The organism is Sulfurovum sp. (assembly GCF_015493435.1).
GTDB lineage: Bacteria > Campylobacterota > Campylobacteria > Campylobacterales > Sulfurovaceae > Sulfurovum.
In genome coordinates this window covers 1-57671 of the sequence record NZ_WGDD01000058.1, presented here as the reverse complement: position 1 = coordinate 57671, position 57671 = coordinate 1, and the positions used below count along the sequence as shown (strand labels likewise).

The 57671-nt window shown below is 44.8% G+C and carries 52 protein-coding genes (1 of these 52 running past the window's edge); 37 read left to right on the top strand and 15 right to left on the bottom strand.

All coding sequences use genetic code 11. The features are described 5' to 3' along the window. Window positions 1-133 carry the 3' portion of an Mrp/NBP35 family ATP-binding protein gene (locus tag F8L24_RS10695; protein ID WP_294955436.1) on the top strand. 953 nt of this gene lie to the left of the window's left edge, so the window shows 133 of its 1086 coding nt (coding positions 954-1086); its start codon lies off the left edge, out of view; the stop codon is at window positions 131-133. Window positions 134-153: 20 nt separating this feature from the next. Here the strand turns inward: F8L24_RS10695 and F8L24_RS10690 are convergent, their stop codons facing one another. The 4 genes from F8L24_RS10690 to F8L24_RS10675 all read right to left on the bottom strand — a co-directional run bounded on the left by F8L24_RS10690 (window position 154) and on the right by F8L24_RS10675 (window position 6770). Continuing rightward, on the bottom strand, window positions 154-2538 hold the full coding sequence (locus F8L24_RS10690) for a molybdopterin-dependent oxidoreductase (RefSeq protein ID WP_294955435.1): 2385 nt from the start codon (window positions 2536-2538) through the stop codon (window positions 154-156). A gap of 99 nt (window positions 2539-2637) precedes the next feature. Then, window positions 2638-3801 carry an NrfD/PsrC family molybdoenzyme membrane anchor subunit gene (gene nrfD, locus F8L24_RS10685; RefSeq protein ID WP_294955434.1) on the bottom strand — a complete coding sequence of 388 codons (1164 nt, stop codon included), beginning with the start codon at window positions 3799-3801 and terminating at the stop codon, window positions 2638-2640. A gap of 9 nt (window positions 3802-3810) precedes the next feature. Continuing rightward, window positions 3811-4374 (bottom strand): 4Fe-4S dicluster domain-containing protein, encoded by a 564-nt coding sequence (locus tag F8L24_RS10680; protein WP_294955433.1) that lies wholly within the window; start codon window positions 4372-4374, stop codon window positions 3811-3813. 2 nt (window positions 4375-4376) lie between these two features. Continuing rightward, window positions 4377-6770, bottom strand: a complete 2394-nt coding sequence (locus tag F8L24_RS10675) for a molybdopterin-dependent oxidoreductase (protein WP_294955432.1) — start codon at window positions 6768-6770, stop codon at window positions 4377-4379. Between the two features lie 272 nt (window positions 6771-7042). On the opposite strand from F8L24_RS10675, the gene F8L24_RS10670 reads away from it, so the two are divergent. Together F8L24_RS10670 and dsbD are read left to right on the top strand one after the other, a co-directional pair. Continuing rightward, window positions 7043-8488 (top strand): FAD/NAD(P)-binding oxidoreductase, encoded by a 1446-nt coding sequence (locus F8L24_RS10670; RefSeq protein ID WP_294955431.1) that lies wholly within the window; start codon window positions 7043-7045, stop codon window positions 8486-8488. 150 nt (window positions 8489-8638) lie between these two features. Next, window positions 8639-10030, top strand: a complete 1392-nt coding sequence (gene dsbD / locus F8L24_RS10665; RefSeq protein ID WP_294955430.1) for a protein-disulfide reductase DsbD — start codon at window positions 8639-8641, stop codon at window positions 10028-10030. Between the two features lie 173 nt (window positions 10031-10203). Here the strand turns inward: dsbD and F8L24_RS10660 are convergent, their stop codons facing one another. Both F8L24_RS10660 and F8L24_RS10655 read right to left on the bottom strand, forming a co-directional pair. Next, window positions 10204-10536, bottom strand: a complete 333-nt coding sequence (locus tag F8L24_RS10660; RefSeq protein WP_294955429.1) for a hypothetical protein — start codon at window positions 10534-10536, stop codon at window positions 10204-10206. A gap of 53 nt (window positions 10537-10589) precedes the next feature. Next, window positions 10590-11273, bottom strand: coding sequence for a MerR family transcriptional regulator (locus F8L24_RS10655; RefSeq protein ID WP_294955428.1), 684 nt, complete (start codon window positions 11271-11273; stop codon window positions 10590-10592). A 120-nt stretch (window positions 11274-11393) separates the two neighbouring features. On the opposite strand from F8L24_RS10655, the gene F8L24_RS10650 reads away from it, so the two are divergent. The 3 genes from F8L24_RS10650 (at window position 11394) to F8L24_RS10640 (ending at window position 13133) form a co-directional block, all read left to right on the top strand. Next, a complete protein-coding gene (locus F8L24_RS10650) occupies window positions 11394-11924 on the top strand; it encodes a carboxymuconolactone decarboxylase family protein (protein WP_294955427.1) in 531 nt (176 codons plus the stop codon). Between the two features lie 2 nt (window positions 11925-11926). Then, window positions 11927-12376 carry a DsrE family protein gene (locus F8L24_RS10645; protein WP_294955426.1) on the top strand — a complete coding sequence of 150 codons (450 nt, stop codon included), beginning with the start codon at window positions 11927-11929 and terminating at the stop codon, window positions 12374-12376. Between the two features lie 94 nt (window positions 12377-12470). Beyond that, window positions 12471-13133: a fumarylacetoacetate hydrolase family protein gene (locus tag F8L24_RS10640; protein WP_294955425.1), complete on the top strand. Its 663-nt coding sequence runs from the start codon at window positions 12471-12473 to the stop codon at window positions 13131-13133. Here the strand turns inward: F8L24_RS10640 and F8L24_RS10635 are convergent. Next, window positions 13025-13789 carry a hypothetical protein gene (locus tag F8L24_RS10635; protein WP_294955424.1) on the bottom strand — a complete coding sequence of 255 codons (765 nt, stop codon included), beginning with the start codon at window positions 13787-13789 and terminating at the stop codon, window positions 13025-13027. The two genes, F8L24_RS10640 and F8L24_RS10635, sit on opposite strands and share 109 nt — an antisense overlap. Before the next feature lie 141 nt (window positions 13790-13930). Between F8L24_RS10635 and F8L24_RS10630 the strand changes: the two genes are divergently transcribed. The 7 genes from F8L24_RS10630 to uvrA all read left to right on the top strand — a co-directional run bounded on the left by F8L24_RS10630 (window position 13931) and on the right by uvrA (window position 20970). After that, entirely contained in the window at window positions 13931-14392 is a 462-nt protein-coding gene (locus tag F8L24_RS10630; protein ID WP_294955423.1) for a 23S rRNA (pseudouridine(1915)-N(3))-methyltransferase RlmH, read from the top strand. Window positions 14393-14404: 12 nt separating this feature from the next. After that, entirely contained in the window at window positions 14405-14761 is a 357-nt protein-coding gene (dksA, locus tag F8L24_RS10625; RefSeq protein WP_294955422.1) for an RNA polymerase-binding protein DksA, read from the top strand. Window positions 14762-14772: 11 nt separating this feature from the next. Next, window positions 14773-15807 carry a hypothetical protein gene (locus F8L24_RS10620; protein ID WP_294955421.1) on the top strand — a complete coding sequence of 345 codons (1035 nt, stop codon included), beginning with the start codon at window positions 14773-14775 and terminating at the stop codon, window positions 15805-15807. Between the two features lie 18 nt (window positions 15808-15825). Further along, window positions 15826-16782: a tRNA-dihydrouridine synthase gene (locus F8L24_RS10615; RefSeq protein WP_294955450.1), complete on the top strand. Its 957-nt coding sequence runs from the start codon at window positions 15826-15828 to the stop codon at window positions 16780-16782. Between the two features lie 63 nt (window positions 16783-16845). Continuing rightward, on the top strand, window positions 16846-17262 hold the full coding sequence (locus F8L24_RS10610; protein ID WP_294955420.1) for a hypothetical protein: 417 nt from the start codon (window positions 16846-16848) through the stop codon (window positions 17260-17262). A gap of 56 nt (window positions 17263-17318) precedes the next feature. Further along, window positions 17319-18059, top strand: a complete 741-nt coding sequence (locus F8L24_RS10605; protein WP_294955419.1) for a sulfite exporter TauE/SafE family protein — start codon at window positions 17319-17321, stop codon at window positions 18057-18059. Between the two features lie 106 nt (window positions 18060-18165). Further along, a complete protein-coding gene (gene uvrA / locus F8L24_RS10600; RefSeq protein ID WP_294955449.1) occupies window positions 18166-20970 on the top strand; it encodes an excinuclease ABC subunit UvrA in 2805 nt (934 codons plus the stop codon). A 16-nt stretch (window positions 20971-20986) separates the two neighbouring features. Here uvrA and F8L24_RS10595 read toward each other — a convergent pair whose 3' ends face one another. Next, window positions 20987-21394 (bottom strand): hypothetical protein, encoded by a 408-nt coding sequence (locus F8L24_RS10595; protein ID WP_294955418.1) that lies wholly within the window; start codon window positions 21392-21394, stop codon window positions 20987-20989. Window positions 21395-21566: 172 nt separating this feature from the next. Here F8L24_RS10595 and polA point away from each other — a divergent pair, with 172 nt between their 5' ends. Continuing rightward, window positions 21567-24263 carry a DNA polymerase I gene (gene polA / locus F8L24_RS10590; protein ID WP_294955417.1) on the top strand — a complete coding sequence of 899 codons (2697 nt, stop codon included), beginning with the start codon at window positions 21567-21569 and terminating at the stop codon, window positions 24261-24263. A 15-nt stretch (window positions 24264-24278) separates the two neighbouring features. On the opposite strand, the gene F8L24_RS10585 is transcribed toward polA, so the two are convergent. Further along, a complete protein-coding gene (locus F8L24_RS10585; protein ID WP_294955416.1) occupies window positions 24279-25214 on the bottom strand; it encodes a helix-turn-helix transcriptional regulator in 936 nt (311 codons plus the stop codon). 178 nt (window positions 25215-25392) lie between these two features. Between F8L24_RS10585 and F8L24_RS10580 the strand changes: the two genes are divergently transcribed. From F8L24_RS10580 to F8L24_RS10570, 3 genes are all read left to right on the top strand, one after another. Beyond that, window positions 25393-25752 (top strand): hypothetical protein, encoded by a 360-nt coding sequence (locus F8L24_RS10580; protein ID WP_294955415.1) that lies wholly within the window; start codon window positions 25393-25395, stop codon window positions 25750-25752. A gap of 139 nt (window positions 25753-25891) precedes the next feature. Further along, window positions 25892-29008 carry a cytochrome c biogenesis protein CcsA gene (gene ccsA, locus F8L24_RS10575; protein ID WP_294955414.1) on the top strand — a complete coding sequence of 1039 codons (3117 nt, stop codon included), beginning with the start codon at window positions 25892-25894 and terminating at the stop codon, window positions 29006-29008. A 22-nt stretch (window positions 29009-29030) separates the two neighbouring features. Further along, window positions 29031-29915, top strand: a complete 885-nt coding sequence (locus tag F8L24_RS10570; protein WP_294955413.1) for a metallophosphoesterase — start codon at window positions 29031-29033, stop codon at window positions 29913-29915. A 6-nt stretch (window positions 29916-29921) separates the two neighbouring features. Here F8L24_RS10570 and F8L24_RS10565 read toward each other — a convergent pair whose 3' ends face one another. Both F8L24_RS10565 and surE read right to left on the bottom strand, forming a co-directional pair. Continuing rightward, the gene (locus tag F8L24_RS10565; RefSeq protein WP_294955448.1) at window positions 29922-30566 is read right to left on the bottom strand and encodes a ThiF family adenylyltransferase; all 645 of its coding nucleotides are present in this window, start codon (window positions 30564-30566) and stop codon (window positions 29922-29924) included. Further along, window positions 30563-31351 (bottom strand): 5'/3'-nucleotidase SurE, encoded by a 789-nt coding sequence (surE, locus tag F8L24_RS10560; RefSeq protein WP_294955412.1) that lies wholly within the window; start codon window positions 31349-31351, stop codon window positions 30563-30565. The genes F8L24_RS10565 and surE overlap by 4 nt, the downstream gene beginning before the upstream one ends. A 260-nt stretch (window positions 31352-31611) precedes the next feature. On the opposite strand from surE, the gene greA reads away from it, so the two are divergent. Further along, complete coding sequence (gene greA / locus F8L24_RS10555; protein ID WP_294955411.1) at window positions 31612-32103, top strand: transcription elongation factor GreA; 492 nt, start codon at window positions 31612-31614, stop codon at window positions 32101-32103. Window positions 32104-32176: 73 nt separating this feature from the next. Continuing rightward, entirely contained in the window at window positions 32177-33184 is a 1008-nt protein-coding gene (argC, locus tag F8L24_RS10550) for an N-acetyl-gamma-glutamyl-phosphate reductase (protein ID WP_294955410.1), read from the top strand. Between the two features lie 49 nt (window positions 33185-33233). Here the strand turns inward: argC and F8L24_RS10545 are convergent, their stop codons facing one another. Beyond that, window positions 33234-33989 carry a hypothetical protein gene (locus tag F8L24_RS10545; RefSeq protein WP_294955409.1) on the bottom strand — a complete coding sequence of 252 codons (756 nt, stop codon included), beginning with the start codon at window positions 33987-33989 and terminating at the stop codon, window positions 33234-33236. 379 nt (window positions 33990-34368) lie between these two features. On the opposite strand from F8L24_RS10545, the gene F8L24_RS10540 reads away from it, so the two are divergent. The 4 genes from F8L24_RS10540 (at window position 34369) to F8L24_RS10525 (ending at window position 36760) form a co-directional block, all read left to right on the top strand. Further along, window positions 34369-34866, top strand: a complete 498-nt coding sequence (locus F8L24_RS10540) for a transposase (protein WP_294955408.1) — start codon at window positions 34369-34371, stop codon at window positions 34864-34866. Beyond that, window positions 34863-35546 (top strand): metallophosphoesterase, encoded by a 684-nt coding sequence (locus F8L24_RS10535; protein ID WP_294955407.1) that lies wholly within the window; start codon window positions 34863-34865, stop codon window positions 35544-35546. Before F8L24_RS10540 ends, F8L24_RS10535 begins: the two co-directional genes overlap by 4 nt. Before the next feature lie 85 nt (window positions 35547-35631). Next, window positions 35632-36009, top strand: coding sequence for a thioredoxin (gene trxA / locus F8L24_RS10530; RefSeq protein WP_294955406.1), 378 nt, complete (start codon window positions 35632-35634; stop codon window positions 36007-36009). A 76-nt stretch (window positions 36010-36085) separates the two neighbouring features. Then, window positions 36086-36760, top strand: coding sequence for a hypothetical protein (locus F8L24_RS10525; RefSeq protein ID WP_294955405.1), 675 nt, complete (start codon window positions 36086-36088; stop codon window positions 36758-36760). Between the two features lie 83 nt (window positions 36761-36843). Here F8L24_RS10525 and F8L24_RS10520 read toward each other — a convergent pair whose 3' ends face one another. Beyond that, window positions 36844-37764, bottom strand: a complete 921-nt coding sequence (locus F8L24_RS10520) for a methylenetetrahydrofolate reductase (RefSeq protein WP_294955404.1) — start codon at window positions 37762-37764, stop codon at window positions 36844-36846. Window positions 37765-37857: 93 nt separating this feature from the next. Between F8L24_RS10520 and serB the strand changes: the two genes are divergently transcribed. The 8 genes from serB to pckA all read left to right on the top strand — a co-directional run bounded on the left by serB (window position 37858) and on the right by pckA (window position 47915). Next, window positions 37858-38481 carry a phosphoserine phosphatase SerB gene (serB, locus tag F8L24_RS10515; RefSeq protein WP_294955403.1) on the top strand — a complete coding sequence of 208 codons (624 nt, stop codon included), beginning with the start codon at window positions 37858-37860 and terminating at the stop codon, window positions 38479-38481. Window positions 38482-38515: 34 nt separating this feature from the next. Beyond that, window positions 38516-40279 carry an ABC transporter ATP-binding protein gene (locus F8L24_RS10510; RefSeq protein ID WP_294955402.1) on the top strand — a complete coding sequence of 588 codons (1764 nt, stop codon included), beginning with the start codon at window positions 38516-38518 and terminating at the stop codon, window positions 40277-40279. Window positions 40280-40357: 78 nt separating this feature from the next. Next, complete coding sequence (locus tag F8L24_RS10505) at window positions 40358-41122, top strand: undecaprenyl-diphosphate phosphatase (protein ID WP_294955401.1); 765 nt, start codon at window positions 40358-40360, stop codon at window positions 41120-41122. Between the two features lie 130 nt (window positions 41123-41252). Next, complete coding sequence (locus F8L24_RS10500; protein WP_294955400.1) at window positions 41253-42635, top strand: DEAD/DEAH box helicase; 1383 nt, start codon at window positions 41253-41255, stop codon at window positions 42633-42635. Between the two features lie 149 nt (window positions 42636-42784). Continuing rightward, window positions 42785-43027, top strand: a complete 243-nt coding sequence (locus F8L24_RS10495) for an OadG family protein (RefSeq protein WP_294955399.1) — start codon at window positions 42785-42787, stop codon at window positions 43025-43027. A 28-nt stretch (window positions 43028-43055) separates the two neighbouring features. Further along, complete coding sequence (locus F8L24_RS10490) at window positions 43056-44846, top strand: biotin/lipoyl-containing protein (RefSeq protein WP_294955398.1); 1791 nt, start codon at window positions 43056-43058, stop codon at window positions 44844-44846. A gap of 2 nt (window positions 44847-44848) precedes the next feature. Further along, window positions 44849-46192: a sodium ion-translocating decarboxylase subunit beta gene (locus F8L24_RS10485; protein ID WP_294955397.1), complete on the top strand. Its 1344-nt coding sequence runs from the start codon at window positions 44849-44851 to the stop codon at window positions 46190-46192. Between the two features lie 133 nt (window positions 46193-46325). Then, window positions 46326-47915, top strand: a complete 1590-nt coding sequence (pckA, locus tag F8L24_RS10480) for a phosphoenolpyruvate carboxykinase (ATP) (RefSeq protein WP_294955396.1) — start codon at window positions 46326-46328, stop codon at window positions 47913-47915. A gap of 42 nt (window positions 47916-47957) precedes the next feature. Here the strand turns inward: pckA and F8L24_RS10475 are convergent, their stop codons facing one another. Both F8L24_RS10475 and F8L24_RS10470 read right to left on the bottom strand, forming a co-directional pair. Next, window positions 47958-49067, bottom strand: coding sequence for a toxic anion resistance protein (locus F8L24_RS10475; protein WP_294955395.1), 1110 nt, complete (start codon window positions 49065-49067; stop codon window positions 47958-47960). Window positions 49068-49081: 14 nt separating this feature from the next. Further along, window positions 49082-49906, bottom strand: a complete 825-nt coding sequence (locus F8L24_RS10470; RefSeq protein ID WP_294955394.1) for a 5-bromo-4-chloroindolyl phosphate hydrolysis family protein — start codon at window positions 49904-49906, stop codon at window positions 49082-49084. A gap of 273 nt (window positions 49907-50179) precedes the next feature. Here F8L24_RS10470 and F8L24_RS10465 point away from each other — a divergent pair, with 273 nt between their 5' ends. From F8L24_RS10465 to F8L24_RS10440, 6 genes are all read left to right on the top strand, one after another. Further along, window positions 50180-50821 (top strand): TetR/AcrR family transcriptional regulator, encoded by a 642-nt coding sequence (locus F8L24_RS10465; RefSeq protein WP_294955393.1) that lies wholly within the window; start codon window positions 50180-50182, stop codon window positions 50819-50821. Beyond that, window positions 50818-52104, top strand: a complete 1287-nt coding sequence (locus tag F8L24_RS10460; RefSeq protein ID WP_294955392.1) for a TolC family protein — start codon at window positions 50818-50820, stop codon at window positions 52102-52104. Before F8L24_RS10465 ends, F8L24_RS10460 begins: the two co-directional genes overlap by 4 nt. Beyond that, window positions 52101-53111, top strand: coding sequence for an efflux RND transporter periplasmic adaptor subunit (locus F8L24_RS10455; protein ID WP_294955391.1), 1011 nt, complete (start codon window positions 52101-52103; stop codon window positions 53109-53111). Before F8L24_RS10460 ends, F8L24_RS10455 begins: the two co-directional genes overlap by 4 nt. A gap of 3 nt (window positions 53112-53114) precedes the next feature. After that, window positions 53115-56222, top strand: a complete 3108-nt coding sequence (locus tag F8L24_RS10450; protein ID WP_294955390.1) for an efflux RND transporter permease subunit — start codon at window positions 53115-53117, stop codon at window positions 56220-56222. Between the two features lie 9 nt (window positions 56223-56231). Beyond that, window positions 56232-56975: a DUF4395 domain-containing protein gene (locus F8L24_RS10445; protein WP_294955389.1), complete on the top strand. Its 744-nt coding sequence runs from the start codon at window positions 56232-56234 to the stop codon at window positions 56973-56975. 177 nt (window positions 56976-57152) lie between these two features. Continuing rightward, on the top strand, window positions 57153-57515 hold the full coding sequence (locus F8L24_RS10440; RefSeq protein ID WP_294955388.1) for a carboxymuconolactone decarboxylase family protein: 363 nt from the start codon (window positions 57153-57155) through the stop codon (window positions 57513-57515). Window positions 57516-57671 lie beyond the last annotated feature (156 nt).

Below are 57671 nucleotides of genomic sequence, written 5' to 3'. Positions count from 1 at the left end.
TACGGTGCTGGCTCCGGAATGTGAAACGTCCAGACGCTACGGGACTATTGCATCAAAACTCTGGGAATGCCTGCTTAAGGTCAATGAAGAGGGCGGTGTTGACAATGAAGCCATTCAGCCTACGGTTTTCTAGTCCCTGAGGATAGAGGTCCCCTAAACCTTTCGTATTTCCACATTGGTTTCATTCATTACCGCTGCACCGTAGACCGGTTCATGGATGTCTTCGAGGAGTATGGCATCGTTGGCACCATTGCCGTATGACATTGTCATTTCCGGATTCATACTGCCGAAACCATGTGCCATAAATACCTGGTTTGGTGCTATTTTTTCAGTAGGATATGCTTTGATCGTTACTTTGCCTGCACGACTTTTGACTTCAAGCATATCACCAAATTTGATTCCCCTGTTCCTGGCCACTCTTTGGTTGACCCACAGATAGTTTGTAGGGATCAGGTCTCTGAGCATCATATTGTTTGTCGTGGCACTCTGTGTAAACTGGGCATGCCTTCCGGTAATCAGTCTGAATTGTCCTTCCGGTACAGAAAAAGTGTATTCCTCTTTCCACGTCGGCATCGGGTCAACCCCTTTTGCAGCAAGATGCTTGTAGTCGCATATCAGTTTTAATGCATCTGTCTGTACATGGTATTTTTTTCTGTTTTCCGGGTAATAGCGGTATTCATTGGGGTTGAGCTGGGTATGGTATTGTTCAATATGGGGATAATATACCCCCTTTTCTTCCAGTATTTTCCACGCTTTTTCTCCAAATGCCTTGACCATACGCTCTTTGTTTTTTTCAGACACATCTTTGTCCCAAAAATCGGAAAGTATATAGCCGTCCTCTTTATAAACAGCCTGTTCACCACGATTTTTGATCTCATTCTGCAAGTCTTTATCGTATTTTTTACTGATATCAAAAAGCGGTTTGGAGAGTACTGTGGCCAATTCTTTATATATCTGTTCAGGGACTTTCGTTTCATAAAGCGGCTTGATGGCAGCCTTTCTCTGAACAATGGCCGGTTCCAGCAAGCCGTAACTTGTAACGGGTGAGGTCTTTTCAAGGTAGGAAGCTTCAGGCAAAATGACATCGGCGAACATGGCACTGTCGCTTGGAAGAATATCAATAATGACATTCAAGTCCATTCCTTCCAGAAAGCGGATGGTTTTGGCTGTGTCTGGAACACTGTCGACAGGGTTGTGTTTGCGCATGAACATGGCACGTACGCGATAAGGTGATTTCTTTTCGACCACCATGTCTCGAAAGACCATCCATGAGCCTGCACGCTGGGACAGTATGGCAACACCTTCATGGTCAAACCTGTCCTTGGCCTGGCTGTAGATAGGTGCAGATATTTCTTCTTCAGGCAGTTTCAGCGGTTCCCCGTAGATAATACCGCCTTTTTTGTTCAGGTTTCCGCTCAATCCCTGAAAAATTGCCATTGCCCTTCGCAGCTGAAAATCATTTTTGCTGAAAACGCTTCGTCTGCCCTGATAATAGATGGGATGTTCGGCCGCCATGAATTCTCTGGCTGTTCTAACGATTTCCCCGGCGGGAATATTGGTGATCTTTTCCGCCCATTCAGGAGTATACTTATTTGAAAGAATATGTGTTTTATAGCTTTCAAATCCTACAGCATGGGAAGCAACAAATGTTTTGTCATACAACTCCTCCGTGAGGACAACATGGGTCAGTGCCAGCACAAAGGCCAGGTCTGTTCCCGGATTGACCGCATACCAGCGGTCTGCTTTCGCTGCTGTATTGGTGAACCTCGGATCCAGAACAATAGTCTTTAATCCTCTTCCTTCACTCCTTTTGAACAGGTCCAGTGTATCTGGTGTGATGATCGCTTCTGCCCTGTTTGCTCCGGCAATGACAAGGTAATCGGCATGGCCCAGATCGGCTTCTCCATAGGTACCTATGGTAGCAAAATACCCTCCCAGCACCGTTTCAAGACAGATACTGACTTCATCGACATAATTGACCGTACCGATCTTTTCACCCATAAGAGACTCAAAGCCTTCTTTGGAGAGTCCCTCTCCGTTACAGTATGCGATCGTAGAACGGTTGTCTTTCTCCTCATCAAGGATTTCTTTCAGTCCTTTGAAAAGGCGGGTGCCGTTCAAAATGGCATCATAGGCTTCTTCCCAGGAGACACGTTTGTATTTTCCGTCACCTCGCTTGCCTATTCTGACGAGAGGATATTTCAGTCTGTCCGGATCATAGGTTGTCTGTATACCTGCATTTCCTCTTGCACACAGCATATTTCTGGATTTTGGGAAATAGGGATTTGGATCGAGTTTGGTAATGATGCCATCTTCCACTCTCGCAAAGCCGGCACATTTATTAACACATATGCCGCATAAAAACGGTACTTCCTGCGCCTGTTTTGTACTTGTCTTGGTCGTGATACTTTCCGGAATACGGCTTAGCGGTTCTTTGCCGGATGGAAGGAGGTGTGTTTCAGCCAGGGCCGAACCCCCAATCACGCTTAGGGCTACACTGCCTTGCAGAAATCGTCTTCTCGATATCTCTTTTTGCATCATATTCTTCCTACTTAATGCTATTTGTCTCTCACTGCAGGATACCCTGAGGTATCTTCTGTGCGCATAGTGTTATTTTCAGAGACAGGTTCTCTTTTGTCAATGTGCGTCTTTTTTGTCCAGCTTCAATACAGATTCGGCAATAAAAAGCAGAAATATAAAAATGCCGATGGCGCCAAGACCGATGGCCCACTCCGTCATAGACGGCGTATAGCTTATGATGGATGGCGGCAGCTGGTACTCTGTTACTTTCATTAATTGTTTTGGTACAATCTGAACTGCTTCCACGACATTAATCCTTGCAGACATCAAACCGATGAGTCCGAAGACAGATGCCAGGCAGAACATCCCAATTTTTTCTTTACTCCCCCAAATAGCGACAAAAAGCGGGAAAACCAGTCCTAAAAGTATTTCAAACAACCAAAATCTGGGAGAAGCGAAAATGTGTTCTACGATTTCTACTTTTCCCGGTACATCGCCATATACGGCCTGCAGGAATTTTACAAGATACATAATCAACAGCAGTGAGATCAATGCTATGGAAGCACCTTTTAGCAGCAGGACACCTTTTTCAAACTCTTTGGTCGTAATGAAAAATTTTGCAATAATGGAAAAAAGAAATATGCCTCCCAAAATTCCGCTGGCAATAAATTCTATCTGGTAAAATACACCGCTGGCAAACGCATTGTCATTCAGCAAACCAAAAATAGAACCGGCTGTCAGTATGGAGGAATTGGCAAATATCAGTGCCAGCATTGAATACACTTTTGATTCTTTTCCTTTCACGTACAGCACATAGGTAATTGCGGTAAACAGCATGGTCAACGGGTAAAATACCCCCAGCCAGAACAGTGCCGATGTCGGATGTCCGCTCAGTGCGGTGTATATGACCATGGTAATGGGGTGGCCTATTTCAAACAAAAAGACGGCAAACCCCGCGATAAGTGCCAATAAACCGAATACCAGCATTCTTTTGACCAATGGTTTCAACGCCTTGATATCAAAAAAGATAGCACTCGTGGCAATAGCGATTGTACCCATGGAAAGTGCTACAAAAAATTCATAGGCAGATACAAGAAAGCCCCATGGATGTTCTCTTGTCGTATTGTAGGCATGGTGTCCATGCTCCAAAAAATTCACTACTCCGAACAGATAAAATCCGATAAGTATGACTGAAGCTGCTGCAACGATCTTGCCGACCATGCTAAAATTCAGGTTGATATGTATATTTTCTTTTAATGGTATAAAGTCTTTCATCATCATAACAGTTCCTTATCTCAAATAAAATAGTTTTGGTTTCGTACCAAGATGTGCTTTCAAACTAAAGTGTTCTCTGTTTTCAAGCAGTTGGCTGATCTCGCTGTTCGGATCGTCAAGATCACCAAACGTTCTTACTTTTGTCGGGCAGGTTGCCTGGCAGGCAGTAGTGGTTTCTCCGCGGGCGAGTCTTGTATCTGAACAGAACGTACATTTGTCTACAGTCATTGTTCTCTCATCTACATAACGGGCATCGTAGGGACAGGCATTCATGCAATAAGTACACAAAATGCATTTATCGCTGTCAACCAGTACAATGCCGTCATCATTGTAGTATGTTGCATTTGTCGGACAAACTTCCTGACACGGTGCTTCTTCGCAGTGTTGGCACTGGCTTGGCAAAAATACAGCAGAGGAGAGGCTCAGGTTCGGCCATTCCCCGTCCGGGTTGTTGCTTCCGACCCAGATCCTGTGTTTTTCGGCACCGAGTTCAACACCATTCTCTTCTTTGCATGCTACTTCGCATGCTCTACAGTTTATACAGTTTTTATAATCTAACGCCATTCCGTATCTAGCCATGATTATACCTTCCTTATTTCTACATTTGTTTCATGCATAACAGCAGCACCGTAAACCGGTTCTATTTTGTCTTCAATAATTGCTGCATCATTTCCGCCGTTGCCATATGCCATTTCCATTTTCTCACTGCTTCCGCCAAAACCGTGAAGCATAAAGATCTGGTTGGGAGCGATTTTCTCGGTAGGGTAGGCTTTTATGGTTATCTTGCCTACGCTGCTTTTGACTTCCACCACATCGCCAAATTTGATACCTCTCTGGGATGCCACCCGGCTGTTGATCCAGATATAGTTTGTCGGGATCAAATCTCTGAGCATCATATTGTTCGTCGTTCCGCTTTGTGTGAACTGTGCATGACGGCCGGTAACAAGTCTGAACTGTCCGTCAGGAACACTGAAATTCCATTTGTCATACCATGTCGGCATTGCATCAACGCCTTTTTTTGTCAGGTTTTTAAAGTTGAAGACAACCTTTAAAGCATCTTTTCTTGTCGTATAGTATTTCTTGTTGTCCGGATAATACTGGAATTCATTCGGATTGAGCTGCTTGTGGTATTTCTCCATTTCCGGATAGAAAACACCTTTCTCTTCCAATGTTTTCCATGCTTTTTCGCCAAATGCTTTTGCAACTCTTTCTTTATTCGCCTCTTCAACCGGTTTTTCCCAGGCATCAGCCAAATCGAAACCGTTGGCCTTATAGTATTTTTCCTCTTCTTCTTTTGATTTTCCTTTTAAATCATCCTGTACATCTTCATCATACTTTTTGGTGATTTCCCAAAGAGGTTTTGAGAGTTTCTCTGCCAGCTCTTTATAGATCTGCTCAGGAACTTTGGTTTCAAAAAGAGGTTTGATCGCTGCTCTTCTCTGTACGATTGCAGGTTCAAGGAAGCCGTAGCTTGCAACCGGTGAGGTTCTTTCAAGATAGGATGCCTCGGGCAAAATAACATCTGCATACATGGCAGTGTCACTCGGAAGAATATCTATCATGACATTCAAATCCATTTTTTTCAGAAATTCAACTGTTTTGGCCGTGTTCGGAACCCCTGCGAGAGGATTGTGCTTTCTCATGAACATTGCTCTTATCGGATAAGGAGCTTTGCCTTCAAGTACCATATTTCTGAATACGATCCATGAACCTGTTTTCTGGGCGGGGATTGCTATGCCGTCTTTGTCAAATCTGTCTTTGACCTGGGCATACATAGGAGAGTTCACTTCTTCTTTTGGAAGTGCCAGTTTCTGACCGTAAATAATACCGCCTTTTTTGTCGAGATTGCCGCTTAGCGCCTGGAAGATCGCCATGGCACGGCGAAGCTGAAAGTCATTTTTGCTAAATACACTTCTTCGACCCTGATAATAGATCGGATGTTCTGCCGCCATAAATTCTCTGGCGGTCTTATAGATCTCTTTTGCCGGAATATTGGTGATCTTTTCCGCCCACTCCGGCGTATATTTATGGGAAAGAATATGGTTTTTGTACTCTTCGAAACCGACACCGTGCTTTGTGACAAAATCTTTATCATATAATGCTTCATTCATAACGACATATGTCAATGCGAGAACAAAAGCCAGGTCAGTTCCGGGATTGACCGCATACCACCTGTCTGCTTTGGCGGCAGTGTTGGTAAATCTCGGATCAAGCACTATGGTCTTCAATCCTCTTCTCTGTGTTCTTTTGAACATATCCATCGTATCCGGCGTGATAATGGCTTCCGCCCTGTTCGCTCCCGCTATGATCAAATAGTCTGCATTGTTCAGATCAGCTTCACCGTATGTGCCTATAGTGTTTACGTAGGCACCCAGCGTTGTTTCGAGACAGATACTGATTTCATCTACGTAGTTTGGAGAACCGATCTTTTCTCCCACGAGTACTTCAAAGCCTTCTTTTGAAAGACCCTCGCCGTTACAGTAGCCGATAGTTGCACGGTTGTCTTTCTCTTCATCGAGAATATGTTTGATGCCTTTAAATTTGTCAGTACCGTTCAAGATGGCTTCATAAGCCTCGTCCCAGCTGACTCTTTTATATTTTCCGTCGCCTCTTTCACCTATCCTGATAAGCGGATATTTCAGTCTGTCCGGATCATACGTGGTTTGAATGCCCGCATTTCCCCGCGGGCACAGCATATTTCTGCTTTTTGGGAAGTATGGATTTGGATTTAACTTTGTGATTACTCCATTTTCAACCCTTGCAAAACCGGCACATTTGTTGACACATATTCCACATAAAAATGGTATATTCTCTGCTTTTCCTGTTCCCGTTTTTGTGGTAATGTTTTCAGGTAAAGTATGGTGCTCTTCCTGTTCGCCGGAAAGTAAGCTTGTAGTGCTTACAGCTGTTCCTCCGACGATACTCAAGGCAACACTACCCTGAAGAAATTTTCTTCTTGATATTTCAACCTGCATCAGGTACACTCCTTCTATAAATTATTACTTACTAAATAAGAGAAAAAGACTCCTATTTATAAGAACACGTTATATTTTATAGTACTTATGCTTATATAATTATGATTTAAATCAAGAAACAGTGTTTTTAGGTACGATTTAAGAGATTTGTTATTCTCTTTTAACTATTCTCTTTCCGGAAATTATTGTGACAGAGAGGCTGTAGATCAGATAGAGTATAGATCACGGCCGATGTATGAAAGATCAAACATAAAATAAGGAATTTTACCAATATGAATCAAAAAATAGAAGCAAGCAAGATCGCATACGATGCCCTGAACGCTGCAGAAGGAATGAGCAGAAGAGAGGCACTGAAGGTCATGGGCCTGACGGGAGGTGCAGCGATGATGATGGGTACGCCCACCTCTGCCGAAGCTGGACCGAGCAGTGACAAAAAAGTCAAAGTACTCGTTGTCGGCGGCGGTGCAGGGGGCATTATGGCTCTGGTAAGGCTGCACCGGGCAATGCCGAATGCAGTATTCACGATCATTGCGCCCAATGAAATACATCTCTATCAGCCAGGACAGGTATTCATGGCGGCAGGGCTTTATACGCATAACGATATTGTCAAGCAAAACAAAGACTTCATTCCCTCCGGTGTGGAGTGGATCAAAGATGAAGTGGCTGTGTTCGATCCGGACAACAACAAAGTTGTGACACGTGCGGGCAAAGAAGCAGCGTATGACTATATGGTCGTGGCAACAGGTATTGTATACCATTATGAGTGGATCAAGGGGTTAACCAAAGAAGATATAGGTACCAACGGTATTTCGAGTGTATACCTCAGCAACCTTGAAAAAGGTACGACAAAAGGGGGTGAAGTAACCTGGAAATGGTTTAACGAACTAAAAGCTGCGGCTGCATCTGGCAAGAAGCCGACAGCGATCTATACACAGCCGGCTACTCCCATCAAATGCGGCGGTGCACCGCAGAAGATCCTCTACCTGAGTGCAGACCACCTGAAAAAAGAGGGCTTCGGAGCAAACTATATCTTTGCTACGAACGGTGGAAAACTTTTTGGTCTTCCTACGATCGCCAAGTCACTTGAAAATGTACAAAGCTGGTACGACACCATCACCAACAAGTTCAAGCACAATCTTGTAGCGATGGATGTTGCCAACAAAGTAGCGACCTTTGAAAGAACCTATGAAGTCAAAGGTGAATACGACAAAGATTTGGAAGAATACGATATGATCACCAAAAAAGAAATGGTGGACATGCAGTATGACTTCATCCATGTGGTACCGCCGATGTCTCCGCCCAAAGCAGTTGTGGACTCAAAGCTCGGATGGCAGAAAGGGTCAGCAAAAGGCTGGCTTGAAGTCGACCAGTATACGCTTCAGCACAAAAGATACCCGAATATTTTCGGTATAGGTGATGTATGCGGTATCCCCAAAGGAAAGACAGGCGGATCTGCACGGCACCATGCTCCGGTGGTGACGGCCAACCTTGTCGCAGCGGTGAACGGTGAAAAGCTTCCGGAAATTTTTGACGGATATACGGTTTGTCCTCTGAAAGTGGAATACGGAGAGATCATCATGGCAGAATTCAACTACGACGGACTGGCACCGACTGTCCCGTTCCTTGATCCGGCAACACCAAGGTGGTTCTGGTGGGCATTTGACCTGTATATGCTCAAGCCTATGTACTGGCACCTTATGTTGAGAGGATGGATATAACTCCCTCCTTTTTTCTCTCAATGAGAACAGGGGGGGGTCCCGTTCTTCTGGCACTCTTCTGATACTTTTTTTCTAAAAATTCCCTTGACTGCACAATGCGTGCATAAAAAAACGCTACACTGCCCAAACTAGTGTTTCAAGGAGCAAACAATGAAACTGAAAACAAGGATTCTTTTTCCGATAGGAATTCTCTTACTGCTTTTTGCCTCTGTGGCGTTTGGTGCAGGGAGTGAGACTGTACCTCTTTCCGGGCAGAGTACCTGGGCCCTCATAGGGGCAACGTTCGGTGCCGGAGTGCTGCTGACCTTCACGCCGTGTGTACTGCCCATGGTTCCCATTGTTTCAAGTATTGTGGCAGGCCAGGGGGAAGGGCTGACGAAAATGAAAGCCTTTTGGCTCTCTTTTTCCTATGTCATGGGTACAGCAGCCACGTATGCACTGATGGGAGCGCTGGCAGGTGCAACAGGCGAACAGCTGCAGGCCTATTTTCAAAATGTCTGGGCTATCAGTGCTTTCAGTCTTATTTTTGTGCTGATGGCGCTCTCCATGTTCGGGGTCTATACCATACAGCTCCCTTCTTTTATCCAGTCGAAGCTCAATGCCGAATCACAGCAGATCAAAGGCGGTTCCATCGTCATGGTCTTTCTGCTGGGGATGATATCTGCTCTTATTCTCGGTGCCTGTGTTTCTCCCGTACTCATCTCTTTCCTGAGTGTGGCCATTGCAACACATGATGCGGTACTGGGTGCTGTAACCATGTTCTCCCTTGCCCTGGGGATGGGTGTACCGCTCATCATTGTTGGGCTTGGAGCAGGGCAGCTCATTCCCAAAGCCGGAGGCTGGATGGAACAGGTGAAACATTTCTTCGGTGTGTTGCTTCTGGCTGTTGCCATCTACCTTTTCAACGAACTCGGACTGGTCAGTGAACTGCTGTTATGGGGTGTTTTCATTCTGATACTCGGTGTCTATATGCGTGCGCTCGAAGCACTTCCGGAAGCGGCATCAGGATGGACCGTGCTTGGCAAGGCGGTCGGGGTGCTTTTTCTGCTTGTGGGTACCATTCTGATCGTCGGTGCTGCAAGGGGCGGAGACGACCTTTACCAGCCTCTTAAAAGTGACATACCGGTGATTGTCTCTTCGGGAGAGAGAAATACACAGACTGCTGCATCACAGTTTCCTTTTGAACTGGTGCGCAATATGGAAGCATTTGAAAAAAAGCGTCAGGAAGCTATCCGCAATGACAAATTTTTCATAGCTTATTTTTACAGCGATACCTGCGGTGTATGCAAAAAGCTCAAGGCTACCACGCTGAAAGATGTCAAAGTCAGAAAAATACTGGCAGAACATTTTGTAGCGGTCAGAGTGAACATTACCGACCACTCCAACAAAGCAAGCATGGAGATCAAGAAAAAGTTCAATGTCTTCGGCACGCCTTCTTTTGTTTTCTTTGATCAAAGCGGCAAAGAAATGGAGGAGGAGAACTTTTACGGCTATCAGGGACCGGAAGAGTTTTTCGATACTCTTGACCTCATGGCAGGATGAGTAGAATAAACCGGGGACAGGCATTTCTCCGGGAGAAAATTTTCCCTAAAGTTTCAGTACACCTTTGACCCTTGCGGCCGTATCTTCTTTATGCAGACTCAGCCTGGACACAGAGCCCTCTTTAAAGTGTAAAATATCCGAAAAATTAACACAAGTATGTAGAAGGTTTAAAACTATTTATCATTGCAGCCACCAGGAATCTCTCCTCCTTTGCCATAACGGTAGGTAAAATCATACAAGTCGTTCCACTGTTTTTCACTTAGTTTGGTTTTATCGAATTTAGGGCATATTTTCAAGGTTTCCTCTTGAAATTTCCCCTGTTCTTTTATCTTTTCCCACTCGGCCTGCGTATGCTTTCGTGAAAATACTGAACCATAAAAACCACATTTTTTCTGCAATTTCTTTTTGTAAATTCTATGACCCAGTTTGTCATTACCTATTGCAAGTGTTGGTAGCATGAATCCTGTTATGGTTGTCATAATGATGATACTAAATCTTTTTTTCATATTTATTTGTCCTTATGTTAAGTTATACTTAACGTTATGGTATCAAGATTAACTTACGACTCTTTTAAAATCTCATTTTCCAACGTAGAAAAAAATGCTTTGTAAGTCTGTCTGTTAAAAATATACGGTTTGGCATAGAAAAGTGTTTCAAAGACAATCTTCCATAATGTAGGGAAATTTTCTTCATTTCTTATGCCACAGAGTTGTACCTGCATTCTCTGTTCTAAAAGGCTGAGTGCTTTCGCATGAAAAACATAGAGTTTCAGTATTTCATATTCTATACCGACGGCTGTAAAATAATCTATTAGTTTGAGTATGGAAGCTTCTTTGTCCGTAAAGTCATCTGCATGAATGGGAGAGAGTATCTCGTCTTTAAGCAGCTGGTCCAATAATACCTCATCTACTTTGTAAGCGTCTATAAACTCGTCTTTTGTGTAATGTTTTGCATCAGCAGGTATATCGCAAAGTGTATTCATCAAAGGAGTGATCATCGAGGAAGAGGAAGAGAAGGACTGATTCCTGTTTTGAAGTATCTGTCGGAGCTGTTCGTTGGTACTGCCAAAATGTTTTTTCATATATTCTATGTACCCTAGCAATTCCACATGTTCATCACTGTAGCGATGTACATTTGATTTTAATTTTTTGGCTTCAGGTAGAAGTCCTTCTCTTATATAGTAAAGTATGGTCGATTTGGGTATTTTTGTTTTTTTCACCAATTCTGATATTTTATATTCCATTTGCAATCCTCTTAATGTTCATATAAGAATTATAGCATATAATTAAAATCGTAAAGTTTAACTTAACATTATTGGAAGATGGTGAAAAATAAAATTTAATTAACACAAAGGAAAAGAAAAATGGCACATATAAAATTACCGGAATTTGAGGATATGACTCCTGCAATTCAAGACAAAGCGAGACCTATTTTGGAAAAAACAGGAAAACTGGGAGAAATCTTTAAACTCCTGGCCATAGATGAAAAAGTTTATTTTGCAACGGATGTAATGATTCAAAAGTATCTCCTTGATGAGACGACACTTTCGTATAATATAAAAGAGGCTATTGCATTGCTTATTTCAAAAGAGAATGGTTGTAAAATGTGTGTAGATGTCCACAAAAGTATTGCAAAGATGCTGGGTTTAAGTGATGAAAGAATAGCAGAAATTCTTCAGGGTGTGGATGCTATCAATAGTGATAACAGCGAAAAAGCTCTTTTGAATTTTTGTATAAAAGCATCAGGAAAAGAAAATTTTAAGATTTTAAAAGAGGAGATAGATACGCTTAAAGAGATGGGCTGGAGCGATATACAAATTATTGAAGCTGTTTCCATTACAGGGTATTTTAATTATATCAATACACTCTCTAATGTATTCGGGCTGGGAGAATAGCGATGAAAAGCTTTATATTACTTATCTTTGTTTTATTGATTACTGCACTGCAGGCCAAAGAATATAAAGTTATTTATGACTGTAGTTCTAACGAAGCAAGATATATAAAGAGCAGAATGTGGCTTGTAAAAAAGACAATGAATATGATGCAGGAAAACAATGATACAAGTAGTGTGGTACTGACACTTCATGGCGGTTGTGTTTCTATGGTTTCAAAAAATTATAAAATGATTGTCCCGGATGAAGATGTTCAAAATATAAAAAAAGCCCAAAAGTATCTTATTGCCTTATCCAAAAGAAAAAATGTAGAAATTATTGTTTGTGCCATGTCTTTAGCTTCCAATGCCATTGAGAAAAGTGAAGTATTGCCCTTTGTTCAAATATCTAAAAATAGTTTTCTTGATACAATCAAATATCAAAATGAAGGCTATGCCATTATGACTTTTAAATAATTTTGCAGTATCATGAATGTGATGACCATATTAATGCTGTTGCTGCTTTTGTGGGTATCATAATAAAAATCATTTGAGAAGAAATAGGGACAAAATGAAAACTGTACAGTTTGGCGAGAAGAGAGTTGCAGTGTCAAAAGTGGTCTGTATAGGGCGTAACTATGTAGAACATATCGAAGAGCTTGGCAATGAGATCCCTGAAAATATGGTAGTGTTTAACAAGCCCAATTCCGCTATCAGCGACACACTTTACTACTTTAGCGAAAAGTGCCGCTTTGAAGGAGAGATTTGTTTTCTGATACGCAGCGGCAGGATCGCAGGTGTCGGTTTCGGACTCGATCTGACCCATGCCGATATTCAGAACAGACTTAAACAAAAGGGACTTCCGTGGGAACGTGCCAAAGCATTTGACCACTCGGCTGTACTGAGCCGATTTGCTGTCTTTGGCGGAACAGTGGAAAGTCTACATATGAAACTCTACCGCAATGATAGACTGGTGCAGTATGCCGGCTATGACCTTATGATGTACAAACCTGCTGCCATGCTGGAGGAAATACAGACATTTATGACACTTGAAGACAATGACATTATCATGAGCGGTACGCCCAAGGGAGTAGCGACATACGATAGGGGAGACCGTTTTGTAGGTCAAGTCTTTTCCGGTACAAAGCTGCTTGTCGAGGCCTCATGGATCGTACAGGAAGAGGGACCTTTTGTTGCTTCAAACCAGCGTTCTAGAAAAGAGGAGCGTTCATAGATCTTTGCACCCAGTGCAAGCTTGTAGTCCATGTAGGGCTGTCCGAGATTCCAGAAGGCAAACCCTTTTCTTTGCAGATACTGTCCCAGGAGTACGAGCTGGGCAGTACCGTAATGGTTGTAGCGTTTTTCTCTGCGGCTGCAGCCGCTGAGACTGGTATAGGTTTTGCCAATGATATAGCCTGTTTCTCCGGCGACCAGTTTTCCCTCTTCTTCAATATAGGCTGAAATAAGCTGAAAATTGTCATCTGCACCCCGGGTCTGTTTAAGCATCCGGAAATAGCGCGGACTCAGCCAGTTGTTCTTGTGTATCTTTGAAATGGCTTGAACGACTGCGTCAGGATTTTGGCTTATGTGGAGTTTCAGGGGTTTCTGTCTGAACAGTTTCTGTACTTTTTTACTGATATGCAAGTCTTTAAAATCAAGCAGCGCATAGGAGAACTGTATCTCCGGCAGCAGGAGTTCTTTTTCTTCAAAAAAGTCCGTTACGGCAATGAATCCCGCTTTTGCCTGTGCGATGTAATATTTTGCAGAAAAATCATCGCTCCAGTAGTAGTTTTTATACATGTCGGGATAAATCTTTTGCCGGAGCAGGGTCTGGTCGCAAACCGCATGATAGGGAAGGTGATGGATGCCAAGCTGTATCGTGTCTTTCACTCTGCGCACCGCTTGTTTATGTTCCCTTTGCCTGCTTCATGTATCATGTTCACTCCATAGTTTTTGTTTAAGTGTTTAGTTAGTGCGGTAATATTGTAGTGAAAAACTGCTACAATTACAAAATTTTTTGGGAACAGCACGATGAAAATAAATGTTATCATTATTGATAAAAAGGGGAAAGACCAGCTTTATGCTCCTTTGATAGAACATTATAAAAAGATCACCAAACCTTTTGCCAAAGTGGAAGTCATAGCGCTTTTTGACAAAGAAATCTCCAAGGCACAGGATATTTCTCCCCAGGCAGCACAAAAATCCTACAGCAGGGCTCTGGAAAAATATTTGGGATCGGGTACAAATATCGCTCTGGATCCCGCTTCAAAAGAGTTTGACAGTTTCGAATTCGCAAATCTGCTTAAGGATAGCGCAACGGTGAACTTCTACATTGGCGGTGCATACGGCTTCGAGAGGGATTTTTTAAGCAAATGTAATAACGCCGTATCATTTGGTAAAATAACGCTTTCACATAAACTGGTGAAAGTTGTTTTGCTTGAACAGATCTTCAGAGGTTTGACGATCAATAACAATCACCCATATCATAAATAGGAAGAAGTACATATGTTAACACAAGACGAGTTGAAACGTTTCGAAAACAAGTTACTGGACAGAAGAGTACAGATTGAGAAGAACCTTGCGGGGACGGCATTGGAACTGAAAGGAATGCGGGATCTTGACCTCAATGACGAGGGTGATTATGCCGCAGCTTCTGCCGAAACGGTAGTTGATAGTGCAATTTTGGAGCAACAGCGCAAAGAATTAGCAGAAATTGACCTTGCTTTGGATAAAATAAAAAACGGAACTTACGGTATTTGTGAAATGTGTGAAGAGCCGATAGGCAAAGCACGCCTGGAAGTAAAGAATTTTGCACGTTTTTGTATTACATGCCGGGAGATCAACGAAAAAGAACAACAATAAAAGGATAAAATATGAGACTTGGGCTATATATCTTCGCAGCATTGACCCTGATGGGTATTACTGCCGCATTGACATACACAGTAAATCCCAACAACTATCTTGTAGAGTTTATGGGAATCAATTTTAATTTCCCAGTTGCCGTTTGGATCGTTCTGCCTATGGCTGTTTTACTGCTGTTTACAGCACTCCATATGGTTTTCTATTCTTTAAAAAGCTATTTTAAACTGAAGAAGTGGCAGAATGATGCAGCAACACTTGAAGATGCCTTGTACTGGTCACTGGTCAATGAACCCAAAGAACAGAAATATACCATAGAAGAGATCAGAGGCTCAGCGGTTCTTTTGGGCAAGTCTTCTCTGCATGTTCTCGATGCGGTGGAAGGACTGAATACAAGACTTTCAAAAGTTCTGAATCTCATTAACAAAATCAAAGGCGGAGAGTATGTTGATCTCAAAGAGCACAAAATGTCCAAAGTGTTCAGCGATGGGAACCCGCATCTGATAAGGAACCGTGTGAACCGTCTGCATCATGACCCTGAGTTTGTAGAAGAAGTCATGAAGTCATCATCCCAGTATTCCAAGCAGGTGCAAAAACACGCACTCGATATTTTTGCACGCAATGAAACATTCTTCAAAGCACGCAAATATGCCAAAATATTTGATGCAGAGAGTCTGCATGTCATGCTTGCACGAGTGGCACATGAAGAAGATATGGGCCTCAGTGCGGAAGTACTGAATGATTTTGTCTCCGCGATAAAATTGAACTGTTCAGATTTTGTAAAGATCGTCAATGTAACGAAAAAGGTATTTACACCAAACCAGAATCTTGCGCTCTTTAAAGAATACCAGAACAAATACCCCAAAGCACAGGAAGCCTACTTGTATCTGCTTTTTGACTATGAGCTTCTCGATGAGGTCAGTGCATATCTTGATGAACATGAAGAGCATGAATTCCTCAAGTTCAGAGCATTCTACGAGCTGAAAAAAAGCCAAAAGAAATTTAAACTTGAAGATATCATCAATATCAATACTATTTGCAGCAAATAGTATTTGATCTTTTCCAAAATGGCTGCGTTAGATTTTTCAGATCCTTTGTATGCCTTGGCCCCTCTCGCGGGCTTTACAGACCTTCCCTTTCGTTCTGTTGTCAAAAAATTCGGTGTTGACCTTACTGTCAGTGAAATGATCAGCTCAAACGCGTTGGTACATCACAGTAAAAAAACATACAAGATGCTGGAGAAAAGTCCCCTGGAAGATCCGTATTCCATCCAGATAGCAGGTTCTGACCTGAACGTGATCAGAGGTGCCGTAGAGATCATCAATGCACAGGAGGGTGTGAGCGTTATCGACCTGAACTGCGGATGTCCCGCTCCAAAAGTGGTAAACAATCTTCAGGGCAGCTCTCTTCTGACCGATCTTCCTCAAATGGGAAGGGTCATCGAAACGATCAAAAAATATTCCAACAAACCCTATACTTCGATGAAAATGCGTCTGGGTTTCAATGAAAAGAAACATATTGAGATCGCGAAAATTGCCGAGGCGAGCGGTGTAGACTATATTGCGGTGCACGGACGTACAAGAGCCGGACGATACAAGGCTGCGGTTGACTATGATGCCATCAGAGAGGTCAAAGAAGCAGTTTCCATTCCTGTCATAGCCAACGGTGACATCACTTCAGCGGAAAAAGCCAAATGGGTACTTGACTATACCGGTGCCGACGGTATCATGATAGGCCGTGCTGCCGTGGCGAAGCCCTGGATATTCAAACAGATCAAAGAGGGGATGGCTCAGCCGTCATCTGCACTTATCAAAGAAGTTGTTCTGGAGCATTTTGACCAGATGATCCGGTATTATGACAAATACGGTGCCGTCATTTTCAGAAAAAACCTGCATTCCTATTCTAAAGCCGGCTACAAGGGAGCATCTCTTTTCAGAGATACGGTCAACCGTATCGAAGATCCGAAAGAGATGAGAGAAGTGACAGAAGCATTCTTTTCGCAAACGTTTTTGTATGAATGTTGACCTGCATCAAAGCAAACGGCACAGAGACAGACTATAATCATACATTTTTAAAGGCAGTATCCTATGACATTCATCCTCATTAAAACCATTCATGTTTTCGCCGCATTCATTTACGGCGGTTTTCTTATTACGGACAATCTCTTTTTGGCCAAGATCAAGCGTTCATTCAGTGAAGAAGAACATAAAGTTATCCGTGAATCTTTCATGAAATATGTACGCAAAGTGGTGCCGCCGAGTCTTATTGTTGCTGTGGTAACCGGGCTTTATCTTATTTCGCAGGTTTACGGCCCCATAGGCCCGGACGGACTGACACGTTTTCAGACACTTCTGGGCATTAAAGCGTTTCTGGGTATCTGGCTGGGGCTCAGAGGCGGACTCCAGGTTTATTTCAAGATCCAGCCTTTTGTCTTTAAAAGCCATGTCCTCCCTTTTGCTTTTGTGATCACTATTATTTTTCTGTCGCAGTTTATGTATATCTGATCCGGGTTTAATGTTTCTTTTATGCTATAATTCCTTCTTAGTTTTTGGAGTAAAAGATGGTTGTTGAACTTTCATTTGTCGGTATTTTGATCGGGTCGCTGGCCGGTTTCTTTGGGATCGGCGGCGGTATGATGCTTGTACCGATGCTGCTTGTGCTCGGTTTTGAGATCAAAGATGCCATCGGTATTTCCATTGTACAGATGGTTTTTTCGTCGATCTTCGGTTCCTTTCTGAATTTTAAAAAAGGTTCACTGGTCCTCGGGGAGGGTATTTTCGTCGGTATCGGCGGATTTGTCGGCGGATTTATCGGGGCGAAAATAACACATCTTATCCCTGACAGTGTACTGCACTTTCTGTTTTTGGGACTGCTTGTCTATGCCCTTCTACGACTCTTCTTTTCTCCGAACCATATCGATGATACCCATACGAAAACCCTCGATAAAAGACTGCTTTTTGCCCTGGGTCTGACCATAGGGATATTTTCGATCACGCTTGGTGTCGGAGGCTCCATCATTCTTACACCGGTACTGGTGGGAATGCTGCACTACCCCATAAAAAAAGCGGTAAGTGCAGGACTTTTCTTTGTGGTATTCTCATCAGTTTCAGGCCTGATAGGCAGACTGATCTCCGGGAATATTGATTTTCACAGCGGTCTGATCGTTGCAGTGGCATCGCTGGTCGGTGTTACTTTCGGTATCTGGCTCAAAGACCATGTTAAATCAACCCATCATAAAATGGCATTGATCGTACTTTATCTCTTCGCTCTGGGAATGCTGGTCAGGAAGATGTGGTTTTGATGCAATGCTCTCTACCCGGTAATTATGCTATAATTCCAGATTAATTTTTACGCTGTTTCAAATGGCACAGGTAGTACAGGAAAGATAATTGAAAAAACAAAAAGACATGATACACGTTTACGGGGCGAAAGAAAACAATTTAAAAAATATAGATATAAGCATCCCTAAAAACAAGTTAGTGGTGATTACCGGTATTTCCGGTTCGGGTAAATCGACACTAGCCTTCTCAACACTTTATGCGGAAGGTCAGAGACGCTACATCGAGTCGCTTTCTTCCTATGCCAGACAGTTCCTCGGCCGCGTAGGCAAACCGGAAGTGGACAAGATAGAAGGTCTCACGCCCGCCATTGCGATTGACCAGAAGACTACGTCAAAGAATCCGCGTTCAACGGTAGGAACAATCACAGAGATTTATGACTATCTGCGTCTACTCTTCGCACGGGTCGGTGTACAGCACTGCCACCAGTGCGGCAAGCCTATCTCCTCCATGTCTGCCAGTGATATCATTGAAGAAGTACTGAAGCTTCCGGAAGGAGCCAAACTGGTCATTATGGCACCGCTGGTCAAAGAGAAAAAAGGTACTTTTGCCGATATGCTTGAATCTTTGCGGCATAAAGGCTACATCCGTGCCATGATAGACGGCGTCATGGTACGTCTTGATGACGAGATAGAACTCTCCAAAACCAAAATGCATACCATCAAAGTCGTGATAGACAGGGTGGTCATCAAAGAAGAGAATCGTGACCGTATAGGACAGGATGTGGAAAAGGCTCTTAAAGAGAGTTACGGTGAAATGGAAATAGAAGTACTCAATTACGAGGAATTGGGGCTTGACAGGCAGCATATCCATTATTCGGAACATTTGGCCTGTTTCGACTGCAAACTCAGTTTTGAACCGCTTGAACCGGTCAGCTTTTCTTTCAATTCGCCCAAAGGGGCCTGCCCCGCCTGTGACGGTCTGGGAATCCGCTATGCCATCGATCTCAAAAAAGTGATCGACCCTGAACTCTCCATCGACAAGGGTGCCGTAAAGATCATGTACGGGTTCAACAAAAGCTACTACACCAAATTTCTCAATGCCTTTTGCGAACAAAACGGTATCGATATAAAGAAGCCTTACGGTGAGCTTGCAAGCCATGAACAAAAAGCGATCCTTTACGGCAATGGAGGGGTGGTGGACTTTACATGGAAACGTCACAAGCTCAAACGTGAATGGCCCGGCGTGGTCAAGTTTGCACATGATATGTTCAAGGATGAAAAGGATCTTTCCGAATATATGACGGAAAAGGTGTGTGATAAATGCCATGGACACCGGCTGCGCCCGCGTTCCCTGGCAGTCAAGCTCGAAGACAGGAATATCGCCGATATTATCGACATGCCCATTGAAGAGTCTTATGCCTATTTTGCGGATAAAAAGAACTTTGCATACCTGACAGCACAGCAGAAGTTGATCGCCGAGTCCATTCTCAAGGAGCTCTATGAACGGCTCTATTTCCTTTATGATGTCGGACTTGGGTACATTACGCTCAGCCGGGATGCCCGGAGTATCTCCGGCGGAGAAGCACAGCGTATCCGTATTGCTTCTCAGATCGGTTCCGGACTGACGGGAGTGATGTATGTCCTTGATGAACCCAGTATCGGCCTGCATGAACGTGACACGATGAAGCTGATACGTACACTCAATTCTCTCAAGGAGAAAGGCAATTCGGTTGTCGTGGTAGAGCATGACAAAGAAACCATTCTTGCAGCTGACTATATTGTGGACATCGGTCCGGGGGCAGGTGAATACGGCGGTGAGATCGTTTTTTCCGGTGATGCGAAAAAGCTTCCCAAAGCCAAAACACTGACAGCCGATTATCTTTTTGGAAAAAAAGAGATCTCCTATCCGCATGAGAATCCGCAGAAAAAATGGATAGAGATCAAAAATGTGAACATTAACAATATTGAAAACCTTGATGCCCGGATACCGCTGCACAACTTTGTCTGTGTGACCGGTGTAAGCGGCAGCGGCAAAAGCTCGCTTATTCTCCAGACATTGCTGCCTGTCGCAAGGGAACTGCTGAACCGTGCCAAAAAGGTCAACAAGGTTGACGGTGTGGAGATCACAGGGCTTGAAGCGCTCGATAAAGTCATTTACCTCGATCAGAGTCCCATCGGGCGTACACCGCGTTCCAATCCTGCAACCTATACAGGTATTATGGATGAGATACGCAAACTGTTTGCCCAGACTAAAGAGGCTGAGCTTCGCGGCTACAAAGTAGGACGTTTTTCTTTCAATGTCAAAGGTGGGCGCTGTGAGAAGTGCCAGGGGGACGGCCAGATCAAGATTGAGATGCATTTTCTTCCCGATGTACTGGTCAGCTGTGATGCCTGCAACGGAACACGCTACAATGCCCAGACACTGGAAGTCCTCTACAAAGGAAAGTCGATCGCGGATGTACTGGCCATGAGTGTAGGGGAGGCACTGGAATTTTTCAAAGCCATTCCGGCCATCGCTTCGAAGCTTAAAACACTGACAGCCGTAGGACTTGACTATATTACTTTGGGACAGAATGCCACAACACTTTCGGGGGGCGAGGCTCAGCGTATCAAACTGAGCAAGGAGTTGAGCCGAAAAGATACAGGAAAAACACTTTATATTCTCGATGAACCTACGACAGGGCTGCATTTTGCCGATGTGGACAGACTGACAGGAGTACTGCACCATCTGGTGGAACTGGGCAATTCAGTTGTAGTGATCGAACATAACTTAGATATGGTGAAAAATGCGGACTATATTGTCGATATGGGTCCTGAAGGCGGGAACAAAGGCGGATTGATCATTGCGACCGGTTCTCCGGAAGCATTGGCGGCAGAGCATAAAGAAACAGGTTCATACACCGGTGAGTACCTGGCAAAAGAGTTGGGTTAACAAATACTGCTGCAGCCTATTGTCGAAGTGTGTGCAAATGTTTTCGTGAATTCTCGCGGGTAAATGAAATAGCGCTCTTGATGACCCACAAGATCACCAGCGTAGCAAGTATTTCATATCCGATCGCCCATGTCATCAGGAAAGGCGAATCGTGGTTGACCGCAATAAAAACTTTGAACTTTCCTTCCGCTATGTAGAAAAAGAGAAAAATAAGACCCAGAATATAGGGCAGAGAGATAAAATAGATTGCCAGAAAGATCTTTTCAAATCCTTCTGGGAAAAATAAGGGGGTATCATTCAATTGGACTTCCTGTTTTGTAAAGCTGCCGCCGATACCGTTAGCAGATTTTATACGTTCTTCCGGATGTGCAAAATGGATGGAAGTACCGTGCGATCGTTGTTTCCCCTGCATAAGATAACTCACTTTACAAATTTAATATTTTTATTGTGTCCTATTCTATATTAAAAATAATAATACTTTACTTAAAACAGTGTAAAATAAGAGGCAGTCTGCTGCATAGTATTTGGGCATCTGCTAATCGGTACGGCTTGTAATGCGAAATAGGCTAAAATACAGAAAAAAATCAGGTTTCCCTTTGAAAACAATCACCATTATAGATACATTCGGTTTCTTCTTCAGGTCATATTATGCTCTGCCGCCCCTGCGTAATTCGGAAGGATTTCCCACCGGACTTTTAACCGGTTTTGTGAATCTTGTAGATTCACTGCACCGGGACCATGCAACAGATTACCTGGTCTTCGCACTTGACAGCAAAGGGCCGACGTTCAGAAACGAAATCTACCCGCAGTACAAAGCGAATCGCGAAGCACCGCCGGAAGACCTTGTCAAACAACTGCCCATAGCGATAGAATGGGTGGAGAAAATGGGTTTTGCCAATCTTTCAAAAGAAGGGTTTGAAGCGGATGATATTATTACCACAGTTACCAAATTCGCGAGAGAACAGCAAATGAAGGTAACTGTGGTTTCTCATGACAAAGACCTCTATCAGCTCATTGATGACGGCATGGTGGTAATGTACGATTCAGTGAAACGCAAAGAGATCGATGAAGCCGCCTGTATTGAAAAATTCGGTGTAAACCCTAAAGATTTCGTTGATTTTCAGGCGATTGTAGGCGATACTTCCGACAATGTTCCCGGAGTCAAAGGTATCGGTGTCAAAGGGGCAGCGAAGCTCATCAATGTATTTCATACGCTTGAAAACATTTACGACCATATAGAAGAGTGCGGTACACCGCGCATTCAAAACCTTTTGCTTGAATACAAAGAAAGTGCATTTCTTTCACGTGAGCTGGTAAAGATGCGTGATGATGTTTATGATAATCTCGACCTGAGCCGATTTGAGTTCGAGGAACGGAACTATCTCAGCTGCCTGGTGGACGAATTTGAGAAATATGAGATGAAGCGTGCATTGCAAAAGGCAAAAGTCGGACAGAACGAAGCGGGCTGCCATGACATCACTCCGCCAAAACCGAAAACACCGGTACTTTCTTTTGAAGCCGTTACCCTTGATACCAAAGAAAAACTGCATGAAGTGATCGATGCTTTGCCGCACGACAGCCTTGTTGCATTCGATACTGAAACAACAGGTTTGGATACCAAAACAGACAAAATGGTCGGGTTCAGCTTTTGCACCTCGGGTGATAAAGCCTATTATGTGCCGGTGAGGCACAGTTATCTCGGTGTAGAAGAGCAAGTGTCCGTTGCAGATGCGGATGCAGCACTTCAAAAACTGATGAAACATCGGATCGTAGGCCAAAATCTGAAGTTTGACCTTTCCCTGCTTTACCATCAGCACGGCATTAAAGAAGTGCTGCCGTTTGCCGATACGATGATCATGGCCTGGCTTACCGATCCGGGTTCAAAGGTAGGACTGGATTCACTGGCGCAGAAATTTTTCAAATATACCATGAAGCCGTTTAAGGAAATGGTGAAAAAAGGGGAAAACTTTTCCCATGTCATTATTGCAGATGCAACTTTCTATGCGGCAGAAGATGCCTGGATGACCTATCTGCTCTACGGTGCTATCAAAAAGAAAATGGAACTTTCTTCCCTGACCCATTTGCTGAAAGAGGCAAAAAATGTAGAGTATCCTTTTATCAATGTTCTGATCCGCATGGAGCGTCTGGGGATCAAAGTAGATCAGGGAAGACTTGAAGTTTTGCAGAAGCAGCTCAGTGATGATCTGGTTAAACTCACTGCCGAGATCCATGATCTCAGCGGAAGCCAGTTCAATATTCGTTCTACACAGCAGCTTGGCGCAGTACTTTTTCAGCAAATGGGTCTCAAGGGAGGGAAAAAGACAAAGACCGGCTACAGTACGAACGAAGCGGTACTCCAGTCGCTTAAAGGGGAACATCCGGTCATCGAGAAGATATTGGCGTATCGTGAATACCAGAAAATGCTGTCTACCTATGTCGAGCCCCTGCTGAGGCTGGCAAAAAAAGATGAAAAAAGCCGCATTTACACTTCCTTTGTTCAGACAGGCACGGCAACAGGACGTTTGAGTTCCAGAGATCCGAACCTGCAGAATATCCCTGTCCGTTCCGCTCTGGGGCGTTCGGTCCGTGAAGCCTTTGTCGCTAAAGAAGGATACCGGCTGGTAAGTATTGACTATTCCCAGATCGAACTGCGTCTGCTGGCACATTTTTCAAAAGATACGGCACTGATGGAAGCATTTAAAAACGGTATGGATATACATATGGCGACAGCCGTCAAACTTTTTGGGGAGGAAGAGGCCCGTGCCAAACGGAACTTCGCCAAATCCGTGAATTTCGGACTGCTGTATGGTATGGGCCCGAAAAAGCTTTCAGATGAACTGGGCATCAGTACTTCTGAAGCTAAAGAGATCATCAGTCATTATTTTGCTTCCTTCCCGACAGTGAAGCATTTTCTTGAAAGTATTCAGGAGCGGGTGAAAATAGACGGTTATGTGGAGACACTGCTCAGGCGCAGACGTATTTTTGACTATGAACATGCCAACGGTATGCAAAAAGCAGCCTACATGCGTGAATCGGTCAATACTGTTTTCCAGGGTTCTGCTGCCGATCTCATCAAGCTTTCGATGAATGATATCGATGCCATGATAGAAGATGAAGGGCTGGAAGCACATATGCTGCTGCAAATTCATGATGAACTGATCTTTGAGGTCAAAGAAGAATCGGTTGAAAAAATTTCCAGGCGTTTTAAACATGTAATGGAAGAGATTTGGGAACTTGAAGTGCCGCTGGTCTGTTCTGTCAGTGTCGGGGACTGCTGGGGTGAGCTGAAGTAGTCATCGTATTCCGTATCATTCTTCGGGACAGGCTTCTTTTCTGAAAAGCATACGGACAACATTCTCGCTGGCAATGACGTTTGGCAGTATTTCCCTATACGAGGTCACTTCCGTATCTTCTTTGGTATAGCGGTCAATGAGACTCAAGTTCATATTTTCGAGTATTCTTTTTGCCTCTTCCTTGGCAACGGCTGCGCCGATACTTTCAATATTGTCCTGGTTGGCGATCAGGTGGGCATAATATCTGATGCTCAGCAAAACGGCTGACTTAGGATTCAGCGCAAAAAAGTTGAGTATAAGATGGTTTCCCGGTTCGTCGAATGAAGCAAAATCTTCCAAGGTCAAGGCATTCGGCTGCATTTCAAAATGGAGGATCTTTTTCTGTATTTCTTTTTTCAGGCGCAGGACAAAGAGAAACCCTGTGATGACATCTTTGTACTGGGAGATAAGAAAAAGATTCCCCGGATACAGAGCCCAGCTGCGAATAGGCATATCTTGCATATGGGTAAAAGCCGGATGATAGCTGTTCCGCATGTCATTTGCGACTTCAAGCAGTGTTTTTTGCCTTTGCTGCTCTTTGTTGCGTAAATGTGTCAGGGTGAGATTGTCTGCAGTCATCATTTCGGAGGGAAAGTTCAGTACAAGTTCTTTGCGTTTTCCGATAATCAGATTCTCTATACCTCTTTTACAAAGGGCACTTTCATTTTCCTCTATGCTGCAGTTGTCAAGACAGGGAAATGCTTTTCCTTTCTGTCTACCCTGAAAATACTGGAGTATTCTGACCTGTTTCGGGACTTTTGGCTGTGTGACCATCCTTTCCCATTTGCTGACAGTGGTAGTATCCAGGCCACGGAACACGCTATCGTCAAACAGGTAAAGTTCCTCTACCAGCTGTTCCTGTGTAAGACGGCTCTGTTCGCGGCATGTTTTTAGATAGTCGCTGAAATTCACGTTACTCTTCCCCTTCTCTCTTTCATTTAGAATGATGCATATTTGCACTAACAGTATAGCAAAAACTTTTTTTTCTTGTGCAACTTGGCATTTTTTTAATTTTTTTTTATCAAAGATGCCCTTATCAAAAGGGAAGATACATTCTATACTTCCGCATCACAGTAAAAAAGGAAACAGTATGACTGATACAAAAAAAACAGTAGAGCAGTTGATACATGAAGAAAAATATGAAGAGGCGCATAATATACTCATGTTACTGTTTCAGGAAAAAAATGATGATGCGGAAGTCTATTATATGCTGGGAACATATTTTAATGCAGTGGGAGATGTCTCCAATGCGGTCAGATCTTTTAAAAAATCAAGTGAACTCAAGCCGAATGATTCGGAATATTTTTTGGCTTTGGGTATGGCGTATGAAATGTTCGATGAACCGAAACTGGCGGTAGATGCCTACTTCAAAGTCATAGAGCTTAACCCTGAAACCGCCTTGGCTATGCAGCGTCTTGAAGTGTTAAAGCGAAAAGTAAAACAGGGATAGATACGATTTCTTGACAAAATTAACGAATGATTAATAAAGATGGGATATAATCGGCTCTCCGGGTACCCTGAGCACTGCGATAGATGCGTAAAATGTGTTCAGGGGTATCTCTATTTCCGACAAAAGGTTTATTTTTCCCATGTTAAAACATATTTTTTCCATGAAAATGGCAGTCCTGGTGCTGTTCATCTTCGGTGTATCCATTGGTATCGCGACATTTATAGAAAATGATTACGGTACACAGACAGCACAGGCGCTCGTTTATAAGGCAAGGTGGTTTGAACTTTTCCTGGTTTACTTTGTTGCGATTCTTCTTTACAACATTTTCAAATACAAAACATACAAAACCAAACCGGCTGTATTCCTTTTCCACTTTTCCTTTTTCATTATCGCCATCGGTGCACTGATCACCCGTTATGTCGGTTATGAGGGTATCATGCATATTCGTGAAGGACAGACGAGCAATATTATGGTTTCGAGTGAAAAGGTTTTGCAGGTATTTGCCCACAGCGGCGACCAGAACGCTTCTTTGGAAAAACCGCTTTATTTTTCATCTATGACAAAGAACCATCTCTCCGAAGATTTGAAAGTAGGAGATAAAAAAGTCAAGATAACCATGGTGAAATATCTGCCTACCGCAGAAGAGAAAGCAGTGAAAGACCCTCACGGGAAAACAATGCTGGAGATGAAGATCTCGGCAGGCGGACGCGGAAAGTTCTACTACTTTGCCAAAGGCGACAGAAAAGATTTCGGGAATTTTTATGTGGCGTATGAACCCAAAACGGAAAAAACAGACAAACCGACATTCCTCATCAGCGGTGAGCCGGATGCACTGAAAGTACATTTTCCTTTTATTCTTGAAACACTCAACATGAATACCAAACAGCAAAAAGAATTGAATGCGGGAGACAACAATCTTTCACGCAGAACCCTTTACCGTTTTGCGGACAATGCGGTCGTTTTGAAATCGGTTGAAAAGAAGGTCATTGTCAAAACCGTCTCTGACAGCCTTAAAACAAAACCCGGCAAGGCAGAGTTCGTACAACTGAAGGTCAGCGTAGGAAATGACAGTAAAATAGTAACCTTCCGTCCTGTAAAAGGTCAGACCGGCAAATGGCATACCGTGACACTTGACGGTGTTAAGATTAATATGAGCATTGGAGCAAAAGTGATCGAACTGCCGTTCTCCATCAAACTTGTCCATTTCGAACTGGAACGCTATCCGGGTTCTATGACCCCTTCATCGTATGCCAGTGATGTCGTACTGATAGACAAAGAGGAAAACTTGACCATGCCTTATAAAATCTATATGAATCACATTCTTGACCATAGAAACTACCGTTTCTTCCAGTCTTCGTATGATCCTGATGAAAAAGGTACAGTGCTTTCCGTCAACCATGATCCGGGTACACTCCCGACCTATCTGGGCTATATCCTGCTTGCCATAGGAATGATCTGGAGTCTTTTCATTCCCAACGGACGCTTCCAGAAACTGCTCAAAGGTGCCAGAAAGCTTCAGCACGGAGCACTTGCTCTGCTCTTTGCACTCATGCTTTTTGCACCGCAGCATTCACAGGCTGCTTCACCGAATATTACGCCTGAACAGCTCAAGACCATTTCAAAATACAATGCCGGCCATGCAGTGCAGTTCGGAGAGCTTGTAGTGCAGGACCATAGGGGACGTATGAAACCGATGGATACGATCGCGCATGATGTCGTTGCCAAGATCACAGGAAAAAGTTCGATTTTCGGCCTGGAACCGACACAAGTCTTTCTCGGTATGACCCTTCAGCCCGACGTTTATCAGAATATTCCCATGATCAAGATAGGCCATAAAAAAATTGCGCGTGAACTTGGGCTCCCTGATGATGCCAAATATGCCAAATTTACCGACTTTTTTGAGAAAAAAGACCATGCGTACAAAATTTTTGATGCTGTTTCGGCAGCAAGCAGAAAAAAACCGTTGGAAAAAACCCAGTATGACAAAGAATTGATCAAAATTGATGAACGTGTCAATGTTTCCTATATGGTATATCAGGGATCAATGATGCGGATTTTCCCAAAACCGAATGACCCGAACCATAAATGGTATGCCCCAATGGATGCAATGAAAACTTTCCCTCCAAAAGAGGCGCAGGAAGTCAAAATGGCTATTTCCGCCTACTTTATTATGGTTGGTCAGGCATTGAAAACAGGCAATTGGAAAAATGCCGACCTTGCACTCAAGGGGATCAAAAAATATCAGAGAACTTACGGAGCGGCCGTAATGCCGAGCCGCAAGCATATCGAAATGGAGATATGGTATAACAAACTCGGACTTTTCGGCAAGCTTGTGCCCGTCTATCTGCTGCTGGGTCTGTTGCTTCTGATGTTCTCTTTCATTCATGTGGTCAAGCCGAATTTCCCTATGAAGTGGATCATGCGTATTTCCTGGGCTGTTTTGATCGCAGCCTTTGCTCTGCAGGTAGCTGGCATGGGGATAAGATGGTATATTGCCGGACATGCTCCGTGGTCCAATGCGTATGAATCCATCATATTCATCGCGGCAGCCACCGTGCTGGCAGGCATTATTCTGGCGCGACGTTCACCGTTTGCCCTTGCAGGTACTGCCATCCTTGCCGGTGTGACCATGGGTGTTGCACATATGAACTTCATTAACCCGGAGATCACAAACCTGGTTCCGGTTCTGAAATCCTACTGGTTGATGATCCACGTGGCGACCATTATTTCGGGAGACGGTTTCCTCGGACTCGGTTCCATCCTTTCCCTGCTGGTACTGATTCTTTTTATTATCCGCGGCAAAGAAGGCGACGCCAATATTGACCGTTCCATCAAAGAGCTGACGAACCTTGCTGAAATGGGACTGATCATCGGTCTAATGCTGCTGACTGTCGGAAACTTCCTGGGCGGTGTCTGGGCCAATGAGAGCTGGGGACGCTACTGGGGCTGGGATCCCAAAGAGACCTGGGCGGCGGTGACCATTCTTATTTATGCTACAGTACTGCATATGCGGTTTGTACCAAAGCTGAATGATATCTTTATTTTCAATGTTGCATCAACGTGGGCATATTCCTCGGTACTTATGACCTATTTCGGGGTCAACTACTACCTTTCAGGCCTGCACTCCTATGCAGCGGGAGACCCTGTGCCTATCCCTATGTGGGTTTATTACGGCATTGCAGGCCTTGCGCTGTTGACACTGCTGGCATGGAGAAACAGAAAGATAAAAAAAGTCACAGCACCGACATCGTCATAATGACAGTTCCTATGGAGATAACATGAACACGCCTCTTCGCATATTGCATTTCAGTGATATTCATGTCAATATCCAGATAAGACACATGCATTGGAAGAAGTGGTTCAGCAAGCGTGCCATTGGTGCTGTAAACCTGCTTCGGGGGCGGGCGAAATATTTTGATGAGACAGAAGAAAAACTTGCCGCACTGCTACGTTTTAAAGAAGAAAACAGCATCGATATTGTGATCAATACAGGGGACTACACTGCGCTGGGGCTCAAAAGTGAACTGACATTGGCCAGACAGATGCTTGAACCCATGATGACCCCTCCTCAGAACTATATTACCGTACCGGGAAACCATGATATTTATGTGCATGAGGGAAACAGCCACTACCGTTTCAGCGAGCAGTTCTGCAGTGTACTGCAAAATGATCTTCCTGAGTACTGCCGGGGAGGGCACTGGCCGCTGATACGGCTTGTGGGCGATGAAGCGGCTGTGATCGCCGTCAACAGTGCCCGTCCCAATCCTTTGCCCTGGGTATCCAGCGGCGAGATACCGCCTGAACAGCTTGAATCACTCGGTGACATACTCAAAGATGAACGACTGCAAGGACGTTTTCTCTTCGTGATCACCCACTATGCCCCCCGTCTTTCTAACGGACAGGATGACAAAAAACTGCATGGTCTTATCAATGCGGATGAGTTTCTGAAAACCTGCAGCGGCATTGAAAACGGTGCCATTCTCTTTGGGCATATCCACAAAACCTACCGTCTGCATGTTCCGGAAGTGAAAAGTGAACTGTTCTGTGCGGGCAGTGCCACCATGGAAGGCCATGAAGGCTGCTGGGTCTATGAACTTGAAGGACAGAATATGGAGGCCAGACAAGTCGGCTGGAATGGCAAGGAGTACTGTTTTACCGCGTAGTCTGTTCTATGCTTTTGTGCTGAGTATACGTTTGATCGCTTCCGAACAGACGGTCAGGCCAACCGCCCCTGTCACGGCGACACAGGAGCCTTTCTCTTTGCATTTGTCTTCTTCCGGAGAGAAAACCACGGTGAAATTTCTATTGAACTTCGCTTTTTTGAGTTCGTTGCGTATCTTGCGTGCCAGTGCATCACCGTGGGTTTTCCAGATGGAAGCAACTTCTATGCTGTTTGTATCGTAGCGTTTTGCGGAACCCAGAGCCATAATAAGTTTTGGGTAACACTTTTTGGCAATTTCGATTTTGACTCTGGTTGTGTCGGCCGCATCGATGATGATATCGTACGGATCAAAGTCAAAGCTCTCTACCCAGGCTATGTCCATACGCTGATGGATGGTTTTTACCCCTGGATAGAGCTCTTTAAGACGTTCTACCTTTGCCCTGCCGACTGCTTCGGAGCCGATCTGTCGGTTCTGGTTCGTCTCATCATAAATATCAAAATCAAGAATGGTGATGTGCTTGACACCGGAGCGGTAAAGACAATCCAGTGCATAGGAACCGACCCCGCCGACCCCAAGTATGAGTATATTGGCTTTTTGAAGTTTTTCAAAGTCTCTCTCTCCAAAGAGCATACGGCAGCGTTCATATCTCACAGCCATTTCTCCAGTGCTTTGATGTCATCATGCGAAGTCATGTCAAGCTGTACAGGGGTGACAGAAACGTAGCCTTCTTTCACCGCTTCAAAATCAGTTGTATGGCCTGTGGTTTCCATCCACTCCAGACGGGGAAGGCCTATCCAGTAGTATTCCAGTCCGCGCGGATTGTAATGTACTTCTGCATGAAAACCGTAGTGTTTGTTGCCCAGTCGTGTACTCTTGAAACCTTTGCAGGAAGCAGCAGGGATAGGCGGAATGTTGATATTGAGGAATTTGCGTTCGGGCAGAGGGTAATTCCCTTCAAATATTTTTTGAACCAGTGCGGCAATGCTCTGCTGTGCCAGAGTATATCCGTATTTTTCTATGCTTTCACCGCTGTTCATGTAAACCTGCGAAACCGCAATGCCCGGAATCCCCTGAAGTACCGCCTCCATTGCTGCCGAGGCTGTTCCCGAATACGTGATGTCCTCACCCATGTTCGCACCGATATTAATGCCGGAAATGACGATATCGGGTTTTTTGTCTCCGGTAAAAAGTTTGGTAAGTGAAAGAAAAACACAGTCGGTAGGGGTTCCGTCATCGAGTTTGTAGAAATGTTCGTCTATTTCTATGAAACGCAAAGGTCTGGTCAGCGTTAGGGAATGCCCGCAGGCAGATTTCTCAGTTGTAGGTGCAACGACAGTCACATCACCCAAAGGTTTAAGGGCTTCTGCCAAGGCTATGAGTCCCTTTGAGTCATAGCCGTCGTCATTGGTGACAAGTATCTGTTTTCGTTCTGACATACTTTCTCTTTTTTTTGAGGTATTATAACAAAAATGGGGATGGTTTAGTACTATAGCTGTTCTTAATCTTTTTACTTTTTCTAATTGTTTGCAGTACGATTGTTGTATAACTCACTTCATCGATAACATCCAAACTATTATAGGATATACCAGGTTTGGGAACACACAGAAGTCCAGCAAAATTCAAAGATGCTTTTAGCGATTAGACAAGTTTTGGTATAATATCCAAAATTATAATAAATCATTTTAAAGGACGAATCGTGCAAAAAGAGCCGATGCTGGAAGAAACATACAGAAAATTATCGGAAGAGCTGGAACAGCTGAAATCAGTGGAAAGAGGGGTCATTGCCAAGGTCATCGATGAAGCACGTGAACTCGGTGACCTTAAAGAGAACGCAGAGTACCATGCGGCCAAGGACAAACAGGGGTTGATGGAAGCGCGTATCGCCGAACTGACCGATGTAGTAGGGCGTGCCCAGGTAGTCGATCCATCCACTTTTTCGCATGATCGTGTCAGTTTCGGCTCAACCGTGGTGCTGGTGGACCAGGATACGGATGAAGAAGTACGCTATGCCATAGTCGGCGGACAGGAATCAAACCCGCAGTCCGGTCTCATCTCCATTCAGTCGCCTATGGCAAGAGTGCTCATCGGAAAAGAAGAAGGGGATGAAGTGGAGCTTACCCTCCCCAGCGGTAAAAAATCCTATGACATCGAAGAGATACTCTACGAAGAGATCACTCTCGGCAAATAGTATTTAGTCGGATGTGGTAATATATATATTCCAAATGTAGGGTGCGTAATCACGCACCCAAAAGGACAGTAAAATGATAAATGTAGGTGTAGTAGGCGCCAGCGGATACACAGGACTTGAATTGGTCAAGATGCTGGTCACCCACCCGGGTTTCGAACTAACTTATCTGGCTACGACACAGGGCGATACGTCCATTGAAGCGTTACATCCTTCACTCGAAGGTGTCATCACACTGAGGGTGGAAAAAGCGGATGTTGATGCTGTAGCCAATGCCTGTGAACTGGTCTTTCTTGCCTTGCCCCACAAAGCTTCCATGGGCTTTGCCAAAGGACTCATCGAAAAAGGTGTCAAGGTTGTGGACCTGTCAGCGGATTACCGTCTGGAACTCGATACCTATGAAGCACACTATTGTGAGCATGAGGACAAAGCACATCTTGATGAAAGTGTGTATGCGCTCATAGAATACTACAGGGAAGACCTTAAGAAAGCCAGGCTTGCGGCCGGTCCGGGATGCTATCCTACGGCCACGCTGCTCGGTATTCTTCCTTTTATCCCCTATATTGATACTGCTGCGCCGCTTTTTGTCGATGCCAAGTCGGGTGTGAGCGGAGCTGGGAAGAAACTTTCAGAAACGACACATTTCGTAACGGTCAATGACAATATTTTTGCCTATAATCCGCTCAAACACCGTCATGCACCGGAGATAGCAGAAAAGATAGAAAAAATACACGGGGCAAAGATGAATGTGAATTTTGTACCGCATCTCATTCCGGCAACCCGGGGGGAGCTTATCTCTGTCTATGCTACGCTCAAAGAAAATATCGACCCTCTGGAAGTCCTGAAAAAACACTATGCCAATGACAAATTCATCCGCATCAGAGAAAAACCGGTTGACATCAAGAGTACGGCTGGAACGCACTTCTGTGACATCTTTGCTGCCAAGAACGGCAATGCACTTTTTGTCAACTCTGCCATAGACAATCTGCTGCGCGGAGCAAGTTCACAGGCACTGGCCGCGGCCAACCTGATGTGCGGATACGATGAAGGGATGGGATTGCCCGTGATTTCCTATATACCGTAGGAGAAGGTAGGATTATATTCACACCTTTTTCTTTATGCCTAATGAGCAATTAAAAATCCGCTTGCGGGTTTTTGATTGGTCTCCTTTGGTTTGTTAGGTATATTAATGATACTATGATAAATATTATACTTATAGGAATATAGTAAATATAAACAAGCAAAAAACCAAAACTATTAAATCTATTTAAAGATGTAGTATCACAAGAAAGCCATTTATCATAGCCATGATATAGAAGAGAAATATCGTCAATGAAAAATTTGCTCTTGTCTAATTTTCGATACCCATTGCCAACTGCTCCATAATCTATAGTTAAATTATTCGCATTTTCAATAAAAGTTGTAATCGTATTGAGATTGTCACTATTTCCCAGTTCAAATATATAGCTTATTCCAAAATCTGGATGCCCTGTTACTATCTGCCGTTTTATAGTAAAAGACTCTCCTTTATGCAAAGTATAATTAGATTGTTTTGAGCGAGGAAGATCGATTTCATAGGGAAAATATTCATTATGTGTAATATTTCTATCAGAAAGAACAGTGATTTTTTCATTTATAAGAGGATGAATAATCTTCCAATCACTTCGATCACTTTTCGCTGTATAAATTGAAGTCACTAGAAACAGTATATGAATAATGGAAATGGGTGATTTTTTAAATATTAAAATTATGGTGTCTAGAAAAAGATATATTACAAACGGAATTCCAAAAAAATATCCACTAAACCCATCATTCGTAACAGCTGCAATGATGCAAGAGTAGGCTATAATATAACTTACTATTCTACATATTTGTATAATTATCTGCAATCTGTTTTTCCTTTACCTAACGGGCGCGCTGATCATCATTACAGTATGATATCAAAATTATCCGTATTATTTAGTAGACACTAAATTAGCCGCTAACACCTCTTATTTTTCGATGTCTGCATAATATCTTATCTCAAAGTTGTTTGGAGAGAGATAATCCAAATAACTATGCCTTCTTTTCGAAGTAAAAGAAGGTGAACGTAATCGTAAGTTGGTTTTTGCTATCATATATTTATCACAGAAGAAAGAGCTAAAATGGCAAGACGGCTGCGTATTGAGAGGGCAGGGTATTATCACATTATCAATAGGGGTGTGGATAGGATAAGTATCTTTAGTCACCCTGGTTTATGCCTACTTTGAAGAGCTCATGTGTTTTCATATGAAAAGTTATGGGATCACACTGCATAACTACTGCCTGATGTTAAACCACTACCATCTACTCATAGAGATAAGGCAGGAAAACCTCTCAAAGTTCATGAGACAGCTCAATATGAACTACGCCATTTACTTCAATAAAAAATACAAAAGAACAGGGCATCTGTGGCAGGGGCTATCTGAGTGTCTGCAAAGTGCATGGATAGTGAAGCAGTACCATGAGAAGAAGGAAGCCATAAAAGCATTTTTAACGACTGATGTGGACAGCACAGAGCTGCAGGAGATGCGAAAAGCCTCAAGTCTGGTAGAAGCGCCCCATGTAGAGAAGCAGTTGGATAGCACGAGACTCAAAAAGTATTTTGAAAATGTGCAAACGACTAAAGAGAGAAATACTATCATCTGTAAAGCATACCAGGAGGGATATTCCCAACACAAGATCGCAAAAGTGTTGGGTTTGGCACAATCAACGGTAAGTGCGATAGTCAAGAAGGGGATGAGATGAGAATGATAGTAGAGGGTGCGTTGTTTGTTGCCGATTCTCATTATCCTCATCATGGTGATGGCTTTTTGACACTGCTTCAAAAACTGGAGAAGGGGGAAAGCAAAACTCCTCAACTTTTTTTAATGGGAGACAACTTCGACCTTCTTTTTGGCTACAATGACTACATACAAACTTTTTCTTCAGAGGCTATCCAGCTGTTGCAGGATCTTTCACGACAGATGGAGATACACTATTTTGAAGGCAACCACGACTTCTGCCTTCAGGAGCTTTTCCCCGATATAAATGTGTACAGCAGGGAAGATCAGCCTGTGTATTTTAAACTGGGGGAGAAAAAAGTGGGTATGTCCCACGGTGACAGATTTGCGACCGGAGCAGGGTATGACCTTTACTGCAGGATCATGCGCAGCAAGACCACCCTGACGATCCTGAAACCTTTTGAAAAAGCGATCATCAATGACAGGATGAAAAAACTTTTACAGAAAGATATCTGCCATACTTTTACAGGGTTCGAAAAGCGGGTAGAAATGATCATGAAAGATTATGCAGATTGCGATCTTGTGATCGAGGGGCATTACCATCAGGCCAGAGTAATAGGCAATTATATTTCCCTGCCTTCACTTGCCTGTCAGGGACAGGTTGCTGTGTTAAAAGAGGGAAGGATAGAATTCATTTCACTCTAAAAGGTTGATTTTTTCTCCCGGATCATACCATTATTTTCAGTCCAGTATGTCATAATGTTGACTATATCAAAACAGAGGACCAAACATGGCATTAGAAAATTTAACCGCGCAGAACTTTAACGAGAAAGTAGAATCCAGCGATATCGTCGTAATTGACTTTTGGGCACCGTGGTGCGGACCGTGCAAACAGTTCGCTCCGATCTTTGAAAAAACAGCCGGAGAATATCCGGATATTCTTTTCGGAAAAGTGAATACGGAAGAAGAACAGGAGTTGGCCGGACATTTCCAGATCCGTTCCATCCCGACGACCATTATTTTGAGAGACAATATCGCTATTTTCCAGCAGCCGGGTCTTATGCCCGAAGAGGGTCTCAAGGATGTTATCAGACAGGTGAAGGAACTCGATATGGATATGGTCCGAAAAGAGATCGCAGAGCAGCAGGCCGCCGGGAGTGCTGAGTAAATTCAACTCTTTTTCAAAGCAGAAGTACTTTAATTTCTGTTACAATGCCTAAAAAGAAAAACAGAAGGATATTTCCATGTCAGAGAAAGTACCCCAGAATATACCGGAGTATGATTTTGATATCATCAAAACTCTCAAAGAAGGCTTTAAAAGAATAGAAGGAAAAAAAGGACTGTTTGTTGGTGCATTTTTAATTTATGTGGCTGTGGCAATGGCTGTGCAGATGGTCTTGTCACTCTTCTTTCCTATGCAGAATGCAGCAGGACAGGAACATTTGCTTAACCAGCAGATCGTTACGCTTTTAAGTTACCCTGTACTGATGCCTATTATGGTGGGTATTATCATGCTGGCAGTTGACGATGCACGGGGCAAGCCGCTGAATATCAAGTCTGTTTTTGGCTATTACCACATGACATGGACCCTGGCTTTGGCAGGCGTATTGATCTACCTGATGACCCTTTTGGGTATTTTATTCTTTATTTTGCCGGGGATTTACCTGAGTGTGTCATATCTTTTTACCCTTCCTCTGATCGCTGACAAACAAATGCCGGTCTGGGATGCCATGGAACTCTCAAGAAAAACCATTACCAGGCACTGGTTCAAAGTATTTGGTCTTGTCCTGATTCTAAGTCTCCTGATGCTGGGCGGTATCCTGACATTCGGAATCGGCCTTGTCTGGGCGGTTCCTGTACTTTTTACCACCCTCTACGGTCTGCTCTATACCAGCATATTTGATGAGACAAACGCATAACCCGAAGATCTCCTCATAGAAAATAGCGTACAATGATTGCAGCAGCTACAGATTTCTATTTCGAGATGTGGGCATCAAGACAATCACCCGATCAGTTCTGAACACAGATCGAATCGGTTATGGGTCATCAAGTGTACTTTGCCGTGCATTTGCATGATCTCGTCAAAAATACGTTTTGAGAGTGAAAATCCCACGTCCTGCTCTTTGGCTTCGCCGTCCATTGCGGCAAGGTTCATTTCATCGATGATCTCTTTTGGAACACTGATACCCGGTACTTTATCGTCAATGAAGTTGGCAGTTTTTGCCCGTACAATAGGAAATTGGCCGAGGACAAGCTGTGCCTCTTTTGCTGTTTCCCGTACACTGATATTTTTTGCCTCTTCGAAGATTTCAAGGAGTTCTTGCGCATTGTCTGTATCGTAGACCGGCTGGGTAATGATGGCCCGTGCTCCGTAATTCAGTTTTTTGACCATACGCTTTTGAAGCTGTTTCATATCTTTGGCATAGGAATTGCTGACAGCGAACGGGTAAATGGGGCGTGGTGCCGGATTCAGCAGTTTGTTGGAATAGTCCACCCCGTTATTCAAATGGTAAATGATACTCAGCAGCAGGGTAGAGTCACGTTCAAGTACGCCTTTGACTTCCGGCTGGTCTGAAAATTTGGCCGGATCTCCGGTCAGTGCAAGAATACATCGCAGGTCGAAATCGTTGGCACCGAGCAGTGTGGACTGAAGAGAAAGTTTGTTCTTGTCTCTCATGCTCATGGTCGCTATGACCGGTTTGTTGAATGCCTGCTGGACCCTGATTGCAGAGAGCACCCCGCTCATTTTGAGTTTGGCGAGCGGATTGTCGGTACAGGAGAAGCCTGAGACTTTATTGTGAAGATCATATTTTTTAATATCTTCCAAGATGTGCTCTATGGACGCTCCGTGGGGGGGATTGACCTCCACTGTGATGAATTTTTTGGTCTTGTTGCATAAAAAATCGCAGAACTCGTCAAACATGTCTGTTCCCACTTATATAGTTTTAATTGGCTATAATTTTACCCAAATAATGTGAAGGGTCGGTTTACCGGCTGTGAAAAGAAAAGGGATATTATGCATAAACTGGCAGTTTTTGATTTTGATTCTACATTGATGGACGGTGAGACCATCGACTTTCTTGCCAAACCACTCGGGCTGGAAGAGCAGGTCGCTGCCATTACGGAACGGGCTATGGCGGGAGAGCTTGACTTTTTCAAATCACTTGTTGCACGTGTCGCCCTGCTTGAGGGGCTTGAAAAAGCGAAGGTTGATGCCATCTGCGGGAACCTGCCCCTGATGCCGGGCGCAGAGAAAGTTGTTGCAGGTCTCAAGGAGAGAGACTATACGGTCGTCTGTTTTTCCGGCGGTTTTCGCAATGCGACCAAACCCGCCTGTGAATACCTGGGAGTCGATGCGGATTTTTCCAATTTTCTGCATGACGAGAACGGCATACTGACAGGCAGGGTAGGGGGTGAAATGATGTACTCCGATGCCAAGGGCGATATGATCGTCCGTATGCAGAAACTTTTGGGCGTAAACCGGAAAAATACACTTGTGGTCGGTGACGGGGCCAATGACCTGAGTATGTTCGCCCATGCCGATACCCGGGTGGCATTCTGTGCAAAACCTGTACTCAGAGAAGCCGCAACACACTGCGTGGATGTCAAAGATCTGACAGAAATATTGAAGATTCTTTAATGCCTATGTTGATTTTTTCGCTGTAGGGCATGAGATGAAATCCCATTGCAGCATCAAAAGTATTGTTCAGCAGCTTTTGGAACACAGAAAAGATCTAATATTTGGAAATATTATAGCAATTGCCGCAACTTTGCTGGTGGTGGTCATTCCGCTTTTTATCCCTATCATCGTCGATGAACTTCTTTTGGGGAAAGACCATCATTTTATCTCCTGGATCTCCACACATATCTGGCAGACCGATACCAAAGGATATGTGATCGGTATTTTGGTGTTTATTATTGTTTTAAGGCTTTTGAGTACCTTCCTGTCGATATTCCAGACAAAGATATTTGTTTCCATATCAAAAAATATTACCTACAAAATGCGCGTTTCTCTCCTGAACCATTTAAAAGACGTATCACTCAAAGAATACGAGATGATGCGGGTAGGGGCAGTCACTTCAAAGCTTGTGACCGATGTGGAAACGATAGACGGTTTTGTCAGTACGACCGTTTCAAAACTTATTGTCTCTTCCCTCATCCTGCTCTTCTCTTCGGTCGTGTTGTTATGGATCCACTGGCAGCTGGCACTTTTTATTTTGCTGACCAACCCGGTAGTGGTGCTCTTTACTGTCAAACTTTCACGCAATATCGGCAAACTCAAAAAAGAGGAGAACCGGGCGGTAGAACTGTTTCAGTCCAGCTTGAACGAAACACTGGAACTTTTTCACCAGATACGGGCAGCCAACAAAGAGAGCTATTTTTTCAAACAAAGCGAGGCCAGGGCCAAAGAACTCAAAGAACATTCGGTCAATTACGGCTATAAAAGTGATGCTGCGATGAAACTCTCCTATCTGATCTTCCTGTCCGGATATGAGATCTTCCGGTCAGTCAGTATTCTTGCCGTAGCATATAGTGACTTGAGTGTGGGTCTGATGCTTGCAATCTTCTCCTACCTGTGGGTCATGGTGTCGCCAACCCAGGATATTATCAATTTTCAGTATGTCCTTGCTACGGCAAAAGCTGCATGCAGGCGAATCAACAGCATTTTTGACATGCACAGGGAACCTGTTGTAGAAGAGGGTGTCAATCCTTTTGAAGGGTCGGCTGCGATCGATATTGAAGTAAAGGATCTATCTTTTGCCTATATTGAAAAAGTTAATATATTAGAAAATATCAACATGAAGATCAATGCTGGTTCCAAAGTGGCGATTGTCGGTGCGAGCGGCAGCGGAAAAACGACACTGGCCAATATCCTGGTAGGGTTCTACCCGCTTGAGAAGGGAGAGATTCTGTATGGCGGTGTCTCAAACAGAAGACTGAAACTCTCTACAATCCGTGAAAATATTTACCTGATATTGCAACACCCTAAACTCTTTAATGATACAATGTTGTTCAATCTTACGCTTGGCAACAGTTACAGCGAAGCAGCGGTACAGAAAGCACTGCATATCGCACAGCTGGACAGTGTTATAGCAAGGTTGGACAAAGGGCTCGATACGCTGGTCGGAAAAGACGGTATCAAACTCAGCGGAGGACAGCGTCAGAGAGTGGCGATCGCACGGATGGTACTGTCCGATCCGAAAGTGGTGATCTTTGACGAGTCGACGTCGGCACTTGATGTGCATACCGAAGCAAAACTTTTCGAAGCGCTGCATGATTTTCTTCGTGAGAAAACGGTCATCACTATTGCACACAGGCTCAGTACGATCAAGAATGCAGCGTTCATTTATGTGCTTGAAGACGGTCATATCGTAGACAGCGGCACACCGAAAGAACTGCTTGCCAAAGACGAGAGTTATTTTTCACAAATGCTGTAGGGCAGTGTGCCCTCACAGCAGCAATCTGTTACAGCGTGATGTCAGAAGACAGCACCCTGCGGAAAACAAAGGTTTTATTTGGATATTTTTCAGGCGATAATCATCGGGATCATCGAAGGTTTTACAGAATTCCTTCCTATCTCTTCTACAGGACATATGATCGTGGCATCGAAATTTCTCGGTGTGGCAGAGACAGACCTTACCAAGGCGTATGAAGTGATCATCCAGTTTGCGGCCATTCTGGCTGTCATGCTGATTTACAGAGAAAAAATCACTTTCAGGAAGATCAACCTTTGGATGAAGCTGCTGTTCGCATTTCTTCCGCTTGCCATTGTCGGTTTCATTTTTAAAGACCAGGTCAAAGCACTTTTCAGTGTGCAGGTAGTGGCATGGATGTTCATTATCGGGGGTATCATCTTCCTGATCGTGGAACACTTTTACCAAGAGAAGGAAACACATGTCAAGGATGTCGAGAAGGTAAGCTGGACACAGGCATGGTGGGTCGGATTTGCACAGATCTTTTCGCTTATACCCGGAACAAGCCGTGCAGGTGCGACCATCATCGGCGGTCTGCTTTGTGGCCTGGACCGCAAAACATCTGCTGAATTCTCTTTTCTTCTGGCGATCCCCGTGATGGCAGCAGTCAGCGGTTATGACCTGCTCAAGCACTATCATGAGTTCGTCCATGCGAACTGGGGTGCCTTTCTGGTCGGTTTCCTGGTGGCTTTTGTTGTGGCCTATGCAACCATCAAGCTTTTTTTGGCATTCCTGCAGCGTTTTACCTTTGTACCTTTCGGTATCTATCGGATCGTTTTCGGTGTCATTCTGCTGGTGATGCTCTAAGCAGGGCTCTTTTGGTCCGGATACAAAACTTTGGGTTTATAGAAGTTCCTGCGGGGGTCTCTGTTAAGTTCAAAAAATATTTTGGACGCGAAACGGAAATTTTTTCCGTGATACTAAAAGAAGGTAACTTATGAAATTCAGTCAATTTAATTTTCATCGTGATATTGCAAAGGGAATCAAAATAGCAGGTTTTAAAGAACCGAGTCCCATTCAGAAAATGGCAATACCGATCATCGAAAGCGGAAAAGATCTGGTAGGGCAGGCACATACAGGTACAGGGAAAACTGCGGCATTCGGCCTGCCGATGATGGACAAGCTTGCCAAAGGCGAGATCGAAAGGGCACTGGTCATTACACCGACCAGAGAGCTTGCAACACAGGTGGCCGATGAATTGTATCATCTCGGACGCTTTGCGGGCATCAGGACACTGACCGTGTATGGCGGTGTAGGCTACGGCCGGCAGATCGCACTTATCCACAAAGGGGTACAGATCGTAGTGGCGACTCCGGGCAGGCTCAAAGATCTTTACCGAAAAGGGAAGATCGATGTACTCAATCCGGAGATCGTCGTACTCGATGAAGCAGACGAAATGCTCGATATGGGTTTCCTCGATGAGATCAAAGAGATATTTGAATATATTCCCCAGAACAGGCAGACACTGCTCTTTTCAGCAACCATGCCCGAGCCTATCAAGGAACTTGCCAACCATATTCTCTATCAGCCTGAATTCATTTCTGTGGTGGGGGAAGATGAAACGACCAACAATGTCATTGACCAGCGTTATTATGTCATTAACGAAAGCCAAAGAGATGAAGCCATTGTCAAACTGCTTGAGACCGAAGAGACAAACAAGTGTATTATCTTCTGCCGCATGAAGCGCGAAGTTGACAGACTGGCCGAATACCTTCAGGCACTCGGGTTCAATGCCGCTGGGCTGCATGGAGACCTTGAACAGCAGGACCGTGAAACAGTCATCAAAGCATACAGAAGAGGAGAAACAAAGATCATGGTGGCCACTGATGTCGCGGCACGCGGTCTCGATGTCAAAGATGTAACACACGTATTCAACTACCATATTCCTTTTGATCCCCAGTCCTATGTACACCGTATCGGGCGTACCGGAAGAGCAGGAAAGAGCGGGCAGGCGATTACACTGGTGACGACTGAAGAGTTCAGAGAGCTTCAGCGCATACAGAAAGAAGTCGGTGCAGAAATGCGTCTTGCAACTATTCAGGGCGGTGACGGTCTCGATGCGGCAAGTCTTGAATATCTTGCAGACGAGATCCGGGATATGCCTATCCACAATGAAGCGGAAAAACTGATCGAATATCTCGGAAACATAGACAAAACACTGCTTCTCGAAAAGATCATTTCCTGTTTTATCGACAAGGAACAGCAGAATGTCGGTTCACAGATCGGTTTTGACCAGCACACGGTCGATTCAATGCTCCAGGAATACAGCAGTGAGCAGAAAACAGGCAAAAGCAATCACCGGAGACGAAAAAGAAGATAGATAAATCAGAACGAATATATGATTATATCTTTTCCGGAAGATACAATCATACGATAAAGCACAGATAATACGTGATTTTTAACAAATAACAAGCAAAACTATTTTAAAATTTGTAACCTACATTAAAAAAAAGAAAAAGGGTATCCATCATGGAATACAGTTTAGTAGGCGAGAGCCTTAAATTTATGATATTGGGTATGTTGATCGTATTTGTCTTCCTGTATGTTCTGGTAGAAGTCATGAAACTTCAAGCCAAGATCATCAGCAAATATTTTCCCGAAAAAGAAATCCCGGTATCTACTTCCGCCTCCAGCACAACAGACACGGATGAAGAAGCACGCCGTACAGCAGCGATCATTGCCGCTGTTACAGAGTTTCGTAAAAAAAAATGACTACAATAAACTAAGCAAGGTATATTAAATGGCTAAAAAATATATAGATGTAATGGATACAACTTTCAGAGACGGTTTTCAGTCTGTCTTTGGCGGGCGTGTACTTATGGATGACTTTTTCCCGGCGGTCGAGGCTGCAAAAAAAGCGGGAATCACACACTTTGAATTTGGCGGCGGGGCACGTTTCCAGTCACTTTATTTCTATCTTCAGGAAGATGCCTTCAAAATGATGGATGGTTTCAGAGAGATCGTCGGCCCTGATGCGAACCTTCAGGTACTTTCCCGCGGGATCAATACCGTGATGCTCGATACGGGAAGCCGCGAAATGATCGATCTGTTTGCGAAAATGTTTGCAAAGCACAGTACGTCGACTGTCAGGAACTTCGATGCGCTCAATGATGCTCGTAACCTTGAGTATTCTGCACAGTGTATTAAAAAGTACGGTATGAACCATGAAGCTGTTGTCACGATGATGGATCTTCCTCCAGGATGCAAAGGCGCGCATGATGTGGCTTTCTATGAAAAAACATTGAGAAACATTCTTGACAGCGGCATTGAATTTGATTCTGTCTGCTTCAAAGATGCTTCCGGAACGGCCAACCCGCACAAAGTCTATGAGACGATCGCGATGGCAAGAAAACTGCTGGGTGACAGCGTACACCTCAGGCTGCATACCCATGAAACAGCGGGTGTTTCGGTTGCTTCCTATCTTGCAGCGCTTGAAGCGGGTGCCAACGGTATCGATATGGCGGCATCACCGGTAAGCGGCGGTACGTCACAGCCGGATATTCTTACGATGCTCCATGCAACCAAAGGAACAAACTACAACCTGGGTGATCTCAAACTGGACAAAGTACTGAAATACGAAGAGAGACTCAAAGAATGTCTTGCCGACTATATGATCCCTCCTGAAGCGACACAGGTTTCTCCGCTTATTCCTTTCTCTCCTATGCCTGGCGGTGCTCTGACGGCCAATACACAGATGATGAGAGATTCAGGAGATCTTGACAAATTTGACGAAGTGATCAAGGCGATGAAAGAAGTTGTTGAGCGCGGCGGATACGGTACGTCTGTGACCCCGGTAAGCCAGTTTTACTGGCAGCAGGCCTATGCGAACGTCATGTTCGGCCCATGGAAACAGATTGCTCCGGGATACGGCCGTATGGTACTGGGATATTTCGGGAAAACACCGGTAGAAGCAGACAAAGAGATCATGGAACTGGCTGCACAGAAGCTCAACCTGGATCCTACAACAGAGAATCCGCTTGATATTGCAGACAGAGATGAAACAAAATCGATCGCACACTGGACCAGGATACTCGAAGAAGAAGGTCTTGAAGTAACGGACGAGAATATTTTCATTGCAGGTGCATGTGATCAGAAGGGTATTGCGTTCCTGAAAGGCGAAGGGCCTCTCATGGTGAGAAAAGGTAAACAACAAAACAACAGTGGAGAAGCAGAAATGGCAGGAAATTATACAGTAGTGGTAGATGGCAAGAAATACAGTGTACAGGTAGCAGAGGGAGATGCTGATATCCAAATCTCCGAAGCGGCACCGGTAACAACACCGGCAGCAGCGGCACCGGTACCGGCAAACGGTGTCGGTTCGGTTGAGATACATTCCCAGACACCGGGCAATGTATGGAAAATCCTTAAAAACCCGGGTGATTCTGTTGCAGAGGGTGATGTGATCATGATCCTTGAAGCTATGAAAATGGAGATCGATATTACTGCACCTCAGGCAGGCAGGATCGCATCTGTCAACGTGAATGTCAACGACGCTATTGCAGACGGACAACTTTTAGCTACAATGGAGTAACTATGAAGCTCAAACATTTAATTCTCTCACTGTTGTTCGCCTTTGCGGCACTTACATCGACAGTGCAGGCAAGCGAAGGACACGAAGCGGCTGCTTCTGTCCCTGCTGCACAGACACAGAACGCAGCAAAGGTCTATGAAGAAAAGTCAGTCGGCCAGCTGATCGTGAGTTTTTTCAAAACCACAGGACTCAATGCGATCATTAATCCTAAAGAGGGTGTAAAGAACGGTGAAGGAAAAAACATTTCCCTTTTTGCGCAAAGCTGGGGGCGTGTGCTTATGTTCGCTATCATTTTCCTCCTTTTCTACCTTGCGATTGCCAAAGGATTTGAACCGCTTCTCCTGCTGCCTATTGCCTTCGGCGGACTTCTCGCCAATATCCCGATCGCCAATATGACTGGGCCGCACGGAATGCTGGGGATTATTTACAATATGGGTATTGCCAATGAATTTTTTCCTCTGCTCATCTTTATGGGGGTAGGGGCAATGACCGATTTCGGTCCGCTGCTTTCCAATCCGAAGACGGCACTGCTCGGCGGTGCGGCACAGTTCGGTATTTTCGGATCACTGGTAGGTGCAGCAGCACTTTCCCAATATACCGGGATGGTGGACTTTACGCTGAAACAGTCAGCTGCCATTTCTATCATCGGCGGTGCCGATGGTCCGACTTCGATCTTTATTGCGTCTGCACTGGCACCGGAACTTCTTGGAGCGATCGCGGTTGCGGCATACTCCTATATGGCACTGGTTCCGGTCATACAGCCTCCGATCATGAGAGCACTGACCAACCCCGAAGAGCGTAAGATCGTCATGAAAACGACCCGAAAGGTCAATCCGCTTGAAAAGCTGATCTTCCCGCTTGTAGTCATTATGATGATCGCCTTGATCCTGCCTGATGCAGCACCTTTGATGGGTGCCTTTGCCTTGGGTAACTTTGCCAAAGAATCAGGCGTGGTGGACAGACTGTCCAACGAAATGCAGAATTCACTGATCAATATCGTTACGATCTTCCTTGGTCTGGGTGTCGGTTCAAAACTTCAGTCCGATACCTTTCTTGTGGCAGAGTCGCTCGGTATTATGGTCATCGGTCTTTTGGCATTCTCTGCGGGAACAGCGGCAGGTGTTCTCATGGGGAAACTGATGAACAGGTTCTCCAAAGAGCCTATCAACCCGCTTATCGGTGCTGCAGGGGTTTCTGCGGTACCGATGGCGGCAAGGGTTGTTTCCAAAGTTGGTTCTGAAGAAAAACCGGGTAACATTCTGCTCATGCATGCCATGGGGCCGAATGTGGCCGGTGTAATCGGTTCAGCGGTTGCAGCAGGTGTATTGCTGTCCATATTCAAATAAGACAACTGGTACAGGGCTCTTAAAAAGAGTACCTGTCAGCAGTTTCAGATAAAAACTTTTCAGTGAGTTTTTATTTGAGACATGTGATGGACACTGTCCATTTTGCCTTACAAAATTATATAAAGAGGATACTATGAGTACCAGAACGCCCAACGGACTTGACAGACTCGGATTGAAAAATATCGGAGAAGTCTATTACAATTTGAGTTATGACGAGTTGCAAGCGCATGAAATAAACCAGGGAGAGTGCAAGATCTCTACTTCAGGTACGGCTATGTGTGATACAGGGATATTTACGGGAAGAAGCCCGAAAGACAAATATTTTGTTGATCAGCCGCCTTCCAACAAGAACATTGCCTGGGGTGATGTGAACAGACCGATCAAAAAAGAGATTTATGAAGAACTTCTGGATATCACACTCAATCAGCTTTCAGGCAAAAATATTTATATTACCGATGTCTATGCAGGGGCCAGCCCGGCAAGCAGAAGATCCATCAGGTTCATTACCGAAGTGGCATGGCAGGCACACTTTGTCAAAAATATGTTCATTCGTCCGACAGAAGAAGAGCTTGAAACATTTGAACCTGACTTTACTATGTATAATGCCTGCAAAGCAGTAGATGAAAAGTACAAAGAACACGGTCTTAATTCAGATGTATATGTGGTATTCAATATAGAAGACAATATTTCCATTATTGGTGGGACCTGGTACGGCGGAGAGATGAAGAAGGGGGTCTTCTCCATGATGAACTACTGGCTGCCGCTGGAAGGAAAACTCTCTATGCACTGTTCGGCAAATGTAGGGAAAGACAATGATGTCTGTCTCTTCTTCGGACTTTCCGGTACAGGCAAGACCACGCTCTCAACAGATCCGAACCGTGCACTCATCGGGGATGACGAGCATGGCTGGGATGACAATGGTGTTTTTAACTTTGAGGGCGGGTGTTATGCCAAAGTGATCAATCTTGATCCCAAAAGCGAACCTGAGATCCATGGGGCCATTGTCAAAGACGCACTGCTTGAAAATGTTGTGGCAGATGCGACGGGCCATGTGGACTATACGGACGGTTCAAAAACAGAAAACACACGTGTTTCCTATCCTATAGAGCATATTGAGAATCACAAAGATGATCTTCAGGCAGGTCATCCGAAAAATATCATCTTCCTGTCGGCAGATGCGTTTGGTGTGCTTCCTCCGGTCTCCAAACTGACCAAAGAGCAGGCAATGTACTATTTCCTGAGCGGATATACTGCCAAAGTAGCAGGAACGGAAAGAGGGATCACTGAACCGGTCGCTACTTTCTCTGCCTGTTTCGGTGAAGCATTTCTCCCGCTTCATCCAACGGTTTATGCCAAACTGCTCGGGGAAAAGATTGATGAGCACGGAGTGAACGTCTACCTGGTCAATACAGGATGGACAGGCGGGCCTTACGGTACAGGCAAGCGTATGAGTATCAAAAATACAAGGGCTTGTATCAACGGTATCCTAAACGGTTCTATTTTGGAGACTGAGTTCGATACACTCGATACCTTCAATCTTGCCATTCCCAAAACGCTTGAAGGTGTCGATACGGAAGTCCTCAACCCGAGAAACACCTGGGCTGACAAAGCAGAGTATGATGCTATGCTGGCAAAACTTGCCGGTATGTTCCAGAAGAACTTCCACCGTTATGATGACAATGGCGGAGAATTTGACTTTGCTTCGGCAGGTCCGCAGCTCTAATACTGCCTCCCTCCTGCAGAGGAAGGTTATTCATGTCAAAGTTTAGTGTAGCGCTTCACTTTTCGCTTTGGCGGACAGAAGAGCATTTTTCAGACTGCTTTCTGTCTCTTTAAGTTCTTCAAGTGCCCTGAGTCTGGCCGCTTTCCCTTCCTGTGCAATTTTTAGAGAGTCATTAAGCGTTTCGATAAGTGTATTGTTCGCCTTTTTGATGCTTTCGATATCGTAGATACCTCGTTCCATCTGTCTGCGTACTTCCTGATTTGCTTCACGCAGTCCGTCCGCATTTTTCTCAAGCAGTTCATTGGTGAGGTCACTTGCTTCTTTAATGCTTCTGGCTGCATCGTGGGAACGGAAGATCGTAATGGTCTGGGCCAGCTGGTTGCGCCACAGAGGTACGGTATTGACAAGGGTTGAAGTGATTTTGCTGATGAGCGACTTGTCATTTTCCTGTACCAGCCTTATGGCCGGCAGGGACTGCATTGCTACCTGTCTTGAAAGTTTGAGATCATACACTTTTCGTTCAAGGTCGTCCCTGAATCCGCGTATCTCTTTGAGTTCCTGTATGGCCATCATTTCCTGGCCTTCCGCTTTGGCGGCATACTCCGGTATGGTCTTTTCGTCAAGCTCTTTGAGTTTCTCTTCTCCGGCTTTGATGTAAAGCTCCAATCCCCTGAAATATTCGAGATTGGCTTCATAAAGTTTGTCCAGAGAGACTACATCTTTCATGAGCCGGCTTTTATGTTTTTCAAGCGCATTGGAAATCATATCAATCTGATCGCGTACTGCTTCATAGCTTTGCAGGAACGCAACGAGAGGTGAGGGCGCACCCAGGAGTTTTTTGTACCAGGGAAGTGATTTGTTGGGGTTGAGCTCATCGATATCAAAACCCCGGATGGCTCCCACGAGCTTACTGAGTGATTCTCCTGCGGCACCGATATCTTTATTTTGTACGCCGTCTATCATTCGGTTGGAGATTTCATCGAGTTTTTCCTGTGCTTCTGTTCCGAAATAGATGACAGAATTTCTGTTCTTTACATCCAGTCTGTCTATGGCCTCCTGCAATTGGCTGTGCTCCTCAGGCAATACTTCGGGTACCTCCGCTTCATGTTTTTCAATGCTGTTCTCAACCCTTTCTCTGACTTGTTCTTCCATACTTTTGTTCCTTTTCAGTGTTTGATCTGTTCTTTCAGTGTATCGATGTTGACGTCAAGGTCAAACCGGTCACCGGCTTTAAGGCGTTTCAGCTCTTTGGCCAAATGTGCTTCCACGTCATCCATCAGTGTAAGCAGTTTCTCTCTGGTAGCCGTGTCAATATTTTTTTCTTCGACCGTGTTGTAAGAGTGGATCACATCGGCTATGCCGTCCAAATAGACTACAAGAAATTTTCGGGCTGCCCGGATGTCCCTGGGGTCGTCGGTCAGTGCATCCAAAATCATTTGTGAACGTTTGACAGCCAGCTGCACTTTATCATGCAAAGGTCCATCCTCTATGTTGTCTGCAGCTTTTGTGATATCTGCCATCTTCTTTTCTGTTTCATTCAACATGTCCAGCACTATCCCCGAAGAGATATCGCCAAAATCCTTCAGCTTGTCTTTTCGCGGATCAACCCCGTAATAAAGAAGAAATCCTGCAAACGATACAGCAGAAAGAAAAAGCGAATTGAACAGGGTATAGTTTCCCGCGACGTGGGCAGTGTAAAACACGGTCACTGCAAGCAGGGCCGCTGCAAGTTGTTTGAAAGGTATTTGGGGGGCTTTGGCCAGTTTTGCCTCATGGTAGGCATCTTCCTGTTCAAAGCCTTTTCTGGCGACCCTGAAGGCAGTATACATCAGCAAAAAAGCCACAGAGTTCAGGAGAAGGGCTTTCAGGTTCAACGCGAACAGGGGAAAAATGACAGCAAAGAAAAGGGGCAGCAGAAAGAAATAGAAGAACCACCCGCGTTTGCGTTTCCATTGTCCTAAAATCGGGCTGTAATGCGGTTTGGAGGACATGGCTACCCCTGTATCAGTTTCATGAAAGGCGCAAAAACTGCCGCACCTACAGAAAAAAGCAAAAATATAAAACCGAATATTTTTTGATAAGCAGACACCGGCGATCCTTCCCTGTTTTTATATGATTTGTATGATATAATCATATACAACAAGGGTTAACAATAAGAAAATAGTCCGAAATGCATAATGCTTCCCCAAACAGATCTCTTTTTAATTATAATTTAAAGTATTTAATCCTATAATTAACTAACCAGTTAATTAATTAGGATAGCTATGTCTAAAAAAATACATAAACGTGATGCGGAAGCCTCCAAACAGCTGATCATTACCCATGCCATAGAACTTTTTTCCCAAAAAGGCTATGCTTCAGCTTCGATGGATGAGCTGGCGGAACGCTGCGGCCTGAACAAAGCGATGGTCTTTTACTACTTCAAGAACAAAAAGGGGCTTTACGAAGCGGTCATGCGTGAAGTGCTTGAAGAGATACAGAGAACGATCATTGAAGAAAACAAGACCCATAAAAAACCGGAAGCGGAGCTGGAAGGCTTTATCCGTACCTATGCAAAGTTTGCCTGTGCACATCCCTATCTGCCTTCTTTGCTGCTCAAAGAGCTCAGTGACAGCGGGGCGGTTATACCCGATATGCTTTTTACTTCTATGCGGCAGCTTTTTGCACTTTTCAATGATATTCTGAAGCGCGGAGAAGAAAAAGGATGTTTCCACGATCCGATACCCATGATACTCTATTTTATGATTCTGGGGACACTCAATCTTATGATCACGACCAAGCCGCTGCGTATCAAAGCAGCCAAACTGGGAGATATAGAGATTGATACCTGCGATCAGTGCGATATCGATGATATCGCCGACTATGTGATCAAAAAAATGAAATTAATGCTAAAGGAGTGTGAATGAAATTGAAACTGTACAAAATAGGGGTCTCACTGTTCCTCGCAGGACAGCTGTCCCAGGCAGCAAGCATTACAGCGCTGCTCGATGCCCTTGATCACAGACCGGAGAGCAGGCTGGACCTGCTTGATGTCCAAAAAAGCAGTCTGGGAGAGCAGGCGCTCAGTGACAAACTGATGCCCAAAGCCGATCTCTATGCAGGCTATGAGATCTATAATTCACCCAACGGTTTGCTGCCGGTCGCTCCAAACGAACTGATCGGGATGGTCAAAGACCAGAAGATAGGACAGCCTTTCAGCAAACAGATCATGCGCGAAGGGGCGAGTTTTACCTGGCCGCTTTTTGTCAAGTCGATCTATACGCTCAAAGAAAAAGCCAGACTGCTCAATCTTGCAGCCAAAGAAAAACGGAAGCTCAGCCTGATCCAGCGTCAGGCGGTCGTCGTGGGGTCTGTGGCACAGCTGCGTTACCTCGAAGCACTCAAGTCGGCACTGAAAGCCAAAAAACGTTCTATCCTGCAAACAGCTGTGAGTACCAAACTCAAAGTCAAAGAAGGACGTGCCCCCCAAAGTGCCCTGTTTATTTTGAGCAGCCATATCAATGAGCTTGATATTGCGTTGAACAATATTGCACAGAATATCAACCTGCTTACGGCAAAAATAGAAACCCTGACCGGTGTATATCTCAAGGGCAGTGTGCCGCTGAGACTGAAAAGAAAGGTACATAAAGGAGAGATCTTCGCCCTTAAACCGCTCTATCAGAAAGTAGAAGCAAGCAAAAAAGGTATGAAAGCGGCAGATGAGGCCTATATACCGAGTATCGTGACCAAAGGAAGCTATACCTATTCGCAGGCAGATGCCTATAACAACGGAAAACGTGTCCATGAACATTTCGGTACGGCTGGTCTTTACATTACGATGCCGCTTTTTGACAGCAGCAAAGGAACTGCTTCACAGGAAGCGAAACTGGACTATCTTAAGGAAAAAACGGAATATGACAAAACGAGTCATTCACTTACGGTTCAGGCGAAACAGCTCAGCCGGGAAATAGGGCTGCTTAAACGTTCGATCGTTTTGGCCAAAAAAAGTGTTTCGGACCAGCAGAAACTGCTTACCATTGCCAAAGTTTCATTTTCCAACGGTACGATCACAGAGGAAGAATATCTGCGCTATGAAGATGCCTTGGCGAATGCCAAAGCCAACCTTTACAGTTTTCGGGCAAAGAAGTGGCAGGATGTTGCCGAGCTGGCCGTTATTTACGGCAATAATATGAAAGGAATCGTAAAATGAAAAAAGTGTTAAAAATACTGCTGTTTTTGGTTATTATCGCTGCTCTGGCAGTATTGGGTATAAAGTTGATCCACGACAAACGTGCCAAAGAGGCATCGCTGCCGCCTGCAAAGATCTATCCGATCGTAGTGAAAACGATGGTACCCAAGGCAGCCGAAGACAAACTGACACTGCCTTCTCTGGCGCAGACAGTCAACGAGACAGATGTAACCCTTTCTTCACGTATCGCATCGCGTGTTGAACAGATCGTTAAAAGCGGTATGGCGGTTAAAAAAGGAGATGTTGTTGCCAAACTCGATACAACAGACATTACGGCCAATACCGAAGCACTTAAAGTAGCGCTTTCCAATCTGCTTAAAAGCCACAAGCGTACCCAGGCTCTGTACCGGGTCAAAGGTGCTTCCATTGAGCAGCTGCAGAAAGAACAGTCAGAAATAGCGTCACTTAAAGCCAAGCTCAAGGCTGTGGAAAACCAGCTCAGCTATGCGACGATCACAGCACCGATCTCCGGAATTGTGGCTAAAACCTTTGCTGCGGTGGGTGATGTCACTATGCCGGGCAAGCCGATGGTCCAGATCAGTGCGGAGAGTGGTTTCAGTCTGCTGGTACGGACACCGCAGGATATCGTACCCAAAGCGGTACTCTTCGGAGGAAAAGAATATGCCCTTCATGCACTGAACAGTACGTTTAACGGACTGAATGAATATAAAGCCTATGTCAAAGACAGCCATGGCTTAAGTGCGGGAGAAAGAGTGGAAGTCAATGTCGTGGTTTTTGAAGGCAAAGCGATCGAACTGCCGTTTGACGCTGTACTGAACAGAGAAGGCAAAAGTTATGTCCTTGTTGTCAGCAAAGATCGTGCCGTTCCCAAAGAGATCCATATCGTACAGAGTGCGGAACAGGGTGTTGTGATCTCCGATGATCTCAGCGGAAAAAAGATCGTAGTGGCCAAACCGGATATATTGCTGAAGCTCACCAGCGGGTATGTGCTTAAAGTGAAGGAGTAGAGAATGTTTTCATTTTTTTACAAAAGGCCCTATCTGCTGTATTCCGTGATTGCAGCCTTTTTCATTATGGGGATCATTGCACTGGTGACACTGCCCAAAAACCTTTTCCCCGATGCCAACCCTCCTGAAGTCATTGTCATTACGAATGTGCCCGGTGCAACGGCACAGGTCGCGGCTTCGACTGTTTCCAAACCGATCGAAGAGGAGATCTCCCGTCTTGGACTTGTAACCGATGTCAGCTCTGTGAATGTGGCGAACTACTCCATTGTCAAAGCGGATTTCGGCTACAAAAAAGGATTGAATGCCGCAGCGGTGGATGTAGCGAATGCCCTGAGCATCGTAAAGGCGAAACTGCCCAAAGGTACCAACCCTGCCATTTATACCGCCGGGGATTTTACCCTGCCGGTAGATGTGATCTCCCTGAGTCCCAAAAACAGCGCTATCAGTCTTGCCGATATCAGAAAAATTGCGGACAGTTTCATCAAACCGCATTTGCTCAGCAACAAGAAGATAGGCAATGTTGAAGTCTTTGGGGGCTATCAGAGTGCTATCAATATAGAAGTAGATCCGTTCAAAGCGAAAAAATACCATGTGAACTTCGAAACGATCGCCAAAGCCATAGGAACACTCAACCGCGATATGCCGATCGGTTTCATCAAAGGCAAAAATGATTTCTATACGGTGACCTTTTACGGGGAAAAAGACAATATCCAGCGCCTGAAACAGCTTCAGATCATGCCGAATGTACGTTTGGGCGACATTGCAGATATTCAGTGGAGTTACCAGAAACGGACAAGCGGCTACATCGGTAACGGAACAGATGCCATTGCACTTTCCATACAGCGTGCACCGGGAGGAAGCGTACTTGATGTAAGTAAAGCGGCACGGGCAGAAATGAAGGACCTTGAGGCGAAATATCCCAATATCCGGTTCCAGATCTCAGATACACAGAGAGATCTTATCGAGCAGGCGAATGACAATATGCTTGAAGCCTTGCGGGATGCCATCATCTATACCCTGCTGGTCATTATGATCTTTTTGGGGAATTTCCGTGCTATTGTTGCTGCGGGACTTTCCATCCCTATGGTGTTTTTCTCAACCATGGCGATCATCTGGCTGACCGGCGGCGAGCTGAATATCGTTATCTATACTGCGATCATCCTGGCACTGGGAATGCTGACCGATGATGCGGTCGTGGTGCTGGAGAACATCGAGCGGCATCTGACCGAAGGACATGAGAAGCTTGAAGATGCTATTACGAAGGGGACCAAAGAGGTTCTCAGCCCGGTTTTTGCGGGTACCATTGCAACGATCGCTATTCTTTTTCCCCTGATGTTCATCGGCGGATTTCCGGAGAAGATCTTCAAACCGCTCATTGAAACGCTGATCATCGCACTGCTGGTGAGCTGGTTCCTTTCTATTACATTCATTCCCTTGCTTTCAAAGTGGCTGTACAGGAATGGTGTGGGAAAAACAAAGATCGAGAACGGTTTTGAATGGTTCTATCAGCATACCATCGGAAAACTGGTTGGTCCCTACGAGGGGATCATTAAGTTTTCCAACGGAAAGTTCTGGTTTGCCAGACGAATGATGCTTACCATGGGTGTGATCGCTATTTTGGTACTGAGTATGAAAAATATCATGCCTACCATTGGTAAAGATGCCATGCCGCCGATGGATACCGGGATCATCAAGGCACAGATTGCGTTCAGTGCAAACGAAACAGTTGACAGTGCCGAGCGCAAGATACAGCCGTTCTTGAACTGGCTTGACAAACAAAAATGGGTCAAAATGAGCTCGGTCGCGTTCGGAACGGAACCCGGAGTGCTCAGCCTTGGTTCGGGTAACCTTCCGGCAGAAGCGACCATTACCATTAATGCGGTAAACCGTTTTAAACGAAAACAAACCATGTGGCAGCTTGAGAATGTCATTCGTGACAGACTTTCCCATACAGAAGGGCTCAAACGCAATGATGTGTTTGACTTCGGGGCGACGGCACTCTCTTCCATTAAAGCGACAGTCGACGTGCGTCTGAGTTCTCCCTATGTTGACGGACTGCCGAATGTTTCGCATGAAGTTGCCAAAGCCATTCAGGATGTGAAGGGACTGACGTCTATCAGTACGAGCTGGGACAAGGACTTCATGGAAGTGGAACTTGATATCGATGAGAACAAGGCGCTCAGCTACGGTATTACGCCGTATCAGATCGCGATGCAGCTGCCGATCAAAGGACAGATCGTAGGACTCAATGCTAATTACCAGTCGATGAATACGCAGTATGTCAGGCTCTATCTGAAAGGAAAATTCTCCCAGAACATAGAGACACTCCGGCTGCTGCCTATCGCAACACCCAAAGGGGAGATACCGCTCAGCCAGATCGCGACGCTCAAGCGGCATTTGACCTTTGCGAAGATAGAACGTGACAAAATGCTCTACAGTGTGGATGTCAACGGCTACCGGGCCAAACGTCCGGTCACACACCTGACGGACGATACAGTTGCCGCACTCAAAGATGCCAATATCACGGATATCCAGATCGATCAGACAGGGGATATCGCACAGATCAACGACAGTTTCAAACGTATGCTTAAAGCCATAGGGCTGGGAGTGGTCATTCTGCTAATGACACTGATCGCGATCTACCGTTCGGTCCGGCTGGCGTTCATTATGATCCTGGTACTGCCGCTGTCCCTCATAGGGGCGGCGTGGGGGATGCTGCTCTTTGACAAACCGAGCTGTATGCCGAGTCTGCTGGGAATCCTGCTGCTTTTTGGTATCATCATCAAGAATGCCGTCCTGCTGATAGACTTCTATCAGGATTACAGAGAAAAAGGAGAGAGTCCCTTTGAAAGTGCCCAGGAAGCGGTACGCGTGCGTTTCCGTCCGGTCATGATGACGGCGTTCGGTACTATTGCGGGGATGATCCCTATCGCATTGGAACAGGCGGTCGGGCTGGAGAGACTTTCACCGCTCGCAGATGTCGCCATCGGTGGTCTGCTGGTCGGTACACTGCTGACACTGGTCTATGTACCGATGTATGCATACATCTTCGACAGTGGCAACAAGAAAACGAATCCGCTTGAGAAAGTGGAAGAAGCTATTGAATCATAAGGGGACAGGATGAATTGGAAAGCATTTTTTGCCTATGGTGAGAAAGTACCCGGCTATGAAGTGCGGGTACTGAATGAAAGAGAGGCGCGTGCTGCGGCTGCGATTCTGTTCGTGGGTGCCTTTCTGGGACTTGCCAACGGTGTCATGCTTGGTACCGCAGTTTTTTCAGAATATTTCGTGACCTTTTTTGCGATCGATTTCACTCTGCGGATCATTCAGCCCCGGTATGCGCCCAGTCTGATGCTGGGACGTTTTTTCGTGCAGAACCAGAAGCCGGAATATGTGGGTGCCGCACAGAAGCGATTTGCCTGGTCACTGGGGTTCATTCTTGCCTGGCCGATGTTCTACTATCTGGTCATCGACTTTCAGCCCAATCCGCTGAAAGTCCTCGTCTGTCTCATTTGTATGGCGCTGCTCTTTTTTGAAGCGGCTTTTTCCATCTGCCTGGGCTGCAAGATCTTTGAATGGGTGAAGGGGAAAGATCCCAAGTACTGCCCGGGCGGTGTGTGTGAAATGAACATTAAGGAACCCATCCAGACCTTTTCTCCGGCACAGAAAGTCATCCTCATCATCACGGTGCTGGTCATGGGGTACGGTATTTTCGCCTATTTTACCAAACTGCCAGACAGAACGGTTTTTGTCAAAAAGATGAAGACACTGATGATGAGCCAGGCAGAGCTTGACAAGATACAAAAAGCGAAAGAGAAAGCGGAAGAAGATGCCTTCTTCGACGATGACGAAGACAATGAATGATACGTTTTCTCTTTGAAGCACTCCTTTTGGAGTGTTTTGAAGATAGAACAGTTTGTTTTATCTACTAAACATCTTGCCAAACATGGAAGTGGTACTTTAGCTCCATCTTGTGACGAGGCTAGAGCCGTCATTTCCAATACATTTTGCAAGAACTATATTATTTTAAAGGAATACATGATGCAAGCACCAACACCCGAACAGGTAGAAGCGATGATGGTAGAAAAAATGGGAGCGCTTCCCCAGAGTCTGAACAGCGCTAAAGCGATCGATCCGAGATTTCTCGTCGAGCAGGCGATGAGCAGCAAATTCAGCGTACAGGATGAGAAAAACCCGTTCGATCCGAAAATATCGATGATGATTGCACTGGCAGCTTCCATTACACTGGGAAGTGAAGAGTGTATTATGGAGCAGACAAGAATGCTTAAAAAAATGGGCATCAGCAAAGAAGAACTGGCGTATTTGGTAAAAATTGTCAAACATGCACAGAGCAGTGCGGTGATGGGCAATGCCAAAGCGGCTTTCGATACTTTCGAGAGCTAAAGAAGAGTAAAGGAGCAGAAAATGGTCGAGACGATAGAGCGTGACAGGAACGACCTCTTCGCCTACAAATGGGGAGAACGTTTTTTCAAAAACCCGAAGACGCTTTTTGTCGTAAGAAGTGTAGCACTGGGTGTATTCGTTTATGCGCTTGCCTAT

Excerpts from the sequence above, each read along its gene's own strand:
- F8L24_RS10675 (WP_294955432.1), bottom strand. The coding sequence starts at position 6,770 with ATGCAGGTTGAAATATCAAGAAGAAAATTTCTTCAGGGTAGTGTTGCC.
- dsbD (WP_294955430.1), top strand. The coding sequence starts at position 8,639 with ATGAAACTGAAAACAAGGATTCTTTTTCCGATAGGAATTCTCTTACTG.
- F8L24_RS10520 (WP_294955404.1), bottom strand. The coding sequence starts at position 37,764 with ATGTTTGACGAGTTCTGCGATTTTTTATGCAACAAGACCAAAAAATTC.
- ccsA (WP_294955414.1), top strand. The coding sequence starts at position 25,892 with ATGTTAAAACATATTTTTTCCATGAAAATGGCAGTCCTGGTGCTGTTC.
- F8L24_RS10660 (WP_294955429.1), bottom strand. The coding sequence starts at position 10,536 with ATGAAAAAAAGATTTAGTATCATCATTATGACAACCATAACAGGATTC.
- surE (WP_294955412.1), bottom strand. The coding sequence starts at position 31,351 with ATGTCAGAACGAAAACAGATACTTGTCACCAATGACGACGGCTATGAC.
- uvrA (WP_294955449.1), top strand. The coding sequence starts at position 18,166 with ATGATACACGTTTACGGGGCGAAAGAAAACAATTTAAAAAATATAGAT.
- dksA (WP_294955422.1), top strand. The coding sequence starts at position 14,405 with ATGTTAACACAAGACGAGTTGAAACGTTTCGAAAACAAGTTACTGGAC.
- F8L24_RS10655 (WP_294955428.1), bottom strand. The coding sequence starts at position 11,273 with ATGGAATATAAAATATCAGAATTGGTGAAAAAAACAAAAATACCCAAA.
- F8L24_RS10645 (WP_294955426.1), top strand. The coding sequence starts at position 11,927 with ATGAAAAGCTTTATATTACTTATCTTTGTTTTATTGATTACTGCACTG.
- F8L24_RS10450 (WP_294955390.1), top strand. The coding sequence starts at position 53,115 with ATGTTTTCATTTTTTTACAAAAGGCCCTATCTGCTGTATTCCGTGATT.
- F8L24_RS10445 (WP_294955389.1), top strand. The coding sequence starts at position 56,232 with ATGAATTGGAAAGCATTTTTTGCCTATGGTGAGAAAGTACCCGGCTAT.
- F8L24_RS10580 (WP_294955415.1), top strand. The coding sequence starts at position 25,393 with ATGACTGATACAAAAAAAACAGTAGAGCAGTTGATACATGAAGAAAAA.
- F8L24_RS10680 (WP_294955433.1), bottom strand. The coding sequence starts at position 4,374 with ATGGCTAGATACGGAATGGCGTTAGATTATAAAAACTGTATAAACTGT.
- F8L24_RS10475 (WP_294955395.1), bottom strand. The coding sequence starts at position 49,067 with ATGGAAGAACAAGTCAGAGAAAGGGTTGAGAACAGCATTGAAAAACAT.
- F8L24_RS10690 (WP_294955435.1), bottom strand. The coding sequence starts at position 2,538 with ATGCAAAAAGAGATATCGAGAAGACGATTTCTGCAAGGCAGTGTAGCC.
- argC (WP_294955410.1), top strand. The coding sequence starts at position 32,177 with ATGATAAATGTAGGTGTAGTAGGCGCCAGCGGATACACAGGACTTGAA.
- trxA (WP_294955406.1), top strand. The coding sequence starts at position 35,632 with ATGGCATTAGAAAATTTAACCGCGCAGAACTTTAACGAGAAAGTAGAA.
- serB (WP_294955403.1), top strand. The coding sequence starts at position 37,858 with ATGCATAAACTGGCAGTTTTTGATTTTGATTCTACATTGATGGACGGT.
- F8L24_RS10615 (WP_294955450.1), top strand. The coding sequence starts at position 15,826 with ATGGCTGCGTTAGATTTTTCAGATCCTTTGTATGCCTTGGCCCCTCTC.
- pckA (WP_294955396.1), top strand. The coding sequence starts at position 46,326 with ATGAGTACCAGAACGCCCAACGGACTTGACAGACTCGGATTGAAAAAT.
- F8L24_RS10465 (WP_294955393.1), top strand. The coding sequence starts at position 50,180 with ATGTCTAAAAAAATACATAAACGTGATGCGGAAGCCTCCAAACAGCTG.
- F8L24_RS10460 (WP_294955392.1), top strand. The coding sequence starts at position 50,818 with ATGAAATTGAAACTGTACAAAATAGGGGTCTCACTGTTCCTCGCAGGA.
- F8L24_RS10650 (WP_294955427.1), top strand. The coding sequence starts at position 11,394 with ATGGCACATATAAAATTACCGGAATTTGAGGATATGACTCCTGCAATT.
- F8L24_RS10510 (WP_294955402.1), top strand. The coding sequence starts at position 38,516 with ATGAAATCCCATTGCAGCATCAAAAGTATTGTTCAGCAGCTTTTGGAA.
- F8L24_RS10535 (WP_294955407.1), top strand. The coding sequence starts at position 34,863 with ATGAGAATGATAGTAGAGGGTGCGTTGTTTGTTGCCGATTCTCATTAT.
- F8L24_RS10670 (WP_294955431.1), top strand. The coding sequence starts at position 7,043 with ATGAATCAAAAAATAGAAGCAAGCAAGATCGCATACGATGCCCTGAAC.
- F8L24_RS10630 (WP_294955423.1), top strand. The coding sequence starts at position 13,931 with ATGAAAATAAATGTTATCATTATTGATAAAAAGGGGAAAGACCAGCTT.
- F8L24_RS10490 (WP_294955398.1), top strand. The coding sequence starts at position 43,056 with ATGGCTAAAAAATATATAGATGTAATGGATACAACTTTCAGAGACGGT.
- nrfD (WP_294955434.1), bottom strand. The coding sequence starts at position 3,801 with ATGATGATGAAAGACTTTATACCATTAAAAGAAAATATACATATCAAC.
- F8L24_RS10605 (WP_294955419.1), top strand. The coding sequence starts at position 17,319 with ATGGTTGTTGAACTTTCATTTGTCGGTATTTTGATCGGGTCGCTGGCC.
- F8L24_RS10440 (WP_294955388.1), top strand. The coding sequence starts at position 57,153 with ATGCAAGCACCAACACCCGAACAGGTAGAAGCGATGATGGTAGAAAAA.
- F8L24_RS10525 (WP_294955405.1), top strand. The coding sequence starts at position 36,086 with ATGTCAGAGAAAGTACCCCAGAATATACCGGAGTATGATTTTGATATC.
- F8L24_RS10495 (WP_294955399.1), top strand. The coding sequence starts at position 42,785 with ATGGAATACAGTTTAGTAGGCGAGAGCCTTAAATTTATGATATTGGGT.
- F8L24_RS10610 (WP_294955420.1), top strand. The coding sequence starts at position 16,846 with ATGACATTCATCCTCATTAAAACCATTCATGTTTTCGCCGCATTCATT.
- F8L24_RS10620 (WP_294955421.1), top strand. The coding sequence starts at position 14,773 with ATGAGACTTGGGCTATATATCTTCGCAGCATTGACCCTGATGGGTATT.
- F8L24_RS10540 (WP_294955408.1), top strand. The coding sequence starts at position 34,369 with ATGAAAAGTTATGGGATCACACTGCATAACTACTGCCTGATGTTAAAC.
- F8L24_RS10640 (WP_294955425.1), top strand. The coding sequence starts at position 12,471 with ATGAAAACTGTACAGTTTGGCGAGAAGAGAGTTGCAGTGTCAAAAGTG.
- F8L24_RS10455 (WP_294955391.1), top strand. The coding sequence starts at position 52,101 with ATGAAAAAAGTGTTAAAAATACTGCTGTTTTTGGTTATTATCGCTGCT.
- F8L24_RS10470 (WP_294955394.1), bottom strand. The coding sequence starts at position 49,906 with ATGTCCTCCAAACCGCATTACAGCCCGATTTTAGGACAATGGAAACGC.
- F8L24_RS10500 (WP_294955400.1), top strand. The coding sequence starts at position 41,253 with ATGAAATTCAGTCAATTTAATTTTCATCGTGATATTGCAAAGGGAATC.
- F8L24_RS10485 (WP_294955397.1), top strand. The coding sequence starts at position 44,849 with ATGAAGCTCAAACATTTAATTCTCTCACTGTTGTTCGCCTTTGCGGCA.
- F8L24_RS10570 (WP_294955413.1), top strand. The coding sequence starts at position 29,031 with ATGAACACGCCTCTTCGCATATTGCATTTCAGTGATATTCATGTCAAT.